Below are 54512 nucleotides of genomic sequence, written 5' to 3'. Positions count from 1 at the left end.
GATCGAGGCGACCTTGCCGCCGAGCCCGTGCCCGACCGTCAGCTTCACGCCCGCCAGCGGGCCCACCAGGGGGCCGTCGAAGTGCTTCAGCAGGACACCGGCTTGGTCGACGCGCCCGCCGAAGGCGAGGGACACTCCGGTGACGGACCTGACCCTGGCCACGGTCGCCTGGAGCCGTTCGGCCAGCGGCCTTCCCGCGGGCATCAATGCCCTCTTCGGAGGGTAGGCGTGTCGCGCACCACAGCGCAGAGTATGGCTTATGCCCACACCGGATGACACATCACTGACCGGCGGGGACTCCGCGGGCGCCGCCGCACGGACGGCCGCGCGGGTCGAGTCCTGGCTGGCCGACTTCGACGCGGCCGGGGCGTGCGCGGCGCATCTGCTGTGCGACCGCCATGACCCGTCCGCCGTCGCGTTCACCTTCGTCGAGCCCGATCTGAGCGCTCGCGATCTCACCTACGGCGAACTGGCCGAGGCGTCCAAGCGGCTGGCCGCGGCGCTCGCGGCGCGCGGGGTGGCCGCCGGAGACAACGTCGCAGTGCTGATGGGCAAGCGGTCCGAGCTGGTGGTGACGCTGCTGGCGATCTGGCGGCTGGGCGCGGTGCACGTGCCCTTGTTCACCGCGTTCGCCGCACCGGCGATCGAGATGCGGGTCAGGGCCGCCGGCGTCCGGCTCATCGTGACCGAGCCGAGCCAGCACGGGGAGATCGAAGGCCTGCTCCGGGACGGCGTGACCGCGCTGGTCACCGGGCCGGACCTCGACGCGCTCGTCACCGGCTGCGCGCCGCTGACCGAGGCCGCGGCCGTCGGCGGGAGCGGGACCCTGATCCGGCTGTTCACCAGCGGCACCACCGGCGAGCCCAAGGGAGTCCCGGTGCCGCTCAAGGCGCTGGCCGCCTTCTCCTGCTACATGCACTACGGGCTCGACGTCACCGCCGAGGACGTGTTCTGGAACGCCGCCGACCCCGGCTGGGCCTACGGGCTGTACTACGGCATCGTCGGGCCGCTGGCGCTCGGGCGGCGCAACCTGCTCCTGAACGCCGGATTCACCGCCGGGAGCACGATCGCGGTGCTCAAGGAGTTCGGGGTGACCAACTTCGCCGCGGCACCGACCGTGTACCGGGCCCTGCGCCAGGAGAGCACCGACGGCGTCCGCCTGCGCCGCGCCTCCTCGGCCGGGGAGCCGCTGACCCCCGACGTCCTGACCTGGGCGGCGGGCGCGCTCGGCGTCGAGGTCCGCGACCACTACGGGCAGACCGAGCACGGCATGGTGATCGCCAACGCCTGGCACCCCGACCTGGCCGCGCCCGTCAAGCCCGGCTCCATGGGCCGGCCGCTGCCGGGGTTCACCGCCGGGGTCGTCGACGGCACGATCGCCCTCGACGCCACCGCCAGCCCGCTGATGTGGTTCACGGGCTACGACGGCGCGCCGGAGAGGACCGCCGAGCGGTTCACGCCCGACGGCCGCTGGTACCTGACCGGCGACGTCGGCACCGCGGACGAGGACGGGCACTACTTCTTCTCCTCCCGCGACGACGACCTCATCCTGATGGCCGGCTACCGGATCTCCCCGCTCGACGTCGAGAGCGCGCTGATCACCCATCCGGCCGTCGCCGACGTGGCCGTGGTCGGACGTCCCGACGAGCTGCGCGGAGAGGTCGTGGAGGCCTTCGTCGTCCTGACCGGCGACGCAGTGGCGTCTCCCGACCTCGTCGCCGAGCTGCAGCAGCGGGTCCGCACCGGCTACTCCGCCCACGCCTACCCCCGCCGCGTCCACTTCGTCGACTCCCTGCCCAAGACCCCCAGCGGCAAGGTCCAGCGCTTCCTCCTCCGCAGGCTCGACGGCTGACGCACCTCTCCTGCGCGGCGGCCGGTTCCCTTCGCGAACGCGGGCTACCCGTCCAAGCCGGCGATGACCTGGGGGCCGTATCCGGCGGCGGCCAAGGGGGCGCGGACGTCGGTCTCCAGGTCGGGGAGGTAGCCGATGAGGACGTCGGCGGGGCCGTCGATCCGCGCCTCGTGGAGGGCGGCGGCAGCCGGATCGTCGCGCCGGCCGCGGCCCGCCATCGTTCGAGCGCGAAGTAGGGGCCCGCGCAGCACACGACCTTCTCGACGTCGTCGGTGACGGGGATGCGCAGGCCGGGCCGGAAGTCGGGGCGGGGGCCGGGTTTCCACTCGGCGATCAGCATGTCGAGGTTGCGGTGCCATTCGGCGTCGTCGAGGCGGGAGCCGTCCTCCATGCGGTGGGGCATGGCGCTCTGCTGGACGTCGGAGGTCTGCTCTATCTCGTAGACGAGGGTGTCCGGGCCGAAGCTGTGCAGGGTGCCGGCCGGGACGTAGAGGGTCTCGCCAGGGCGGACGGGCAGCCGCCGCATGACCGCGTCGAAGTCGCCGCGGACCAGGGCGTCGCGGAGGGCGGCGGCGTCCACGCCGGGGTGGACGCCGGCGAGCGCGGTGGCGCCGGGCGGGGCGTCCAGGATGTGCCAGGCCTCGGTCTTGCCGTGCGGGGCGCCTTCGAGGCGGTGCGCGTCGGCGTCGTCGGCGTGCAGGTGGACCCCTCCCAGGTCTCGGCGATGCGGCCGGACGGCGCGGGAGACCGCCCGAGCCGTTCGACGATCGCGCGTCCGCCGAAGGCGTGCGACTTGATCGGGGTGGTCAGCCGCAGCGGATACCAGTTCATGTCACAGGATCGGCTGGCCGCCGGTGACGGCGATGCGGGCGCCGGAGACGTAGCCGGCCTCGTCGGCGGCGAGCATCACGTAGACGGGGGCGAGTTCGGCGGGCTGCCCGGGACGGCCCACCGGCAGTGGTCCGCCTCCGACAGGTCGCCCGGCACCAGCACCGCGCGGCGTCCCGCCTCCTCCACCAGGCGGGCGGTGTCGCGGGCGTCATTGTGCTCGTCGAGGTAGGAGATCAGCACGTCGGCGCCCTCGCGCGCGAACTCCTCCCCGCAATCGGGCACCGGGCTCATCTTCGGCTGCTCACCGGGCGGCTTCTGCTGCTGCGGCTTCGGGCTCATCGGAAACGGCTCTCTTCGAGTTCGTGAGCGAGTGCCGACGGACCTTGCGACTCGGCTCGCATCGGGTGCGGTGCTTGCTGCGACTACCCGAGCCCCTGCGTTCTGCACGTCCGCGGAGGGCCGATGACGCGTTCTTTACAAGTTGCTCAGGAACGCGGCTACCGGGTGACGGAGGGATCGTCGGCCACCGGGAGCGAGGTGATGGCGGGTCCTTGCAGGACCGACCCGTCCAGGGCGAAGCGGCAGCCGTGGCAGGGGCACTCCCAGACCCGTTCGGTGTCGTTGAAGCGCACCAGGCAGCCGGAGTGGGGGCAGTGCGGCGACAGGGCGTGCACGTCGCCGCCGTCGTCCTTGTAGATCGCCTGGAGCCGGCCGTTGTGGTGCAGGACGGCGCCCGACCCCGTCCGGAGGTCGTCGGCGTTCCCGGTCATGGCGTGCAGGTGGTCCATCACCTTTCGCTTCGCCTTGGTCACCACGGTCTGGGAGACCTCGCCCACCTCCGGCCGCGGGTGCTCCCGAGTGGGGGAGTAGAGGTCCGTCCATGGGGAGTCCTGTCCGCAGATGAGACGCGTGAGCAGACGGCCTGACATGACTCCGTGGCTCATGCCCGAGCGCGCGTATCCCGTGGCGACGTACAGGTGGTCCTCGACGCGCCCGACGTAAGGGACCTTGTCGTCGGTGTCGAGGTCCTGCGCCGACCACCAGTAGGCGACGTCGCCGATCCGGAAGTGCTGCCGGGTCCATTCGACCAGGCGCCGCTGCCGGTCGGCGACGTCGGTGGTGCCCGGCGGGAACGACTCGCCGGTGATCAGCAGCAGCCGCTGCCCGTCCCGGTAGGGCGCGGTCCGCACCGAGCGCGTGTTCTCCTCCCGGGTGATGTACAGGGCACCCGGGTCGGACTCGGCCGCGATCGGCGCGGCGACCACCAACTCGCGGAGCGGCGTCAGCCGCGAGTCGAGCAGCCGTGTGCCGAGCGCAGGGAAGAGGGTCGCCACCACCACGTCCTGGGCCCGCACCGTCCCGCCCGTATCGGTCGCCACCCGTGACGGCCGGCCCTGGCTCAGCTCGACCGCGCGGCTGCGTTCGTAGATCCGCCCGCCCGCACTCGTGAACCGTTCGGCCAGGGCCAGCAGGTAGCGCCGCGGATGGAACTGCACCTGGTCCTCGACCCGCAGCGCGCCCGCCACCGGGTAGGGCAGGTCCGTGGCGGTCACGAAGGACGCCTGCAGCCCCGCCTCCCGCGCGGCCTCGGCCTCGGCCCGCAGGTCGTCCACCCGGTCCGGGCGTTCCACGTAGACGTGGGACGGGCGCCGCTCGATGTCGGCATCGATCCCCAGCCGCTCCGCCGTGGCGACGACGTGGTCGACCGCCTCCTGCTGCGAACGGGCGTACAGCCGCGCGGTGTCCGCGCCGTAGGAGTCGCGCAACTGCGCGAAGATCCATGGATGCGCCGCCGACAGCCGGCCGGTGGTGTAGCCGGTGACGCCCGCCGCGATCCGATCGGCCTCCAGCAGGACGACCGATCGGCCGGCCTGGACCAGTTCCCACGCGGTGGCGATTCCGGCGATCCCTCCGCCGATGACCACCACGTCCGCCTCGGCGTCCTCTTCGAGCACCGGGTAGGACCTCGGCTGCGTCGACGCCATCCAGTACGACTGAGCGGTTCCCTCGACCATGCGGCTCCTTCGTCTTCGACGTGCCGGAACTTTGCCCCGCCATTGCCTGTCAAACACGAGAAGCCGAAACCCGCGGCCTGTCGGATCGGGGGCGTCGCCGTTCGTCTTGGTGGTGACACGAGGTCCACCTATGCGAAGCGGCCACCGGGAAGGATCGAGACCGTGAAGTACGTGCTGATGTTCGTCGAGACCGAGGCGTTCGCGCGCGAGCTGGAGGCGATGTCCGACAGCGAGCGGCAGGCGGCGTTCGAGCGGGTCGGGCAGTGGTTCGCCGACCACGCCGCCCACATCACCCACCACGCCCACCTGCGGCCGGCCGAGACCGCGACCACGGTACGGCTCGAGGACGCCGGGCCGGTCGTCACCGACGGGCCGTTCGTGGAGGGCAAGGAGGTCGTCTCCGGCTACGCCGAGGTCGACGTCGAGGACCTGGACCAGGCCCTGGCCATCGCCCGCGACTGGCCGGCCTGCCCCGTCGTCGAGATCCGTCCCATCGACTGAGCGCCGTGCCCGACCACCGTCCCGACCCGCCCCGCCGGGCGCACGGCGATGTGCGCGGCGATGGGCGCGGCGATGCGCACGGCGATGTGCACGGTGAGCTGGCCCGCGTGGTGCGCGAGCACGCGGGCCGGCTCACGGCCTGCCTGGTGCGGGTGCTGGGCGACTTCGCCGCCGCCGAGGACGTCGTCGCCGACGCGGTGGAGACCGCGCTGCGCCGCTGGCCCGCCGAGGGCGTCCCCGACCGTCCCGACGCATGGCTGCTGACGGTCGCGCGGCGGCGCGGCATCGACGTGCTGCGCCGCCAGGCGAACTACCGCGACAAGCTCGCCCGGCTGGACTGGCCGCCGCAGCCCGACCCCGACGACCGGCTGAAGCTGATCTTCACCTGCTGCCATCCCGCGCTGCCCCGGGAGGCGCAGATCGCGCTCACGCTCCGGACCGTGTGCGGCCTGACCACCGCCCAGATCGCCGCCGCGCTCGTGGTCGGCGAATCCGCCGTCGCCCAGCGCATCTCCCGCGCCAAACGCAAGATCGCCGCCGCCGGCATTCCCTACCGGATCCCCGGCGACACCGAACTGCCCGGCCGGCTCGACCAGGTGCTGACCGTGGTCTACCTGCTGTTCAACGAGGGCTACCTGACCACCGCCGGCGACCGGCCCCGGGCCGCCCACCTGGCGGACGACGCCGAATGGCTCGCCGCCCAGCTCGCCTGGCTCATGCCCAAGCAGCCCGAGGTCCTCGGCCTGCTCGCCCTCATCCGCCTCCACCAGGCCCGCGCCGCCGCCCGCTTCACCCCCGCCGGCGACCTCGTCCCGCTCCGCGACCAGGACCGGAGCCGCTGGGACCACGCCGCCATCGGCGAGGCCATCGGCCTGCTGGAACGCGCCGCCACCGCCAAGCGCCCCGGCCCCCACCAGGTGCAGGCCGCGATCGTCGCCTGCCACGCCGAAGCCCGCACCTGGGACGACACCGACTGGGCCCAGATCCTGGTGCTCTACGACATCCTCCTCGCGCTGGCCCCGTCCCCGATCCACCGCCTGCACCGGGCCATCGCCGTCCACCACGCCCCGCCGCCTCGCGGCGGCCCGTCCAACGCACTGGCCGCCCTCGACGCCCTGTCCGCGACCGACCTGCGCATCCTGGAGCGTTACCCGCTCTACCACGCCACCCGCGCCGAACTGCTGCGCGCCGTCGGCGACAACGACGCCGCCCGAGCCGCCGACCGGCAGGCGTTGGCGCAGACGCGCAACCCCGCCCAGCAGTCCCTCCTCCGACACCGACTCGACCAACCCCTCCCCTGACCCCCGCCCGCGACCCGGTCGCCCTCGGCAGACCGGCTGACGCCGATGACGTCAGCGGCCTGCGGGCTTCCAGGTGCGGGCGGCGGTTCACCGGCCCTTCCACACGGGCTTGCGCTTCTCCATGAAGGCGGCGGCGCCTTCTTTGGCGTCCTCGCTGGAGAACACCGACCGCTGCAGTTCCTTGTTGCGTTGGGCTGCCCGCGCGGGGTCGGTCACGCCGAGCCGCACCAGTTCCTTGACCGCCGCCAGCCCCAGCGGTGCGTTCTCGGCGATGCTCTGCGCGAGGCCGAGGGCGGCGTCGAGCACCTGGCCCGGCGGCGTGACCGCGTTGACCAGGCCGAGTTCGTAGGCGCGCCCGGCCTCGACGGGGTTCCCGGTCATCGTCATCTCCAGGGCGATGGCCAGCGGGATGCGGGTGCCGATCGCGGTGCCGCCACCGGCCGGGTACAGCCCCCTCTTGACTTCGGGCAGACCGAACTTGGCGGTCTGGGCCGCCACGATGACGTCGCAGCCGAGCAGAAGTTCGAGGCCGCCGCCGACCGCGGTGCCGTTGGCGGCCCCGACCACCGGAACGGTGAGTTCGCCCCGCAGCAGCCGATCGAAGCTCGCCATTCCTTCGGGCGAGCCGATGGTGCCGCCCCCTGAAGCGAACTCCCGCAGATCCATTCCGGAACAGAAGATGCGGTCGCCGGCGGCGGTCAGCACGACCGCCCGGATCCCCGGATCGTCCTCGGCGGCGGTCACCGCACGGCCGATCGCGTCGATCAGCGCGGCGTTGAGGGCGTTGCGCGCGTCCGGACGGTTCAGCCGGGCGATCAGGACGGCGCCGTGTCGTTCGGTCACCAGCTCGTCGGTCATGAGGTGTATCCGCTCGACTCGGCCAGTTCGGCGGCGTCCGCCATCAGGTCGAGCACGATGGGGCCGAACGCCAGCAGCTTCTCGTCGTCCCCGGCCCGCTGGTAGCCCTGCTCCAGCACCACGCCGAGTTTCCATTTCGCGAGGACGAGGTAGTAGTCGATGTCGTCGACCTGCCGCCCGGACACCTCGGCGTAGTGACCGAGCATCTGCTCCCTGGAAGGCATTCCCCGCAGGTCGACATAGCTGGCCTCGCTGGCCTCCGGCGCGCTGGTGTCCTCGGGCCAGGACTGGAGCATCCAGCCGAGGTCGAGCTTGGGGTCGCCGATCGTGCCCATCTCCCAATCCACCAGCGCCGCGAGCCGGGCGGGGGCGCCGTCCCGGTACATCACGTTGGCGAACTGGTAGTCGCCGTGCATGATGCCGGGCACGTAGTCCAGCGGCCGGTGGGCGCGCAGCCACGCGGCGGCCTCGTCGAAGCCGGGCAGTTCGCGGCCCTTGATCCGCTTCAGGAAGCGGGTCCAGCGGTCGACCTGGCGTTCGTGGAACCCGTCGGGACGGCCGAGGTCGTGCAGGCCCCGGGCGCGCCAGTCCACCGTGGACAGCAGGGCGATGCCCTCCGCGAGCCGGTACCCGAGGCCGGCGCGAGCCTCCAGGTCCGCGTCGAAGGGGGCGGGCCAGGTCGTGCGGCCCATGGGGGACCAGCCCTCGACGAAGCCCATGAGGTAGAAGGGCCGGCCGAGCACGGAGGCGTCCTCGCACACCGCCACCGCCTCGGTGTGCGGGACGTCGGTGCCGTCCAGCGCCTGGATGATCCGCCACTCGCGGAGGATGCCCCGATCCCGATCCGGCGGGGCCTCGGGCGGCGGGATGCGGATGGCGCAGCGCGCGTCGCCGCGGACGATCTCGTAGATCTCGTTCTGGGTCCCGCCGGACAGGAAGCGGTGCTGGATCGGCGCGCCCTTGCCGGGCAGCCCGGCCTCGTCCATCCAGGTCGCGAGCCGCTGGAAGTCGATCACAGGTTTCCCACCTCGTGCTCGATGTGGTCGGCGAACCTGGCTCTGGCCGCCTCGGCCTTCCCCGGGATCCACTCGGTGGGCCAGCGGCCGCCGCTGGGCCGGTGGTCGCGCAGCACCTGCCTGGCCACGGTGACCTTGTGCACCTCGGTGGGGCCGTCGGCCAGCCCCATCACGCCGGCGCCGTGGATCATCTGGAAGAACGGCATCTCGTTGGTGGTGCCGAGCGCGCCGTGGACCTGCATGGCCCGCCAGGCGATGTCGTGCAGCACCGTCGGCATTACGACCTTGGCGGTGGCGATGTCCTTGCGGACCCTCTTGTAGTCGTTGAACTTGTCGATCTCCCATGCCGTGTAGAGCACGAACAGCCGGAACTGGACCAGCTGGGCGTAGGAGTCGGCGATGTAGCCCTGCACGAACTGCTTGTCCGCCAGGAGGCCGCCCTGGGTCTCGCGGGAGAGCGCGCGTTCGCACATCATGTCCAGGGCCTTCTGCGCGAGGCCGATGGTGCGCATCGCGTGGTGGATGCGGCCGCCGCCGAGTCGCGTCTGGGCGACGGCGAACGCCTGGTTCTCGCCGCCCAGCAGCGCGTCGCCGGGGACGCGGACGTCGTCGTAGTGGATGAGGGCGTGGGAGCCGCCGTTCATGGGCTCCCCGTACAGGCCGACGTTCCGCTCGATCTCGATGCCCGGGGTGTCGGCGGGCACCAGGAACATCGACATGCCCCGGTACCGGTCGGCGCCGGGGTCGGTCACCGCCATGACGATGAGGAACGTCGCCACCTTGGCGTTGGAGGAGAAGTACTTCCAGCCGTTGATGACCCACTCGTCGCCGTCCCTGGTCGCCCGGCAGGTGAACCGGGTGGGGTCGGCTCCGGCGTGCGGCTCGGTCATCGAGTAGCTGGAGAAGATCTCACCGTCCAGCAGCGGCCGCAGGTAGCGCTCCTTCTGCGCTTCCGTGCCGTAGTGCGCGATGATCTCGGCGTTGCCGGTGTCGGGCGCCTGGCAGCCGAACACGTGCGGGGCCCACGGCGACCGGCCGAGGATCTCGTTCAGCAGCGCCAGCTTGAGCTGGCCGTGGCCCTGTCCGCCGAGGTCGGGACCGAGGTGCGTCGCCCACAGTCCGCGCCGCTTCACCTCGGCCTTGAGCGGTTCCAAGATCTTGCGCTTGGCCTCGTCCCTCGGCGTGAAGGTCTCCTGGCCCCACAGGTGGTCGAGCGGTTCGACCTCCTCGCGCACGAAGCGGTCCGCCCAGTCGAGCTTCTCCTGGTAGTCGGGGTCGGTCTCGAAGTCCCATCCCATTGCATCCTCCTTGCAGGAGGTGAGAATATCATTCTCATGAGACAGAATGAAGTTCTGATCTTGGACGGGGCAGCGTGAACCCGGGGCGGTGCGATGAAGGAACGCGATGAGGTCCGGACTCCGGCATGAGTGAGATTCCGATTTCCAGCCGAACGGACGACGTGGCGAGCCGCATTGCCCGGCGTGCCCTGGCCAAACGGGACGCCGACTACACCAACGAAGTGCGCTGCCTGCTGGACGCCGCCCTCGACGTCATGAAGCAGCGCGGCACGACGTCGCGTCCGCGCGTGGCCGACATCGTGAGGGCGGCCGGGTCGTCGAACGAGGCGTTCTACCGGCACTTCCCCTCGAAGGACGCGCTGGTCGCCGCCCTGCTCGAAGACGGGACCGAGCGTCTGCACAGCTACGTCGCGCACCAGATGTCCAAGGAGCCGACGCCGGAGGGCAGGGTGCGCCGCTGGGTTCAGGGCGTGCTCTCCCAGGCCTGCGAGGAGAGCGCCGCGACCACGCGTGCCGTGCTCTGGAACGCGGGCGCGGTAAGCGAGGTGAGCGGCTCGGCGGCCCCGGCTCCCAGCGACCGCCTCGCCGGACTGCTGTCCGAACCGTTGCGCGAGCTCGGCAGCGCCGATCCCGCCTTCGACGCCTCGCTGGCCGCCTACGCGACCTTCGGCAAGCTCGGCGGCTATCTCTGGAGCGGAGATCAGCCCACGGACCGCGATGTCCGCCGCATCACGGCGTTCTGCCTCCGCATGTTCACCCCGGTGAACGGCGAGTCGGCATAGCGGCGCGGCCGGCCACGCCGCGCGCGCACCCGGACCTCACCTCAGGCGAAGGGCGGCGGACCGCTTCCGACAAGGGTGATGACGTCGGACCAGGCTTCCGAACCGCCGAGCGTGACCTGCGCCTCGCGGCCGTCCGGAAGTCTCAGCGTCCGGTCGTGGGGGTCGTCGGCGTCGAAGTCGGCGATGGTCGCGGTTCCGGACCACTCCCGCTGCTTGGCGCGCAGATCGACGTAGACCTCGGTCTCGATTCCGCCGCTGTTGATCAGGGTGGCGGGCCCCCGGTACCGGCTCATGCCCGGACCGTCTCATCGGGACCCGCGTGACGTGTGTTCATGAAGACGCACCCTAGCCTTCGGGTCGGACGTTCCCGGCCGTGCCGCTTCCCGGGGCTCGATGCGATCTCCCGGCTGGGGACGCCGAGGTGATCGATGCCTTCGAGCCATCCTGTCCAGGGTCAGCTGGCCGCCTTGAGACGGGCCGGCAGGGTCCGGTGACCGTTGGAGATGAAGGAGTCCAGCGGGAGGAGTTCGCTCGGCGGCACGGCCAGGTCCAGCCCGGGGAACCTGCTGAACAGCGCGGGCAGCGCGATCGACGCCTCCAGCCTGGCCAGCGGCGCGCCGAGGCAGTAGTGGACGCCGTAGCCGAACGCCATGTGCTCCTTGTCGGCGCGGGTGACGTCGAAGAGGTCGGCGTCGTCGCCGTGCGCGTGCGGGTCGCGGCCGGCCGCCGCGTAGCAGGCGAGGATCGCATCGCCCTTGCGGAGTGCGGTGCCGTCCTCCAGCTCGATGTCCTCGACGGCGAAGCGCAATGGCAGGTTGGCGATCGGGGGCTCGGCCCGCAGCGTCTCCTCGATGACGTCGCCCCAGGTGGCGTGTCCTGCCCGGACCAGGGCCAGCTGCTCGGGACGGGTGAGCATCGCGTGGACGGCGTTGTCGAGAAGGTTGACGGTCGTCTCGTGCCCCGCGCTCAGGAACAGGACGAGCGTGTCGACCAGTTCCTCCTCCGACAGCGGCGAGCCCTCGTCCCGGGCCGCGATGAGGGCCGAGGAGAGGTCGTCCGCGGGACGCGTGCGCTTGTCCCGGACGACGCCGCGCAGGATCTCCTGCATCCGCGGGAACGCAGCGGCGGCCTCCTCCGCCCCGGTCGTGGTGCGGAAGAACGCGTCGACGCAGCGGCGTATCTCGTCGCGCGCGTCCGGGTCCTCGACGCCGAACAGCTCGCAGATCACCCTGATCGGCAGCGGGTAGGCGTAGCGATCGCGCAGGTCCACCGCCTCGCCCGGGGCGACGGCGTCGAGGTCGTCGAGCAGCTCGGCGACGATCGCCTCGATGCGGGGACGCAGCGCGGCCGTGCGGTGCACGGTGAACGCGCTGGAGATCAGCCGCCGCAGCCGCCGGTGGTCGGGGCCGTAGGCGGTGAGCATGTTGCGCACCGCGACCCAGGCGAACAACTGCCATCCCGGGCCGACCTCGCCGTTGAGCAGGGGCGGCCAGTGCAGGTAGGCGTCCTTGGAGACGCGGTCGTCGGTCAGCAGCCGCCGCAGCAGCGGGGGACTGCTGACCGCCCACGCCTCCACGTCGCCGGGGAGGAGGATGCGCGTCGCGGGTCCGCGCGCCCGTATCCGGGCGGCGTCGCCTTGGACGTCGCGCCCGGTGGGATCGATGGCGAACGGTTCGTCGTTCTCGGAAGCGCGCACCGGACCCTCCGTCTGCTCGATGGTGCCGAGCGTCTCCCTCCTAAGGTCCGTCCGGCGGCGTCCGTCCGCAAGGGGCGCCGCGACGCGGCACCGGCAGGTGCGGGTCAGGACAGGATGAACACCAGGCCGCCGGCGAAGATCAGGTAGAAGACCCCGGCGAAGGCCAGGCGGGCCGGGGTGAGCCGGTGCGCGCGCATGGTGGCCAGCAGGTACACGATCGCGACCATGGTGATCAGCCCCGACCAGGCCAGCGCGTGGTCGAACTTCCAGGAGGTGAACAGCAGGCCCAGTCCCGAGGGGACGGTCGCCTGGATCATCATCGCGCCGGAGATGTTGGCCAGCGCCAGCTTCGTCTTGCCCTGCCGCACCCAGATGATCGCGTTCATGATCTCCGGCAGCTCGGTCGCGATCGGCGACAGCAGCAGCGCGGTCACCGCCGCGGGCAGGCCGATGATCGGCCCGATCGCGTCCAGCTGGTGCACGAACAGCTGCGACGACACGAAGATCACCGCCAGCGTGGCGAGCGTCTGCGCCACCACCGCCCAGGTCGCCGGAACCTCCCGGCGCGGCTGGAGCTTCAGCGGCTCCAACTCGTCCTCGTCGTCGGCGACGGCGTCCTGAGCACCGGGCGCCGTCTCGCCGGCGGCGTGGTCGACCGCGTGCGGCTCGGCAGAGCCGCCGGACATCTCGCGCCAGAAGTACACCGCGTACACCGCGAAGAACGCCAGGCCGAGGACGGGCTTGAACGCGAACGCCACCAACCCCAGCGCGACCTTGACGACGAACACCGCCAGGAACCAGCGCTGGTCCCTCACCAGCCGCGCCAGCTCGCCCGGCCCGGTCAGGACCTCCCGGTGCCCGTCGGAGGCACCCGCACCGCCGCGGCCCGCGGCGGTGGCGCCGCCGGTGCCCGCGTGCGCCCCGCCGGCGGCGGCCCCGGCCGGGACGGCGGCGGCCTCAGCGCCCGCCAGCCTGCGGCGGCGCAGCAGCAGCGCCACACCGGTCACCGCGTAGGCGACGGTCGCCAGCGCGAGCGGCCCGCCCATCGCCGCGCCGACGCCGATGTCCTTGGCCTCGTCCGTCCCGCCGGTCGTCACCGCCACCAGCGTCACCACCGACTCCGGCAGCGCGGTCCCGAAGGCGGCGAGAATCGTGCCGACCGCCATCTTCCCGACGTTGAGCCGCTGCCCCAGCCACTCGACCGCGTTGACGAACCACTCGCACGACAGGTAGATCACGACCGCGCACACGATCAGCAGCACGAAATGCCACACGACCCGTCACCTCAAGCCTTCCCGCGCTAGGCGTGCCGGGGGGCGAGGACCAACAGGGCAGGAATCCGGGGAGCCCGCGACCTCGACCCTCCGACGACGCGCATGCGCCATCGTCAAAGGACCGAAGGTCTCGTCCGCCCGCCTCAGCGGCGGGCCCGGCCACCGGGAACCATCGGGTTCCAGCATGTCGACGACCGGTTCGCAGGACTACTCCCCTTCACAAACGCCAGGAGACTACCGCATCTCCGCTCCGCTGTGCGTGGTGGCCGCTCGGGGTGTCCATGAAGGTATGAATCCTTGTTCATGTGTTCCTGCTACGGTGGATCGAGGCGGGCCCCGGGCGGGCCGGCCTTCGACCGACGGCTCCCGAAGGACCCACCGAATGTCTTCCACGTTGACCGGCCCCGCTCGCGCCGCGGCCGGGGACGGCGCACCGGCCGGCGGAGCGCCACGCCGCCGCACTCGGGTGCTCGCGCTGCCCGAGGCCCGGTGGGCGGCGGCCGCGCTGGTGCTGTTCCTGGCGGGGCTGCCGGTGTACCTGCTCGACGGCCCGGCCTGGGCGTGGGGTGCGCTGTTCGCCGCGACCTACGTCACCGGCGGGTGGGAGCCCGGCTGGGCCGGGCTGAAGGCCCTCATGGACAGGACCCTGGACGTGGACCTGCTGATGGTGGTGGCCGCCCTCGGCGCGGCGGCGATCGGGCAGGTGCTGGACGGGGCGCTGCTGATCGTCATCTTCGCCACCTCCGGCGCCTTGGAGGCGGTCGCCACCGCCCGCACCGCCGACTCGGTCCGCGGCCTGCTCGACCTGGCCCCCGCGACCGCGACCCGCCTGGACGACGACGGCACCGAGCACACCGTCCCCACCGACCGGCTCGCCGTCGGCGAGACCATCCTCGTGCGGCCCGGCGAGCGCGTCGGCGCCGACGGCCGCGTCCTGGACGGCGCCGGCGATGTCGACCAGGCCACCATCACCGGCGAGCCGCTGCCGGTCGCGAAGCGGGCCGGGGACGAGGTGTTCGCCGGCACCCTCAACGGGACCGGCGCGCTCCGGGTGAAGGTCGAACGCGATCCGTCGGACTCGGTGATCGCCCGGATCGTGGCCCTGGTCGAGGAGGCGTCCGAGACCAAGGCGCCGACCCAGCTGTTCATCGAGAAGGTCGAGCGGCGCTACAGCGCGGGAATGGTCGCGGCGACGCTGGCGGTGTTCGCCGTCCCGCTGGCCTTCGGAGCCGACCCGACCGAGGCGCTGCTGCGCGCGATGACGTTCATGATCGTCGCCTCGCCGTGCGCGGTGGTGCTCGCCACGATGCCGCCGCTGCTGTCGGCCATCGCCAACGCCGGACGGCACGGCGTGCTGGTCAAGTCGGCGGTGGTGATGGAGCGGCTCGGGCAGGTCGACCAGGTGGCGCTGGACAAGACCGGCACCCTGACCGAGGGCGTCCCGCAGGTCGGCGACATCCGTCCGCTCAGGGGCGCGGGCCTGACCGAGGACGCCCTGTTGCGGCTGGCGGCGGGGGCGGAGCATCCCAGCGAGCACCCCTTGGGCCGCGCCATCGTCGAGGCCGCCCGCGCCCGCGGTCTGGACGTGCCCGCCGCGGCCGACTTCTCCTCCGCCCCCGGGGCCGGCGTCACCGCCACCGTCGACGGCCACCGGGTCGAGGTCGGCAGCCCGGCGCGGCTTCGGACCGGACGCGGCGCCCACCCCGCGCTCGTCGTGGCCGAGCGGTTGGAGGAAGAGGGCCGCACCGCGGTGCTGGTCGCACTCGACGGCGCCCCGGTCGGCGTGCTCGGCATCACCGACCGGCTCCGGCCTGACGCCGCCGCCACCGTCACCGCCCTGACCGCCCTCACCGGCACCGCACCGGTCCTGCTCACCGGTGACAACCCGCATGCCGCCGCCCACCTCGCCGGCCAGGCCGGCATCGGCGACGTTCGCGCGGGCCTGCTGCCGCACGACAAGGTCACCGCCGTCCAGGAACTGGAACGCTCCGGCCGCAACGTGCTCCTCGTCGGAGACGGGGTCAACGACGCGCCCGCGCTGGCCGCCGCGCACACCGGCATCGCCATGGGCCGCGCCGGATCCGACCTGGCCCTGGAGACCGCCGACGCCGTCATCGTCCGCGACGAACTGGCCACCGTCCCCGCCGTCGTCGACCTGTCGCGGCGGGCACGCCGGCTGGTGGCGCAGAACCTGGCCATCGCCGCCGTGGTCATCACGGGCCTGGTGATCTGGGACCTGGCCGGAACCCTGCCGCTGCCCCTCGGCGTCGCCGGGCACGAGGGCTCCACCGTCATCGTCGGCCTCAACGGGCTGCGCCTGCTCACCGAGGGCGCCTGGCGCCGCGCCGCCCGCCCCGCACACCGGTGAGGCTTCGCCGTCGGACGCGGTACCGGCGGAGCCGCCATGTAGGGACGAATGAACATTGGTTCATGTATGCACGGCGCGGCGTACGATGGCCGCATGGGCCACGGAGCTGATCGATCGGCCGGCGGCGTCCCGCGCGGACGCCTGGACGCGGCCGGTGCCGCGAGGGTGGCCACCACACTGCAGGCCCTGGCCACCCCCTCCAGGCTGCTGATCCTCGCCCGGCTCCGGGAGGGTCCGCTCCCGGCCACGGAACTGGCGGCCGAGGTCGGCATGGAGCAGTCCGCCTGCTCCCACCAGCTGAGGCTGCTGCGCAACCTCGGCCTGGTCACGGGCACGCGGAAGGGACGGTCGGTCGTGTACACGCTGTACGACGACCACGTCGCCGAACTGCTGGACCAAGCCCTCTACCACGTCGAGCACCTCAGGCTCGGCTTGACCGACACTCCAGGCTCCCGCGAAACCAACGCGGACGCCGCCTCCGTGACGGCCGCCCCCTAGCCCTCGACTGGGGGACAGGGCGCGCGCTCCGTCCGAGTGCCCGTGGTGCCACCGGTGGGAGGCGTCGCGTGGCGGGGTCGCCGGTTCGGCCACCGGGGCAGCCACCAGGCGCCGTGGCCGGTCAGGGCGAGGACGGCGGGGACGAGGGTCATCCGGACCAGGAAGGCGTCGGCCAGGATGCCGGCGGCCAGGCCGAGGGCGATGGGCTTCAGGGTGAGGTCGTCGGTGGTGACGAAGCCGGCGAAGACGGCGAACATGATGAGCGCGGCGGCGGTGATGACCCGGGCGGTGTGCCGCGCGCCGGTCAGGACGGCCTCGCCCGGCCGGCCCGTGCGGACGTACTCCTCACGGATCCGTGACACCAGGAAGACCTGGTAGTCCATCGCCAGGCCGAACAGCACGGCGATCACGACGATGGGCATGAAGCTGAAGACCGGTCCGGTGGTGGCCACGCCGAACATGTCGGCGAGCCAGCCCCATTGGAAGACGGCGACGACCGCGCCGAAGGCGGCTCCGGCCGAGAGCAGGAACCCGGCGGCTGCTTTGACCGGGACGAGGATCGAGCGGAAGACCAGCAGCAACAGCAGCAGCGAGAGCCCCACGACGATGGCGGTGAAGGGGAGCAGCGAGTCGCGGAGCCGGTCGGACACGTCGATCGCGGCGGGGGTCGAGCCGGTGACCAGGACCTCCGCGCCCGCGGACGCGCCGAGGGCGGGGGTGCGGGCACGGATGTCGCGGACGAGCCGCTGGGTCGCCGGGGTGCGCGGGCCCTGCTCGGGGACGAGGTTGAGGACCGCGGTGCGGCCGTCGTTTCCGGGTTCGGGATCGCTGATCGACACCACGCCGGGGAGGTCGAGCCCGGCCCCGATCCGGGCCGCGGCCCGTACCGGGTCGCCGCCGCGGGTGTGCACCAGGACCAGCAGCCGGCCGTTGTTGCCGGGGCCGAAGGCGCCGGAGACCAGGTCGTAGGCCTTGCGCTGGGTGGAGGCGGGGTCGGCGGTCCCGTTGTCGGGCATCGCCAGATCGAGCCGCAGCGCGGGGAGCGCCATCGCGCCCAAGGCCAGCAGGACGGCCGGGACGGTGATCAGCGGGCGGCGGGTGACCAGGCGGGCCCAGCGCAGCCCGGTGCCGCCGCGCGCCGTGGGGGCGGCGCGCGAACGGGGGCGGGGGCGCAGGCGTTCACCGGCCAGGCCGAACAGGGCCGGCAGCAGGGTGACCGCGGCGGCCACCGCCATCAGCACGGTCAGTGCGGCGGCCAGGCCCATGACGGTCAGGAAGGGGATGCCGACCACCGCCAGCCCGGCCAGCGCGATGACCACCGTCAGGCCGGCGAAGACGACGGCGCCTCCGGCGGTCGCGACGGCGCGGGCCGCCGACTCCTCGGCCGCCGTCCCGTCGGCGAGCTGGGCGCGGTGCCGGGAGCCGATGAACAGCGCGTAGTCGATGCCGACGGCCAGGCCGACCATCAGCGCCAGGCTGGGGGCGGTGTCGGAGACGGTGGCGATGCCGGAGGCCAGCATCACTCCCAGCAGCCCGACCGCCAGCCCGGCCAGTGCGGTGGCCAAGGTCAGCCCGGCGGTCAGGAGCGAGCCGAAGGTGAGGACCAATACGATCACGGCGACGGCGAGGCCGATCACCTCGCCGATGCCGACGTGCATGCCGGCGGTGCTGTAGACGGTCCCGCCGACCTCTGCGCGCAGGCCGCCCGAGCGGGCCGCGGCGGCGATGTCCTCCAAGGCGGTGACGCTGGAGTCCTCCAGTGCGTCCCGTTTGATGGGGTAGAGCACCTGGGCGAGGGCGGTGCGTCGGTCGGCGGAGATGGTCCCGGTCCGGAACGGGTCGGTGGCGTCGGCGACCTGCGGCGCCGCCGCCGCCTCGCGCACCGCGCTCTGGATGCGGGCCCGGTGCGCCGGGTCGTCGACGGTGGTGCCGGGCGGGGCGGCGAACACCAGCTGCGCGGTCACGCCGGTGGCCTCCGGCAGGGACCGTTCCAGCAGGTCGATGCCCTGCTGGGATTGCGAGCCGGGAATGGTGGCCTGGCCGTCCAGGTGGGAGCCGAAGGCGGCAAGGCCGCCCCCTGCCAGGAGCAGCAGCGCCAGCCAGCCGGCCAGGAATCGGAACCGGTGGCGGAACGCGGTCCGGCCGAGCCGGTAGAGCAGGGGGGCCAACGGGGGAGTCCTCTCAGGCGTTCGTCGTCGGGGGGAGCAGTGCGCCGAGCACGGCGGTGAACGCCTGCTTGATCACGTCTGCGGTGACGGTCTCGGGGTCGGCGAGATGCTCGTTGACCAGGCCGTTGGTGAGGCAGTGCAGGATCAGGCCGGCCAGCTCCGCCGGGACGGCGGCACCGGTGCCGGTGCGCTCGGTCACCTCGGCGACGGAGCGGGCGGCGGCGTCGCGCTGCGCGCGGCGCATCGGGGCCAGCACGGCCCTGGTCCGCTCGTCGCGCGCGGCACGGGCGGCGAACTCCAGCCCGAGCCGGCCGTGCTGGACGTCGCCGGTGATCCGGTCGGCGATGAGCTCGGCGACCCGTTCGATCACCGCGTCCGCGTCGGCGGCGCCGTCGATCTCGGCGGTCACGGCGGCCAGCTCGTCCTGCGCCCCCTGGTCGAGGACGGCCCCGAACAGCTCCTGCTTTCCGCCGAAGTTGGAGTAGACGGCGCCCTTGGTGAAGCCGGCGGCATGGGCGATGTCCTCGATCCGGGCGTCGGCGTAGCCGTGTTCGGTGAACGCCCGCACCGCCTCGGCGAGCAGCCGCCGCCGCACCTCCGCGCGGGGGACCCGCCTTGCAGGCCCTGGGTTGTCGGTCATGACCGGACCGTAGCATACCGAAAGTATTCAATACTTTCGGTATCAAGTTCGGAGGCTCGTTGATCCCCTCATTCCGCCGCACCGCGCTCCCGGCCACCGGAGCGCTCCTGCTCGCGTCCCTCACCGGCTGCGGGGCCTCGGCCGGCGACGCCTCTCCCGAACGGCGCGACTTCGGCCCCGCCGGCTCCCGCCTCACCATCGCCAAGGACCGGGGCGACCTGGACATCCGGCCCGCCGACGTCGGGAAGGTGCAGGTGACGCGCTGGTTCGACCGGTGGGCGCTGATCGGCGGGAAGCCGGCCGCGACCTGGGATCTCACCGGCGACCGGCTCACCCTGTCCACCGACTGCGGCACCCTGGTCGGCGGCTGCGCCGTGCGCTACCAGGTGCTGGTGCCCCGCGACCTCACGGTCGAGATCCAGGGAGAGAACGGAAGGATCTCGGCCACCGGGTTCGGGACCGCGCTGCGCATCCGCAGCACCAACGGAGCGATCAGGATCGCCGGTGCGACCGGCCCGCTCGACCTGCGCACCGAGAACGGCGAACTGCGCACCACCGCGACCAGGTCACCGCAGCTCTCGGCCACCTCCCAAAGCGGCAAGGTCGACCTGTCGTTCGCCGCCGCGCCGCGGCAGGTGGCCGTGACCACCGAGAACGGCGAGGTGAACGTGACCGTCCCGCGCGCCCCCTACAAGGTCACCACCACTACCGACAGCGGCGACGTCCGCGCCGACGTCCCCAAGGACGCCTCGGCCTCTCGCTCGATCACCGTCCGCACCGACAGCGGAGCGATCGCCTTGAACACGGCGGCGAGCGACTGACCTGGGGAGTCGCTAGCGGGATTGGGCATTGCTGAGGAGGGGATCCCGGGGTTCTGCGAGCCCGGCGGCGATGAACCGCGCTGGTGGCGTCGGCACGATGAGTCCGCCGATGTCCCCGGGTCTACCTCTCAACCGAGACAGCCGACTCAGCGGGAGCAAGCATGGGCCTCATCCACATCGAGATGTTCGCGACCCTCGACCTGGTCGGGCAGTCGCCCGGCGGTCCCGACGAGGACCCGGTGGGGTTCCCGTTCGGAGGCTGGCAGGCGCCCCTGCTGGACGACGTCGCCGGGGCCCAGGTGGGCGCCGCGTACGAGGGCACGGACGCGCTCCTGCTCGGCCGGCGGACGTACGACATCTTCGCCGCCTACTGGCCGCACCAGGAGGGCGGCCAGGACAACGAGATCGCCACGCTCTTCAACCGGGTCCCCAAGTACGTGGCCTCCCGCGGCAGGCCCGACCTCTCCTGGGCCGGGTCCTCGCAGCTCGGCCCGGACCTGGCCGCCGCGGTGCGCGAGATCCGCGACCGGCACGAGAACATCAAGGTCGTCGGGAGTCTGAACCTGGTGCAGACGCTCCTGCGCGAGAAGCTGTTCGACCGTCTCGACCTGTGGGTGCACCCGATCGTGCTCGGCGTCGGGAAGAAGGTGTTCGACGGGGGAGCGGTGCCCGCGAACGTCACGCTCCTCGAACCGCCGGCGGCCAGCCCGAAGGGCACCGTGTACCTGCGCTACGGGCTCGCCGATGGCACGCCCGCGACGGGGGACATGACCGCTCCCGACCGCGGCACCGGGCGCGACGACTGAGTCCGCGCGGCGCGAGGTGGCTCTCCGGCGACGACGCCGCGTCGACCTCCTACGCCTTGTAGGACATACTGACCGTGATCGTTGACCGGATCACGGAGGTATCGGTGACCACTCATGACCAGCATGGATCTCATCAGCACGTCGCGGAGGGCCATGAAGATCATCACTCTGCGCCGCCCGAGCACGGCGCCATGGACGCCGGACATGCCCACCATGGGGGCCACGGCGGTTCGGTCTCCTGGGGGACGGCGGCGCGGGCGACCCTGCACTGCCTGACCGGTTGCGCCATCGGCGAGGTGCTCGGCATGGTGCTCGGAACGGCCTTCGGCTGGTCGAACGCGGCCACGATCGTCGCGGCGGTCGTCCTGGCCTTCGTGTTCGGGTACGCGTTGACGATGCGCGGCGTCCTCAAGGCGGGGCTGTCGGTGCGGGCGGCGTTCGGGGTGGCGCTGGCCGCCGACACCGTGTCGATCGTGGTGATGGAGATCCTGGACAACGCGACCGTGGTCGTGATCCCGGGAGCGATGCATGCGGGCCTCGGGGACGTGCTGTTCTGGGGCGCGCTCGCCGCGGCCCTCGTCATCGCCTTCGTGTTCACCACGCCGGTGAACCGCTGGATGATCGGCCGGGGCCGGGGGCACGCCGTCGTGCATCAGTACCACCACTGATCCACCGGACGGCGGTGGCCGGCGGGAGTTCCGGCACAATGTGGGGGAGGACGGAGGTGGCCGCGTGGCCGGATTGGCTGGATCGCTCGAGCGCTCCATCATGGACGTGCTCTGGGCGGCGCCCGGCCCGCTGCGGGTCCGCGAGCTGCTGGCGAGGCTGAACGAGAACGCCGAGAAGAAGCTCGCCTACAACACGGTGCAGACGGTGGCCGAACGGCTGGCGCAGAAGGGGATGCTGCAGCGCACGCCCGACGGTGTGGCCTTCCGCTACAGCCCCACCAGGCCGCGGGAGGAGTACGCGGTCGAGTTGATGCTCGACGTGCTCACCGATGCCCCGGACCACGGGGCGATCCTGGCGAGGTTCGCCGAAAGCGTGCCGCCCGAGGACGCCCGGCACCTGCTGGACGTCCTGCGGCGGCGGGCCTCCGGCGACGAGGCCTGACCTCATGCTCTTCTCTGTGCTCGCCCTGATCGCGTCGGCGGTGCTGCTGGGCTGCCTCGCCGGGCCGGTGCTCGATCGGCTGCGCCGGCCCGCCGTCGGCCCGGGGGCCGCCATCGCCTGCTGGGCGGCGGCTCTCGCCGGGACGTTCATCGCGAACACGGCCGTCGTGGTGGTCGCCCTCATCTCTCCGCCGGGGCCTGGGCACGGTCTCCTGGAGTGGCTGCGCCACTGCTTGCCGCACCACGGATCCCTGGCCGTCATCATGGCGGCGGCGGCGACCCTGGTGCTGATGACGGCCTGCTGCTCCCGGCTGGCGAGCGGCCTTCCGCGGCTCGGCCGTGCCGTGCGCCACCGTCGCCGGCATCGGGAGCTGCTGCGCCTGGTCGCCCGGGAGCACGGCCGGCATGCCGACGTCCTGGTGCTCGATCACCCCGTCCCCGTGGCGTACTCCCTGCCCGCCCGCCGGCGCGCGATCGTGGTCAGCACCGGCGCGCAGGAGACGCTCACCGACGCGGAGCTCGGCGCGGTCCTGGCCCATGAGCGCGCCCACCTGCGCCAGCGGCACCACGCGCTGCTGCTCATGCTGGACGTCGTCCATGCGCTCCTGCCGTGGCTGCCGACGGTCCGGCGCGCGAAGTCCAGGCTGCCGCTCCTGCTGGAGATGGCCGCCGACGACGCCGCGGCGAGCGCCTACGGCAGGCGGACGCTGGTCGACGCGTTGTGCCGGCTCTCCGCCGTCCCCGGGGTGGCGGGGGCGCTGGGAGCGGCGGGGGATTCCGGGTCGGCCGCGCTGGTCGAGCGGGTGCTGCGCCTGGAGGCGGCCGCCCCCGTCCGGGCGCGCCGGTCCGTTCGCCTCGCGACCTGCGCCTTCGCGGCGGCGGCCGTGGCCACGCCGCTCCTGGTGGGGGCCGTCGCGATCGCGGAGCTGTCCACGACCTGCTGAGGGACTTGTCGGCCTTCGAGTGAAATCTGGTACTCGGGTGGCGTATGAGCACGCGACCTCCTACGCTTCGTAGGAGGTCGCGGTGACACGTCCCCGCCGGGGACGGCCGTCGACCGGTAGGCGTTACCGGAGAGGACAGCGCATGCAGCGACGAGCTGCCGGCACCAGGACGTCAGCCCGCCGCCGGATCACCGCGAGCACGGCTTGGACGGCCTCGGTCGTGCTCTCCGTCGGGCTCCTGACGCCGGTGCCCGCCGAGGCGAAGCCCAAGCCGACGCGCAAGGAGCTGACGGCGCAGCAGAAGAAGCTCGCCGACGAGGCCGAGAAGCTCAGCGAGCAGTACAACGGGCTGCGGGAGCGGCTCCGGCAGGCCCAGAAGGCCGCCGCGGTCGCCAAGACGAGCGCCGACCGCCAGAAGAAGACGCTGGCCGAGGCGCGCGACCGGATCGCGAAGCTCGCCGCGGACACCTACAAGAACGGCCCGGTCGACCCCGCGATCAGTTTCGCCTCGGCCGGCGATCCGCAGGCCGTGCTGGACCGGTCGGCGGCGCTCAACTACTTCGCCAGCCAGGACAACACGCGCATCGTCCAGCTGCTGCAGACGATGCAGGGCGCCGAGCGCGCGCGCAAGGCCGCCGAAGCGCGCGCGAGCCAGGTTCGCCGGCTGACCGACGAGGCGAAGAAGAAGCGCGGGGAACTCCAGGTCAAGCTCAAGAAGGTCGAACGCCAGCTGGGGACCTACTCCAGCACCGGATCCCGTCCGGGCTCCATCCCGAGCGTGGGGTCGGGAGGGGCTTCGGCCAAGGCGATGGGGGCGGTGCGGGCCGCGCTGAGCCAGCTCGGGGTTCCCTACTCCTGGGGCGGCGGGACCGCGTCCGGGCCGAGCTACGGCACCGCGCAGGGCGCCAACATCAAGGGCTTCGACTGCTCCGGCCTCACCCTGTACGCCTACGCCCAGGTCGGCATCAGCCTCGGCCACTACACCGGGAGCCAGTACAGCGCCGGAACCCATGTGAGCCAGAGCCAGCTCAAGCCCGGTGACCTGGTCTTCTTCTACAGCGACCTGCACCACATGGGCATGTACATCGGCAACGGCAAGATGGTCCACGCCCCGCAGACCGGCGACGTCGTCAAGATCGCCCCGATCGCCGGCCGCCCGTTCGCAGGAGGCGTCCGCCTCGCCTGACCGCCTCGCCTGACCGCCTTGCTCGATCGCCCGCCGTCCGAGCCCGCGTCCCCGTCACCTGCCCCCGGTGACGGGGACGCCGCGTTTCCGGGCAGCCCGATGCCGACCGCTCAGGGGCGGGCGGTGGACGGAGCGAGGATCGACTGCACGGTGGCGGTCACGACCTGGGCCGTCTCCTCGGCTTTCAGGCGTCCGGCGCGGTTCTCCTCGGCGGCGCCCTGCAGGACGTAGTGGATGACGTTGACCAGCCATGAGATCGGCAGGTCGGTGCGGAACACGCCGTCGTCCTGGCCTCGCCTGATGAGCTCCTCCATCCGCTGAGCGGGGGCGGCGTGCCGCGCGCGGATGCGTTCGGCGGGAAGAACGCCCTGAGCGGCCGTCAGCAGGGCGGCGGATTCGGCGACGAGGGTCCAGCTGGAGCCGAGCAGCCGGCCGAGGGCGTCCCGTGCGTCGCCTGACAGGTCGACGGCGGACAGCGCCTCGTCGCCGGCGCGCAACGCGTCCGCCAGAGCGGCCTCGACCAGGTCGGCCCGGGTGCGGAAGTGGCCGTAGAGCGTCATCCGACCCACCCCGGCGGCCTTGGCGATGTCGTCGATCCCGGCGGCCGGATCGCTGCTGAGCATCTCGCGCGCGGCGGCGACGATGCGGGCGATGCTGCGCTCGGCGTCTGCACGGCGACGCGGTCCGGCGGCGGAAGGCATGCCCGCCATCCTAACTCGTACTGGAACATACATGTTACGCTCCCCGTTGTAAGTCGTACTTTCACATACGAGTTAGGGGAGGGCTGTCGATGACAGAAGAGATCCAGGGCACGTCCGCGCAGGTCGCGGCGGTTCATCCGCTGCGATGGCGCATCCTCGGATTCCTGGGCGTGGCCCAGCTGATGCTGATCCTCGACGTCACCGTCGTGGCCATCGCGCTGCCGCACATCGAGACCGATCTCGGCCTGAGCCGCCAGGCCGTGACCTGGACGGTCAGCGCCTACACCCTCGCGTTCGGCGGCCTCATGCTGCTGGGCGGGCGGACCGCCGACCTGATCGGGGCCAAGCGGGTGGTCCTCGCCGGACTCCTGGTCTTCACGGCGGCGTCGCTCACCACCGGGCTCGCCGGATCGGCCGAGGTGCTGCTGGGCGGCCGCGTCGCCCAGGGCGTCGGCGCGGCGATGCTGTCCCCGTCGGCGCTGTCGCTCGTCGTGAGCATGTTCGACGGGGACGAGCGGAACAAGGCGCTGGGCGTCTGGTCGGCGCTCGGCGGTGGCGGCGCCGCCCTCGGCGTGCTGCTGGGCGGCCTGCTCACCGCCGGTCCCGGCTGGCCGTGGGTCTTCTTCGTCAACGTGCCCATCGGCCTGGCGATCTTCGTCGCGCTCGCCTGGATGCTGCCGCGGCAGCCCGTGGTGACGCCCCGGCCCCGGCTCGACGTGCTCGGAGCGGCGCTGGTCACCGCCTCCTCCAGCGTGCTGATCTACGCGGTCAACCGCGCCGGCGACCACGGCTGGTTCACGGCCGCGACCGGCGGGTTCGTGCTGGTCGCCGTCGTCGGCTACCTGGCGTTCGTCGTCAGGCAGAGGACCGCCGCGTCGCCGATGATGGACGTCGTGCTGCTGGTGCGGCGGCCGGTGGCCACCGGCACGTTCCTCATCGCGATGGCGACGGCCCTGATGGTCGCGGTCTTCTTCCTCGGCACGTTCTACTTCCAGCACGGCCGGGACTACGGCGCTCTGCTCACCGGGCTGCTGTTCCTCCCGGTCGCGGGGGCGACGATGCTGGGCGCGGACCTCACCGGACGGGTGATCGCCAAGGCGGGCGCCCGCCGGATGGGCGTGGCCGGCCTGCTCACCGCCGCCGTCGGCATGGCCGTGCCCGCCCTGTCGACGCATCCCGCGACCGTGGTGGCCGGCATCGCGATCGCGGGCGCGGGCACCGGCGCCGTCTTCGTCGTCGCGTCGGCGACCGCGCTCGGACAGGTGGCTCCGCACGAAGCCGGCATCGCCTCCGGAATCGTCAGCACCTTCCACGAGTTCGGCGCCTCGATCGGCGCCGCGGTGATCTCCAGCGTCGCGGCGGCGAGCATCGTCGGCGACACCCTGTCCGGTTTCACCGACGGCTTCGTCCTCGCCTCCGCGGTCGCCGCCGCGGCGGCCCTCGTGGCGGCCGTCCTGACCCCCGGCCGCCCCAACGCGAGCTGACGAGTGATCGTGGTCAGAAGACGGGGTTGAGGGCGGCGGTCAGGAATCGGCGGGGGGTGCCGGAGCCGTCGGCGGGGACGGTCCACAGGTCGGAGCCGTAGTCGCCCGGCAGCGAGTAGGCGACCTGCGCGCCGCCGACGCAGACGGCCTGGTCGTCGACGCTCCTGGTCTCGGCCAGCGGGGTCTCGCCCATGGTCCGCAGATCGAGGACGGTGAGGCGCCACGAGGCGCAGCGCGCGCCGTCCCGGGGGCGCGCGCTCGCGACGCCCCCGGGACCGTGGTCGTCACTGCCAGATCGCGGTGATGGGGGAGGCCGACGCCGCGTTCCCGGCGTGGGTGGTGCCGTACATGTCCTCGATGGTCCGCAGCAGGTTGTAGTGGTTGTACTGGGTGGCGTCCGCACCGGTCTTGACGTGGGCGCCGTACACGACCGCCGGGATCCGGTTGCCGGCGAGGCCGTTGTCCTCGTCGAAGGTGACGATGAGGACGCTGTTGTGGGTCTTGGCCCACTGGGCGTAGCCCTCGAGCTTGCTCTTGAGCCACGTGTCACCGGTGCTGACCGAGCAGTCGTGCATGTCGTTGCACAGGTTCGGCACGACGAACGACACCGTCGGCAGCGTGGTGTAGTCGGTGGGCCATTGCGTGAACGTGTGGCCCGTGGACGCCGGCAGGTTGCTGAAGGAGAACCACGGGTTGTGCTTGCGGGCGTACTTGCCCGAGCTGCTGCTGCACACCGTGGACCCCTCGGACGGCAGGCCCTCGTTGTAGCTGCCGAAGGTCCGGCCGGCGGTGCGGACCTCGGCGCCGAGGTTCGCCGTGCCGTAGGGGGATCCGGGCGGCGGGCAGGTGTCGTCCGTGGTGCCCTGCGTGCTGCCGGAGAACAGCGCGAAGTAGTTCGGCTGGCTCGGGTGCGTCTCGGCGTAGAAGTTGGTGAGGTTGGCGCCGCCGTTCGCCAGCGAGGTGAGGTACGGCGCGCTCGAAGAGCCGATGACCTGCGAGTACGAGTGGTTCTCGAAGATCGCCACGACGACGTGGTCCGGGGTCGGCACGGTGGCGGCGTGCGCTTCGCGGCGCGCGCTCGTGGCGGTCACCGCGATCGCGCACACCAGCGCGGCGAGGACGGCGGCGAGGGCGATCGGCAGCGGCCGGCGCGGGGCCGGCCATGGGGCACGGGAGTGGGCGTTTCGTTCGGGCACGGGGCCTCCTGCGAATGCGTCCGCTGCCGGGCGACGGGGGGTGGGCCCGGCGACCGAAAGATGTCACCGGCGCTCCTCGGCGCCGGGACGGTCGCGGGGCGGCCGGAAGACGCGTTCCCCAACGCTCGATGAACGGACCGCCGTTTCGGGCGTCCGTTCGGCGGCCCCTACCCGACCGTCAAGCCCCGAACCCGGCCGTCAAGCCCCGAACCCGGCCGTCAAGCCCCGGACCCGGCCCACCGAGGTGGGGCCGGGTCGCAGCTCGTTCGCACCAGCGCCCCTGGTCAGGCCGCGCCGCCGGGGTAAGGACTGATCATCGCGCCGAAGTAGGCCTCGGGTGCCCCTTCCATGTGCTCGGGCGCTTCGCTCATGAAGGCCCGCAGCAGCGGCGTCGCGTTGTGCCGGTCGAGATCCTCCTGCGAACGCCAGACCTCGTAGAGGAAGAACCGGCCGTCCTCCTGTTCGTGCAGGTGGTACTGGAGGCTGCCCTCGTGTCCCCGGGACGGCTCGACGAGATCCAGGAGGAGCCTCCTGAGTTCGTCGGCGTGCCCCGGCTTGGGGGTCAGGAATCCGTAGAGCGAAACGGGCGCTGATGTGGCCGAAGTCGTCGTCATGCGATCAACGTAGGATGTGACATCGATGTGAGGTTCAAGCCGCGCGCCTATGGGGTGGGTCACATGAAGATCGGGGAGCTGTCCCGCCGGACGGGCGTGTCCGTCCGCCTCCTGCGCTACTACGAGGCCCAAGCCCTGCTCACCTCGCACCGCAGCCAGGGCGGCCACCGCCATTACGGTCCCGAGGCCCCCGCGGCGGTCGTCCGCATCCGCGCCCTGCTCGCCGCCGGGCTCCCCACCCGGGTCATCCGGGAGATCATGCCCTGCTTCGCGGGCGACGGCACCGAGGTGCAGGCCTGCGTTCTCGACCACCTCAGAACCCAGATGGCCGAGCTGGATTCCCGCATGGCCGACCTCGCCCAGGCCCGAGCGGCCCTGGGCGACATCCTCCAGGCCTCCACCCGATCCCTTGCCGGCGCCTGAACCGGCCGTCGCCCCGGCCGCCGTTCCGGGTCAGCGGAGCGTCGCCGTCACCACGGCGTCGGGCTCCGCGCCGGCCTGGACGAGCACGTTCCCGTCCGGTGCCCAGACGCCGGAGCCGCCGGACGTCTCGCGGTACTCGCCGCTCGCTCCCGCAGCGGTGGACAGGACGACCCAGACGCCGTGTGCGGCGGCCCGATCCCGCATGTGCTCGTCGCGGCGGGCGGCCTGTTCCCGCCCTGCCCCGTACAGGGTGCTGGCCACGTAAGCGTCGATGCTCAAGGCCGCGGTGTCGGCCGCGTGCTGCGGCACCGCGGCGTCCCGGCAGACGGCCAGGCCCAGCCGCCATCCGTCGATCTCCAGGACCTCCGGCTTCTCGCCGGGACTGAACCGGCGGACCTCCTCGCCGTGAAGGTGCATCTTCCGATAGGCCACCGTCGTGCTCTCGCCCGTGACGGCCAGCGTCGCGATGTACTCCCGCCCATCGTCTTCCCGCACCGGAGCGCCCACCAGGGCGACCGCGTCGGCGCCGTCGCACGCGGCCCTGATCGGATCCAGCCGCGCGTCGTCCGCGGCCACGGCGGGAGCCGCAAGGTCGTAACCGGTCAGCGACAGCTCCGGGAAGACCACCAGACGCGCGCCCGCGCGCCGCACCACCCCGGCCTGGCGGCTGGCGTTATGGACGACGTCCAGCTCGTCACACGCGGGCTGGGCTACGGCGACCGTCAGAGATCCTCGCACGAGGACATCATTCCGGATGATCGACAGGTGGCGTCCACGAATCGTCGGAAGGCGTCCGTCGCCGTTCGCGGGTGCGGCGTCGGCTCCGCGGCCGTCAACGGCTTTCGCTGAAGGTCCGCCGGTAGGAGCCGGGTGTGGTGCCGAGGTGCGCCCGGAAGTGGCGGCGCAGATTGACCGCCGAGGCGAGGCCGACCCGGGTGGCGACGGCCTCCACGGGAAGGTCGGTCCGTTCGAGCAGCACCCGTGCCGCGTCGAGGCGGCGGCCGAGCAGCCACTGCCCCGGGCTGGTGCCGAGCTGTTCGGTGAACTGCCGGGCGAGGGTCCGGCTCGACAGTCCGGCGCGTTCGGCGAGCCGGGCGACGGTCAGCCGGGTGTCGAGCCGGGAGGCGGCCCACTCCAGCAGTGGCGCCAGCGACGCGTCCGCCTTGGCGGGGACGGGCTGTGCGGCGTACTGGAGCTGGCTGCCCTCGCGGTGCGGCGGCAGCACCATGTTCCGGGCGATCTGGGCGGCGTACGCCGCGCCGTGGTCGGAACGCACGAGGTGCAGGCACAGGTCGATGCCCGCGCCGGTTCCCGCGCTGGTCGCCACGTCGCCGTCGTCCACGTAGAGCACGTCCGGGTCCACGCGCACGTCGGGGAAGGAGGCGGCGAGACGGGCGGTGTGGCGCCAGTGGGTGGTGGCGCGGCGGCCGTCGAGGAGTCCGGCCTGGGCGAGGACGAACGCACCCGTGCAGATGGCGACGATCCTCGTCCCGCGCTGGTGGGCGGTCCGCAGCGCCTCGGTCACGGCCGGCGGCGCCGGTTCGGCGGCCGGCTGCCAGCCGGGGACGATCACGGTGTCGGCCTCCCGCAGGGCCGCCAGTCCCGCGTCGACGAGCATGGCGTAACCGGCGGTCGTCCGCAGAGGGCCGGGGCGCTCGGCGCAGATCCGGAAGTCGTAGCGGGCCGGCACCTCCGGGTGGGCGTTGCCGAAGACCTCGGTCGCGCAGGCGAGTTCGAAGGGCGATTGGGGCGGATGGAGCAGGGCCACGACCCGATGACGGTCCATGGCACGAATCTACCCATGGATGTCTTTTTGGACTCTCGGTCGCGGGGGCCGGCCCGGAGCACAGTGGTCGCATGAGCGAGACGACTGGAACGGACGTGCTGAGGACCGCGGTCCAGGTCGACGGGGAATCCGCCAGCTACCTGACCGCCGAGCGGGACGGTCCGCCGGTGTTGCTGCTGCACGGGACGTACTGGAGCCGGGTCTGGCTTCCGGTGGTGGGCCGGCTCGCGAAGGCGGGGCTGCGGCCCCTCGCGGTGGACCTCCCCGGGCTGGGGCGCTCGGGAGGCGAGTTGACCCCGGAGACCGCGACGGTCCCGGCTCTGGCGGGGTGGGTGGCGCGATTCGCGTCCGCGCTGGGGCTGTCCGGGCCGATCGCCGTGGCGGGCCATGACATCGGCGGCGCCGTCGCCCAGCACCTCCTCGTCCACGATCTGGTGGAGGTGTCCCGGCTGGCCCTGGTGAACTCGGTCCTCTACGACTCCTGGCCGGCGCCCCACGTGGCGAGGTTCCGGGAACCGGAGGTCGCCGCGGCGACCACCGGTGAAGAACTCCTCGCCGCCCGGCGGCGGGCCGTGGCGGCGGCGCTGGCCGGTGCCGCGACCGAGAAACTGATCGCCGACTACGTCGATCCGTGGACCGACCCGCGGGTCCGCCGCTCCTGGCTGGCCATGGCGGGCGCGGCCGAAAGCCGCTACACCCTCGACCTCGTTCCCGCGCTGCGGCGGTCCATGACGCCCAAGCTGCTGATCTGGGGCGAGGACGACGGCTTCGAAAGGGTGGAGTACGCCGAGAAGTTCGCCGGTGAGATGCCGCGGACCACGCTCGTGCGGATACCGGGGGCGGACCACATCCCCACGGAGAGCGCCCCCGGCCGGATCGCCGACGCCCTCATCGGCTTCTTCACGGCGTGACGACCTGCGCCGGTCGGCGCGGCCGGTAGCGCTCCGCCTCCGCGACCCGTCAAGGCGAGCCGCCCTTCCTTGCTAAGTGGACCGTGGTCCGCTAATCTCCTGGAGAGATGCGGACTACGGTCCGCTTATTGAAGGGATCAGGCCATGAGCCGTTTGCTGCACGTCTCCGCCTCGCCGCGCGGAACGTCCTCCGAGTCGCTGGCGCTCGCCACCACGTTCCTCGACGCCTACCGGGAGACCCACCCCGGCGACACCGTCGACCACCACGACCTCTGGGACGGCACGCTCCCGGAGTTCGGCCCCGCCGGAGCCGGGGCCAAGATGACCGTCTTCGGAGGCGCCGACCCGTCCGGCGCCCAGGAGCGCGCCTGGGCGGCCGCCCGCGCCGTCTTCGAGCGCTTCGACTCCTACGACCGCTACTTGTTCAGCGTCCCCATGTGGAACTCCGGCGTGCCGTACATCCTCAAGCAGTTCATCGACGTGGTCTCCCAGCCCGGCTGGGTGTTCGGCTTCGACCCCCAGCACGGCTACACCGGCCTCCTGCGGGACAAGAAGGCGGCCGTCGTCTACACGAGCGCCGTCTACGGCGACGGCCGCGGACCGGGCTTCGGCGCCGACTTCCAGAGCACGTTCTTCGAGGACTGGCTGCGCTGGGCCGGGATCACGGACATCGCCACCGTGCAGTTCCGTCCCAACCTCGCGACCGCCGACGCCGAGACGGGGCGCCGCGAGGCCCACGCCCGGGCCCGCGAGGAAGGCAAGCGCTTCTGACCGGGGGTCAGGCCGGACGATCGGCGGTCCCGGGACGCAGGCGATGGGCGAGAAGCATTCCGCCCACGGCGAGCAGCCCCGTCAGGACGAAGACGCCGAGCAGCGTGGTCCGCATCGAGGAGCCGTGGTCCTTCCCGAAGGCGATGGCCGCTCCGCCCAGCCCGGCGATCACGGCCGTGGCGAAGGTCTGGGCGAGCTGGAGCGCGCCGCTCGCCTCGCCCTGCCGTTCCGCGGGAGCCTGCTGCAGCGTCTGGGTGGTGGAGGCGTTGAATCCGACGCCCATTCCCAGGCCGCCGATCGACCATCCCAGCAGCGCCGTCCATGACGGCAGCGCGCTGGACAGGGTCGTCACCGCGATCAGGGCGACCCCGGCGGCCAGGACGGCGAAGCCGGCCGCGGTGGCGGCGGCGCGCCCGGCGCCGCCGGCGTCCCTCCTCGCCTGCAGCGCCGAACCGGCCACCCAGGTGATCGCCCCGGCCGAGAGGCCGAGGCCGGACACGGTGGCGCTCATGCCCCGCGACTCCTGGAGGCCGAGCGGAAGGAACGCCTCGGTGCCGAAGTAGGCCCCGCACAGCAGGGCGCGGACGGCGACGCCGGCCCCGAGGCCGCGACGGGCGCTCAGCGTGCCCGGCGGCGTCGCCCAGCGCAGCGCGGGGACCGTGACGAGGACGCCGACGGCGGCCAGGACGACCAGGGCGACGGCGTCGGTCAGCAGCAGTGCCTCCAGCAGGACGCCGGTCCCCGCGGTGAGCAGCACCGCACTGCCCAGTGGGCGCTTCCACCAGGGCAGTGCGGTGCTGGTGGTCTCGGCGCCGCCGGACCGCCGCAGTGCGCGCAACGGGGGCAGGGTGAGCGCGGCGGCGATCGCGATGATCGGCAGGATGAGCAGGAACACCGACCGCCACGTGGTCCGTTCGGCGAGGGTGCCGGTGGTGGCCGGGCCGACCAGCGAAGGGATGGTCCACGCCGACGAGAGCAGGGCGTACATCCGGGCTCGCAGGTGCTCGGGGTAGGCCAGCCCGATCACGGTGTAGGCCATCGCCATCACCGCGCCCACGCCGAGCCCCTGGCAGAAGCGGCCGGCCAGGAACGCCGGCCACGTGGGCGCGGCTCCGGCCACCGCGCAACCCGCCGCCAGCGCCAGCATGCCCCAGGCCATCGGACGCAGCGGTCCGCGCCGGTCGGCGTCCCGCCCGGCGACGACGGTGCCGATGACGTTGGCCAGCATGAGGGCCGACAGGCCCCAGCCGTAGGCGCCCAGGCCGTCGAGGTCCTCGGCGATGCCGGGCAGCACGGTGGCCACTCCGAGGGACTCCAAGGCCACGAGCCCGACCGACAGCAGGACGCCCAGCGTCAGCGCGCGATGGGCGCCGCCGAACACGCTGTCGCGGGCGGGGTCGGCCGTGGGCGACGGCGCGGGCGGGCCATCGTCCTCGTGGACGTGGTGATCGGGGGATCCGGCGGACGGATCGTCGGCGGGACGGACCATGGCGGCCTCCAGGTTACGTTTCGTTCCGGAACGGAACGTATCCCTTATACTGCCCTCATGGCCACCCCGACAAGCCGGTCCGCCGGCCCGCCCGCCTCCGCCGCCGGCGGGCGCCCTCGCGACGCCCGCATCGACGACGCGGTCCGGCGGGCGGTCGTCGAGATCCTCAACGAGGCCGGCTACAGCGGCCTGACGATGGAGGCGGCCGCGGCGCGCGCCGGCACCACGAAGCCCGCCATCCGGCGCCGGTGGCGTTCCCGCCAGCACCTCGTCGTCGACGCCCTGGCCACCACCGTCGGCACCGCGCCCACGCCGGACACCGGCTGCACCCATTGCGATCTCGTCGCCGGGATCAGCACGCTCAGCGAGGCCTTCACCACCGCCCTCGGCCGCAGGGCGCTGCCCGCGCTCGTCGCCGACCTCGCGGGCGACCCCGCGCTCGAACGGCACTTCTTCGAGCTCTTCTTCCACCCGCGCCGGGCGACCACCGCCGCCGCGCTCCGCCGCGGCATCGACCGGGGCGACCTGCGGCCGGACATCGACATCGACCTCCTGCTGGACATGCTCGCCTCGACGACCTACTACCGGGTGCTCTTCGGGCATCTGCCCGTCACGCCCGGCCTCGCCGAAGACGTCGTGGCCGTGATCCTGTCCGGCGTCGCCACCGACCAATGGCGCGGCCGCCACCCGTCCGGTTGAACCGGCAGCGTGTCGCCGCCCCATGCGCGTTCGAACCCGGACATAGGCTTGTGCGGTGGACGCCGATGAGTTCGTCGCAGGGTTCGACTACCCGATGTTCGTGGTGACCACCGTCGATCCCGGCACGGGCGCGCGTGCGGGCTGCCTGGTCGGGTTCGCCACGCAGACCAGCATCGAGCCCTTCCGGTTCCTGGTGTGCATTTCCCGCCGCAACCGCACGTACCGGGTGGCCCGGGAGGCGACGGTGCTGGCCGTGCACGTCCTCGACGAGGAGCAGCAGGACGTGGCGGCCCTGTTCGGAGAGCGGACGGGCGACGAGGTCGACAAGTTCGCCCGCTGCTCATGGCGGCCCGGGCCCGAAGGCGTCCCCCTGCTCACCGCCGCCCGCCGCCACCTGGTCGGCCGCGTCCTGGAGCGCACCGAACTCGGCGATCACGTCGGCTTCCTGCTCGACCCCGTGGACGTGAAGGCCGGGGCGGAGACCGTGCCGCTCACCTTCCGCTCCCTGCCCGCCATGGAGCCCGGGCACGAGAGCGGGTGACCCGCCCGGTCAGCGCGCCCGGCGCAGGGCGATGAAGGCGACGTCGTCCTCGCGGGGGCCGAACTCGGAGATCACCCGGTCGCTGAACTCCTCGAGGTCGTCGTCCACGTCGGCCGCGACGGAGGCGAGCCGTTCGAGGTTGTCGGACAGCGAGATGCCGCGGTCCTCGATGAGGCCGTCGGTGATGAGGACGACGGTGCCCCCCGGCGGCACCACGACCTCCTCGCTCCCGACGCCCTCGACGGGGAAACCGAGCAGGATGCCGCCCCCCTTGCCGTACCGGGCCCCGTCCTCGTCGATGTAGAGCGGCGCCAGGTGCCCCGCGTTGGCCACATGCAGGGCGCCCGTGCGGGGATCGAGCGTCATCAGGCACATCGTCGCGGTCTCGTTGTCGTGGTACCGCTGCAGGACCCGGCTGAGGAGCCCGAGGATGGTGGTGGCGTCGTGGCCCTCGTCGGCGAAGGCGCGCAGCGCGTGGCGGATCTCGGCCATCACGGTGGCCGCGTGCAGCGAGTGCCCCTGGACGTCGCCGATGGCGACGAGCACATGGTCGCCCTGCTGCAGGACCTCGTAGAAGTCGCCGCCGACCTCGGCCTGGTCGCTGGCCGGCTCGTAGCGGACCGCGAACGTCCAGCCCGGGATGACGGGGTGGGTCTCGGGGAGCAGGCTCCGCTGCAGGGTCAGCGAGATGAGGTGCTCCTCGCTGTAGGACCGCATCGCCTCCATCGCCAGGGCGAGTGTCTGCCCGAGCTGGCGGAGCAGGTTGGTGTCGTCCTCGTCCATCGCGTCCGGCGCCTGGATCGCGACGCAGATCGGCGGGCGGCCCTTCTTCACCAGCGACATCACCACCACGACGTCGCCCTCGGCGGCGGTGTCGGGAAGCGCCGCCCGCCAGTCGTCCGCGGGGATCCGCACGACCTCCGTTCCCGTGGCGTCCCGGAGGCCGGTGCGCCGCGCCAGCCGGTCGAACAGGCCGGCGGGGAAGTCCCGGTGCCAGGGGTCGCCGTCGAGGCACACGGTCCGCCGGGGCCGCCGGTGCGGAGGCATGATGAACGCCGCCGTCGGCGTTCCGAAGACCTCGAAGGCGCCGCACGCCGCCACCTCCGCGAGCCCGTCGAAGCTCTCCGCCGCGTTGATGGCCAGGGACGTGCTGGTGAACGCCGCGAGCCGCTCGGCCGTCCGCTCGGCCTTCCGGCGCGCCCGGGAGTAGCGGAGCACGGCGTCGACGGTGGCGATGAACTCGCCCGGGTCGATCGGGTCGACCATGTAGGCGTCCGCCCCCTGCCGCAGGCCGTGGGTGCGGTCGGTGACGTCGACCGCCGACGCCGAGATGTGGATGACGGGCAGCGAGGCGGTCCGCGGCGCCGCCTTGATCCGCTCGCAGACCTCGATCCCGCTCATGTCCGGCAGGCGGACGTCCAGGATCACCAGGTCCACTTGGTGCGCGGCGAGCCGCTCCCAGGTCTGCGCGGCCGTCGACGCCTCCACCACGGTGTGCCCGGCGCGCCGCAGCCAGCTGCCGATGATGTAGCGCTTGGTGTCGATGTCGTCGACGACCAGGGTGGTGCAGTGGTCAGCGGTCATCGGCGTCCTCCCTGGCGCGCGCCCTCCGCGCCCGCGCCCGCCGCACGGCGTCGGCCAGCATCTCGGGGCCGAGGCGGTCCTTGCCGAGCTCGGCGTCGGCCCGTTCCGGACGGGCTCCCGGCGCGTTCGCCGTGTCGATCGAGGTGAGCAGGACCACGGCGGTGCCGTCCGGAAGCCCGTCCAGCGGCGGGACGTCCCCGGCGCCGCAGAGGCGGGCGTCCAGCAGGACCAGGTCGGGGGGAGCGGAGGCGACCGCGGCGGAGGCGGACCGGACGTCGGCGGCCTCGTCCACCCGCGCCGCCGCGTCCTCGACGAGGCCGCGCAGGACCCGGCGGGCGGCCTCCTCGCCGTCGACGATCAGGACGTGGCCGAGCGCCAGTTCCCGCAGGGACCGGTGCGGGGGCAGCCGCAGCGTCACCGTGGTGCCCCGCCCCGGCGTGCTCTCCAGCCGCAGCTCGCCGCCGAGGAGCCGGGCGAGCTTGCGCGCGTACGGCAGCCCCAGCCCCGTCCCGCCCCGGCGGTTGCCCGGGACCTGGTAGAACTCCTCGAAGACCCGCTCCTGGTCCTGGGGGGCGATCCCGATTCCGGTGTCGGACACGCTGAAATCCACGTGGGCGGGCGCGGCGTCGACGGTGAGGCGGACCTCGCCCTCGGCGGTGAAGGTCAGCGCGTTGGCCAGCAGGTTGCGCAGGATCCGGGTCAGCATCACCTCGTCGGTGACCAGGACGGGCGGGGCGAGCCGGTCGTCCACGGTCAGCGTGAGCGCGGCCTCCTCGGCCATCGGCGCCAGCAGCTCCCGCAGCCGCGCGAGGACGCTCGGGACGCGCACGGGGGCGGGCTGCGGTTCGAGCCTCCCGCGCTCCGCCTTGGCCATGTCCAGTAGCTCGTCGACCAGGGAGACGAGGGTGTCGCTGGTGTCGGCGATCAGGGAGATCTGGTGCCGCTGCTCTTCGGTCAGCGGGTCGGCGGCCGGGTCCAGCAGGAGCCGGGCCAGGCCGATGATGCCGTTCACGGGGGTGCGCAGCTCGTGGCTGACGGTGGCCCAGAACCGGTTCTTGGCCTCTCCGGCCTCGCGGAGCTGGTCGGACTTCTCCTCCAGCTCGGCGTACAGCGCGACGACCCCCCGGTTGGTCTTCTCCAGCTCCTCCGACAGCTCGCTGTACAGCGCCATCACGCCGCGGTTGGTCTCCTCCAACTCGGCGTTCAGCGCGCGCAGTTCCTCGCGCTGCGACCGCACCTCCTCCAGGGCCTGGACGAGCTCGGCGTTCTGCGTGCGCAGCTCGTCCAGGACCGAGACCGGCGCCAGGCGCACCAGTTGCGCGCACAGGTCCGCCACGGCGGCCTCGGAGGCCGGCGCCGCGGGCGCGGGCAGGTCCTTGCGGATCCTGACCAGCAGGCGGTCGGCGCCGTCCTCCTGCTCCACCCGGTCCACCAGGCGGGCGGCGGCCGCGGTCCCCGGGGTGAAGCGGTCCGCACCGGGCCGGGGCCGGAGGCTCAGCTCGACCAGCAGGCCGGGCCGCGTCCCCTGGTCGAGCAGGAACACGACCAGCACCCGCCCGGCGTGCGCGAACAGGTCCCGGCCGACCTCGCTGAGGGCGGTGGCCACCCGGACCTGGTCCTGCGGGTCCAGCCCGACGGCGCCGGCCACCCGCCGGCCCGCCCGGCGGACGGCGAACACGCCCTCCTCGTCCGCGATCTCGATGCGCAGCAGATCGACGATCACCGGGGTCACCGGCCGTCCCGCGGGACGACCGCGAGGACGCACCGGTCGTCGTGCCGGACCCCGGCGTCGCGCATCAGGGCCCCGGCGACCAGCAGCGGGTCGTGGCCGGACGGATCGGGCTGCAGGGCGGCGTCCCACCGGTCGGTGAGCCCGTCGGAGTGCAGCACCACGGCCGCCCCGGCGGGCAGGTCGTAGACGTGCTCGCGGAACGTCCTGGCCTGCGCCCCGGCGATGCCCGGCACGGAGATCATGCCGTGCCGGCGGCCGGCGCCGACGGTCCACGCGGCGACGTTGCCGAGCCCCGCGAAACGCACCTGCCGGGCCGCCGGGTCAACGGCCGCGACGGCGACCGCGCCGCCGCGGGTCGAGGAGAGGCTCCGGTGGACGTGCCGCAGGATCTCCGCCGGCCGCGCCGGCAGCGCCATCCTCCGCACCGCTTCGACCGCTTCCCGCGAGGCGCGAGCGGCCAGCGGCCCGTGCCCCAGGCCGTCGCAGAGCATGGCGTAGACCACCCCGGCCTCGGTACGGACGGCGTAGGCGTCCCCGCACTCCTGCTCGCCGTCGATCGGCCTGGTCAGCCCGCAGAACACCGGTTCCGGCGCGGCATCCTCACCGGGCTGGTGGAAGCGGGCGAACAGGACCGTGCCGTGGCCCGGCACCGAATGCAGCCCGCTGCGATCGGCGAGCCTCTCGATCGCTCCGAGCCCGAGGCCCAGCGTGCCGCTGGTGGAGTAGCCGTCCACCCGCGAACCGGGCACGTCGGCCATGCCCGGGCCCCTGTCCATGCTGAGCAGTTCGAGCTCGGCGGACGCCCCGTTCCGGGCGATCCGCGCCATCATCTCGCCCTCGCGGGCGTGCTTGATCAGGTTGGTGGCCATCTCGGTCGCGGCCAGCTGGACCTGGCCGAGCCGCTCGCCGGTGAAGCCGAGCCGTTCGGCGAGCACCGTCGCCCGGCGCCGCGCGCCCGCCGCGGCGCTCCGCTCCTCGACCCGCATCCACAGCACGTCCCCCGCCGGAGCGCCGCCCTCCGGGCCCGCGCCGGTCAACGCGCCCACTTGACCACCGTGACGGTGGTGCCCCGGCCCGCCTCGGTGTCCAGCTCGAACTCGTCGGCGAGCTTGCGCGCGCCGGACAGCCCCAGCCCGAGCCCGCTCCCGCTCGTCCAGCCGTCGGTGAGGGCCAGGTCCACATCGGCGATGCCCGGCCCCTCGTCGCGGAACGTGATCCGGATGCCGGCCCGCCCGCCCGGGCTGGCGACCTGCTCGATGCTCACCGCACCGCCCCCGCCGTAGACGAGGGTGTTGCGGGCCAGCTCGCTCGCCGCGGTGACGATCTTCGTCTGGTCGACCAGGGACATGCCCGCCGCGGAGGCCGCGACGCGCACCAGTTGCCGCACCCGCACCACGTCGTCGTTGGAGCGCAGCGGCGCCTCCTCCCCGGAGGTCGTCACCGGCCGTCCAGGGCGCCGGCGCCGAGGGCCGGCAGCGGCGCGCCCAGCAGCCGCATGCCCTGCTCCAGGTCCAGGGCGGTGCGGATGCCGCCCAGGGACAGCCCCAGCTCGACGAGCGTGATCGCCACGGCCGGGCGCATGCCCACCACGACCGTCTCGGCGTCCATCAGCCGCGACATCGCGGCGATGGTGGCGAACATCCGGCCGATGAAGGAGTCGACGATGTCCACCGCGGTGATGTCGATGATCACTCCGCGCGCCCGGGTCGCGACGATGCGCTCGGCGAGGTCCTCCTGCAGCGCGAGCACCGTCTGGTCCTGCAGGTCCACCTGGATGGACACCAGCAGGACCGCACCGATCTTGAGAATCGGCACCCGCTCCATCAGGCGCTCTCCCCGCCGACGACGCGGATGCCCTTGCGGTCGAGCGCGTACTCCAGCGCGTCGGCGAGCGTGGCCTTGGTGACGATGTCGCCGAACTCGATGCCGAGGGCGACGATCGTCTGCGCGATCTGCGGGCGGATGCCCGACACCACGCAGTGGGTGCCCATCAGCCGCGCCGCCATCACCGTCTTCAGCAGGTGCTGCGCGACCTCGGTGTCCACCGCGGGCACCCCGGTGATGTCGATGACGGCGTACTGCGACCCGGTGTCGACCAGCATCTGCAGCAGCGTCTCCATCACCACCTGGGTGCGGGCGGAGTCCAGGGTCCCGACCAGGGGAACGCCGAGGATGCCGTCCCACAGCTTCACCACCGGCGTGGACAGCTCCAGCAGCTGCTCGGCCTGGTCGGCGATCACCTGCTCGCGCGTGGCGGCGTAGGTCTCGAAGGTCAGGAGCCCGAGGTCGTCGATGAACGAGGAGAACCTGATGAACTCGCCGTAGGCGGCGGTGTCGCCGGCGGCCTCGACGTGCTCGTGCACGGCCTGCTTGAGGGAGAAGACGCTGATCGCGGTCTCCGCCGGGCTGAAGCCCTGCCGGGCCCGGTTGCGCGACATCTCGGCCAGGGCGGCCTGCAGCTCGCCGCCGCCCGACCCGTCCCCGTCGGCGACGGCCGCCTCGACGAGCCCGTAGAGCTCGGTCAGCTCCGTGCGCAGCTCGCGCTCGGTGATCCGGCCTCGGACACCCTCCGTGGCCACCCGGACCCACCGCTCGAGCACGCCCTCCCGCTCCGACCGCAGCAGTCCTGCCACGTGTTCCACCGAACCACCCTTCACCAGGCGCGCTCCCGTCACTGCATCAACTGGTCCAACAGGGGACGAGGCGAACAGTACCGGCCGGTAGGAATATTTGCCATCCGACAACTATGTGGCCGGCATCGCATAGGCGCAAGCACCCTGGGTCGTTACTCGGCGTGACAAGGCGGCGCGAGTCGGTGCCTTCGGTGGTGCCGGTGCCTTCGGTGGTGCCGGCCGCGTCAGGGCCGGCGCAGCGCCTCGACGGCCTCGTCGGGATCGGGATAGAACGAGAAGGCCTGGTCGAGACCGAGGATCCGGAACATCTGGAGGAGGTCGGGGTTCAGTCCCGCGAACAGGATCCGGCTCTCCGCCGCCTGGGCGCGGCGATAGCCGGCGACGAGCACGGTGACGCCCGTGGAGTCGCAATAGGCCAGCCCCGACAGGTCGAGGACGACGCCGCCGCCCGCCGCGAACGTCACCGACTCCAGTGCCTCGCGCAAGCGGGGGGAGGTGTGGAAGTCGAGGTCTCCCGCGACGCGCAGAACGGGGTGCTCCGACCCTTCGGCGGGGAGGGTGACGGTGAGGCCTTGCTTGGTCACCGAGGGGGCTCCTCTACGGACGGTGCTGGGCGTGCGGGCGCGGAGAAGGCCGGTGGTGTACCGGCGTCAGAACTCGGGACCTGTTCCGTGAGCAGTGTATGGATATTCGCCGGCAGACCGTCCACCCCCGTACAGTCCGGAGCGGGCAGGGGAGAGCGGCCGGGTTCCGCCGACTCGCCCACCGCGATCCGGATCGACCTCGCGTTAGTTCGGTAAACGACACCGCTTTACCCTATTTTTGGGGTACTTATCACTGGGGCTGCGACCGTGATGGACGGCGCGAGGCGCACGGGGCGCCGCGCCTCGGGCAAGCGGGGGAACCGCGGCGGTTCATTCGAGCGAGAGGACGCGGTGACGCTTTCCGGGGGCGCGGGACCCGAGGACTCCGGGCGCGAGGCGCGGTCGGCGCCCGGCGCCGGCGTGTTCTCGGCGGACGGCGAGCTCGGCCGGGACCTCGCCGCGGTCGACTGGGCGGCGACCCCGCTCGGGCCGCCGGACGGCTGGCCGCAGAGCCTGCGGACGGCGATCGACATCCTGCTGTCGTCCCGGTTCTCGATGTGGATGGCCTGGGGGCCGGAGCTCACGTTCTTCTGCAACTCCGCCTACCGGCGCGACACGCTCGGACGCAAGTACCCGTGGGCGCTGGGGCGCCCGGCCCGCGAGGTGTGGGCGGAGATCTGGGACGACATCGGCCCCCGCATCGACAGCGTGCTCCGCATGGGAGGGGCCACCTGGGACGAGGCGCTGCTGCTCTTCCTGGAACGGTCGGGATACCCCGAGGAGACGTACCACACCTTCTCCTACAGCCCCCTGCGCGACGACACGGGGCGCGTGGTCGGGATGCTGTGCGTGGTGAACGAGGAGACCGAGCGCGTCATCGGCGAGCGCCGGATGACGACGCTGCGGAACCTGGGATCCGATCCCAGCGTGGTCCGCACCGAGGAGGAGACGCTGGCCTTCGCGCACCGGCAGCTGGGCCTCAACCGCAAGGACCTCCCGTTCACGCTGACCTACCTGCTCGGCGACGGGACGGCGCGGCTCGCGGGGACGGCCGGCATCGACGAGGGGCATCCGGCGGCTCCCGCCGAGATCCCGCTCGACGAGCGGGACGGGGTCTGGCCCGCCGCGGTGCCGGCCCGGGGACGACCGGTGCTGGTGCGGCTCGACGACCACGGTCTCGGGGCGCTGCCGTCCGGCGACTGGACCCGGCCGCCCAGCCGGGCGCTGGCGGTTCCGATACTGCGGCAGGGGGACGCGCCCTACGGGTTCCTCGTGGCCGGGCTGAACCCGTACCGGCCGCTGGACGATGCGTACCGCGGCTTCGTGGAACTGGTGGCGGGGCACGTCGCGGCGGGGATCGACGGCGCCCGCAGCTACCAGGCGCAGCGGCGCCGCGCCGAGGAACTGGCCGAACTCGATCGCGCGAAGACCACCTTCTTCTCCAACATCAGCCATGAGTTCCGCACCCCGCTGACCCTGATCACGGGTCCCGTGCAGGAGCTGCGCGCCCGGCTGGAAGGCGCCGACGAGCGGGTGCGGCAGGAGCTGGACGCCGTCCACCGCAACGGGCTCCGCCTGGGCAGGCTCGTCAACACCCTGCTGGACTTCTCCCGCATCGAGGCCGGCCGGATGCAGGCGCGCTACGAGCCGGTCGACCTGCCCGCGGTCACCACCGAGCTGGCCAGCGTCTTCCGGTCCGCCGTCGACCGGGCCGGCCTGGACTTCGCCGTCGAGTGCGAGCCGCTTCCCGGACCGGTCCACGTCGACCGCGACATGTGGGAGAAGGTGATCTTGAACCTGCTCGGCAACGCGCTGAAGTTCACCTTCGAGGGGTCGATCCGGGTCGGGGTGCGCGCGGCGGACGGGAAGGCCGAGGTGACGGTGGCCGACACCGGCGTCGGCGTGCCGGCGGAGGAGATGCCGCGCCTGTTCGAGCGGTTCCACCGCGCCGAGAACGCCCGCTCCCGCTCCAACGAGGGCAGCGGGATCGGCCTGGCCCTCGTCAAGGAACTCGTCGGCCTGCACGGCGGCACCATCACCGCCGCCGGCCGCGAGGGCGAGGGCACCACCTTCACCATCCGGCTGCCCTTCGGAACCGCCCACCTGCCCGCCGACGCCGTCGCGCCGCCCGGCCGCCCCACGGCGGTGTCGGGGACCGCCGACCCGTACGTCCAGGAGGCGCTGCGGTGGCTTCCCGCCGAGCCGGACGGCGACGGGGACGGCGTCCCCGCCGGCACGGCGGACACCGGCCCGGACCCGGCCTCCGCCGCCGCGCCCGGTACGCCGGCGAGGGTGCTCGTCGCCGACGACAACGCCGACATGCGGGAGTACCTCACCCGGCTGCTGCGCGGCGCCGGCTACGCCGTCAGCGCGGTCGCCGACGGCCGCGCCGCCCTGGAGGCGGCCCGCGAGGGCGCCTTCGACATGGTGGTCAGCGATGTGATGATGCCCCGCCTCGACGGGCTGGAGCTCGTCGCGGCCCTGCGCGGCGACCGCCGCACCGCGTCGGTGCCGGTCCTGCTGCTGTCGGCCCGCGCCGGGCAGGAGGCGTCGATCGACGGGCTGCGGGCGGGCGCCGACGACTACCTGGTCAAGCCGTTCACCGCCGCCGAACTGCTGGCCCGGGTGCGGGCCAGCGTGGAGCTGGCGCGGCTGCGCGACCACCATGTCCGCTGGCGCACGGCGCTGGTGGACTCGCTGCAGGAGGCGTTCTTCGTCTGCGACGAGGACGGCGCCGTCATCGAGATCAACGCCGCGTTCACCGACCTCCTCGGCTACGGCACCGCGGGGCTGCCCTATCCGCCCCTGCAGCCCTGGTGGCCGGACGAGAGCACCGATCCCGAGGCGCACCGCCTCGTCGCGGACGCCTTCGCCGACCTGCTCGAAGGGGAGCGGGGCGGCTGCACCGTCCCGGTCACCCACCGCGACGGGCACCGGGTCTGGGTCAGCGCCGCGTTCACCTACGTCCGCGATCCCGAGACCGGGCGGCGCGTCATCGTGGGCACCTTCCGGGACGTCACGGCCGACCGGTACGCCATCCAGCGCGAGAGCGCCCAGGTGGCCCTCGGCATGCGCCTCGCCGAGGCCGTCAGCCTGCCCGACGCCCTGGCCGGCGCGCTGGAGGAGCTGCGGGACCAGTGGCGCGCCGACCGGGCGCTGGCCGTCCTCGTCACCGGCGGCGCCCCCGAACTGACGTCCACCGACGCGGAGCTGACCTGGGAGGCGCTGCCCGAGAAGCGTCGCGCCGAGCTGCTCGCGCTGCGGGAGCACCCGACGCTCACGCCCGTCGCCGAGCACCCCACCGCCATCACCCTCGAACATCCCCGCGGCACCCTCGTCATCTGGCTCGAACTGAGCGAAGGGCGCCCCTTCACCGACCAGGACCGGCTGCTGCTGACCCTCCTGGCGGCGCATCTCGCCCAGGGGCTGTCGCGCGCCCACCAGATCGACCAGCAGCGCGAGACCGCCCTCGCGCTGCAGCGCGCCATCCTCGGCCCGTCCGAACTGCCCGCCGGGTTCGCCGTCCGCTACGAGCCCGCCGCGCAGCCGCTCGAGGTCGGCGGCGACTGGTACGACACCTTCGCCCTTCCCGACGGCCGCATCGGCATCATCGTGGGCGACTGCGTCGGCCGGGGACTGGAGGCGGCCACCGTCATGGGCCAGCTGCGCAGCGCCTGCCGTGCCCTGCTGCTGCAGGACGCCAGCCCCGCGCGGACCCTCACGGCCCTCGACCGGTTCGCCGGAGAAGTCCCCGGCGCCCACTGCTCCACCGTCTTCTGCGGCGTCCTCGATCCCGCGACCGGCGCCCTCACCTACTCCAGCGCGGGGCACCCGCCCGCCATCCTCGCGCTGCCCGACGGCACGACCCGGCTGCTGGAGGGCGGAAGGTCCGTCCCGATCGCCGTCTCCCTGGGCGGCGCCCGGTCCGACGCCGAGACGACCATCCCCGCACGGGCGACCGTCCTGCTGTACACCGACGGGCTCGTAGAACGGCGCCGCAGGTCCCTGACCGAGGGCATCGAACGGGCGGGCCGGGCCGTCCAGGACTTCCGCGAGCACGGGATCGACGATCTCGCCTCCCGGATCATGGCGAGACTCGCCCCGCCGGACGGCTACGACGACGACGTCGCGCTGATGCTGTACCGGCATCCGGCCCCGCTGGACGTGACCTTCCCCGCCGAGTCCTCGCAGCTCGCGCCCATCCGGGACGCGCTGCGCGGCTGGCTCGCCCAGTGCCGGATACCGCGCCGCACCGCCCAGGGCTTCCTGGTCGCCGCGGGAGAGGCCTGCGCGAACGCCGTCGAGCACGGCCGCCCCGGCGCCGGCGCCGACGTGCCCACGATCCGGTTGCGGGCCGAGGCGCTCGTCGACCAGCTCCACCTCACCGTCACCGACACCGGCCGCTGGAAGCCGCCTCGCCCGGGGACGGGCCGCGACCGGGGACGCGGCACCACTCTCATGCGCGCGCTGACGCAGCGGCTCACGATCACGCCCGGGCCCACCGGCACCACCGTCAAGATGCACACCCGGATTGGCTCATGACCACACCTCTCACGCTCACGACCGTCCACCGGCCGGACGGGACCCCGCTCGTGACGGCCTCCGGCGAGATCGACATGAGCAACAGCGACGCCCTCGCCGCCGCCCTGGACGCCGCGCGCCGCGACGGGGGCCGCCTCGTCCTGGACATCACCGCCGTCGAGTACCTCGACAGCGCCGGGCTGAGCGTCCTGTTCGCCCGCGCCGGGCTTCTCGAACTGATCGCCCCGCCGCTCCTGGAGCCCGTGCTGACCGTCTCCGGCCTGCGCGAACTGGCCACCGTGCGCTTCGCACCGGCGGGCGCGGACGACTCCTGAGCCCCCGCCACAGGCTCCGGCCCCATCTCCAGAATCGGCACTGATCATCGGCTGTCCGCGTTCCTGGTGAGACGCGCCCGGTCAGCGGTGCCGGCGGCGGCCGGGGCCCGGTCGCCGGAGGACAGGGCGGCCTCTTCGGCGTCGACGATCCGATCCCGATCCCCACGAACGAGCTGAGGCGGACGCGGATGCGGCGGAACTCGGCCGAGCGGTCCCAGACCGCCGCGTACGCGCGGGCGCGCACGGGGTCGCCCTTGGTGGCCATCGGCTCGGCCGCGGGGTAGGTGATCGGGCGCCCGGCCGCGCCGGAGGCCAGCAGCGCCCCTCCGCCGATCGCGAGGTAGAGCGCGGCGCGAGCGAGGACGAGGCGCGGGCTGTCGGTGGCCAGGGCGAGCCCGACCGAGAGGCCCAGTTCCGCGCAGACCAGGGCACCCAGCAGGTCGACGCGGCGCCTGCGGACGCTGTTGACGGCCGTGGTGACGCCGGCCGCCGAGCCGGCGACGGAGAGCGCCCAGACGTCGTCCATGCCCAGGGCGTGCAACAGGAAGTAGCCGGCGGTCGGGACCACCAGGTCGAGCAGCAGGGGGAGGAGGGTGGCGAGACGCTTCAACGGTGTTCCTTAGGCGCTTCTCCAGCCGGGGGCGCTGGGAGGGGGCTCTTTCTCGTTGACGGCCTGCGCGGAGGCGCGGAACTTCTCCAGCAGGCGGGCCAGTTCCGTGACCTCCTCGTCGGTCCAGTCCGCGACGAAGGACGCGAAACGGGCCTTGCCCTGCCGGGTGAGCCGGTCGACCGTCTCGCGCCCGGCGTCGGTGAGGGTCAGGATCGACGCCCGCCGGTCGGCGGGATCGGGGCCCGCGGTGACGTACCCGGCCCGGGTCAGCGTCCGCAGTTGGTGGGTGACGGCCGAGCGGTGCACCTCGAGCCGGTCGGCGATCTGCGAAGGGCGCACGCCCCCGGAGGGATCGTCCCGCTGGGCCGCGCCGATGACCTGAAGGACGGCGAGCGCCGCGGCGTCGGGGATCGCCCTGCGTGCGCGCCGCATGTTCTCCAAGACCGCGAACAGGGCCTCGGTCAGGCGCGTGACTCCCTCTTCGCGTGGTGGCATGGCCGCACCCTACATATAGTTGATTTAGTAAATCAACTACCTGGATGGGCATGCCGGTGGTGCCCGAGCCGACCGGCCGGGTGGCGGCCTTCGGCGGGAAGCTCGCCGAGCGCGAGCGGGACGGGTTCGTCTTCTCGCTGAGGCCGTCGCTGCTGACCCTCCCGGAGATCTTCCGCGAGCTGGGCGTCGCGCGCGAGCTGGTGGAGCTGGACGAGCCGTGCCGCTACCGCTACCTGCACAGGCGCGCCTGAAGCGGATTTTTGGCCGCCGTGCAGCGTTCCGATGGCGGCCGCTCCCGGCGTTGCCGCCGCCCATGCCTAGCGCGGCCGGGGGCGGGTACCGCGACGCACATGGGGGACAAGAAGAAGGACCCGGCCGTCGGCGACGAGGTCACCTGGCGCAGCCACGGCTCCACGGCCGAGGGCCGGGTGGAGGAGGAGATCACCGACCGCCGTGAGGAGGCCGGCCGCACCGTCGCGGCCTCGCCCGAAGAACCGCAGTACGCCGTGCGGAGCGAGAAGAGCGGAAAGAAGGCCGTCCACAAGGGCTCGGCGCTGCGCAAGCGAAAGCGCTCTAAGTGAGCAGCGAAGGTCCGGGCGGAGCGTGATCGCGGCCCGCCGCTTCAGGACCTCCTAGCGCCCGTCCCGGTGGCCCGTCGTCGCACGGCCAGCACCGCGGCGGGCACCACGAACGCGCCCATCGCCGTCCCGCCCGTCATCGCCACGACCGGATCGCTCGGCTCGAACACCACCGCGAACGCCAATGCTCCGACCGCCATCCGGCGCACCGGCCGCCGGTCCGGAACCAGAACGGCCGCGACCGAGTGCGCCGCCAGCCCCATCCCGGACCACGCCACCGCGACCGCCACGGGGACACCGCCCACCTGCGGCCGCAGCACCGGCGTGTAGGTGTACCGCCCGAACGGCAGCCGCGTCCGCACACCGATCCGTTCCACGGTGTGCCCCAACGCCATCGCGGTCGCCACCGCGCCGGCCGCCCGCACGGCGCCCCGCCGCGAAGCGGCGAAACAACCGGCCGCCGCTGCGAGCGCACCCACCACCGGGTTGATCCACCGCACCGGCTCTGCACCGACCCCGGACGTCACCTGCGCGGCCACCATCGACGCCAGGAAGCCGGCTCCGGCGACGGCGAACCCGTCCGGTCCCCGCCGCGTGCCCTCTCGCCGCCGATTCCCAGGCCCCACCATCAACTCCACATCCGTGCATCGAGCCGGACAAGTGCGCTCGGCCCCGGGCGGGCGATCGTCCCGGGTGTCCATCGGCCGCCCCGCCCGAGGATCTTTCCGCTCGTCCTGCCGACAAGCGGGCGCCCGCCTCCGGAATCCGGCCGGGCACGGTAACGCGGCGGCAATAGGACGACGACCGGCCACTTGAGGGCGGGATCATTCGGGATCGATGATCGGCGGCGGATAGCCGAGCGCGTGACGGCGGTCGGCGGGCAGGGACCAGGGGCGGTGGACGCGCGACCCCTCGATCTCGGCGAGTTCGGGCACGTACCTGCGGACGTAGTCGCCGCCGCGGTCGAAACGGAACGCCTGGCGCAGCGGTTTCATGACCTGGCTGGGGCGGGTGTTGTTGCCGGTCCCCGCCACCCACTGCCAGTTCCCGGCGTTGTCGGCGACGTCGCCGTCCAGCAGCCAGTCGTTGAAATGGCGCAGCCCATGCCGCCAGTCGATGTCGAGGTTCCGGGTCAGGAACGACGCTGTGATCAGCCGGGCGCGGTTGTGCATGAACCCCTCGGCGTGCAACTGCCGCATCCCCGCGTCGACGATCGGGATGCCGGTCATGCCCTCGCACCAGGCGGCCAAGGCGTCCTCGTCCAGGTTCCAGCGGCGCCCGCGGGGCCGGTAGTCAGCCCGGGGGAGCGCTGGGAAGGCGGCGGCGACCTGGTGGTGGAAGTCGCGCCAGGCGAGCTGGCGCCGGAACCCTTCCGGGCCCGCCTTCGCCGCCTCAAGCGGCGAGACGCAGCCGAACTTCAGGTACGGGCTGAGCCGGGACGTGCGGTCGGCGGCGAGGTCGTCGTGGACGCGGTCGTAGTCGGCGGCGGCCTCGCGCAGCCAGGTCTCCATCCGGCGGCGGCCGGCCCGCTCCCCGCCGTCCGCCAGGTCAGGGGACGGCGTGCCGGGCACCAGGTCGGCCAGGTCCGGGAGCGCCCCGGGTCGGAGCCCGGACGGCAGTGCGATCTTCCTTGGCGTCTTCGCGACCGGCCTGCGGCGGGCGGTGTCCCAGGCCCTCCAGTACGGGGTGAACACCCGGTAGTGGTCGCCGCTCGCGGGGGTGAGGTCCCCGGGCGGGACCACGGTGATGCCCGGATGAGCGGACACCTCGAGCCCGAGGCCGCGGAGCCCGTCGAGACGCCGCGTTCCGTAGGCGGACCGCTCGTCGGCCAGGAACAGCGCCGTCGCGTGCGTCCGCTCCGCCAGCCGGGCGACCTCCGTGACCGGGTCACCGCGCCGCACCACCAGGTCGCCCCCCATCTCCCGGAGTGATGCGCGCAGGTCGGCAAGGCTGTCGAGGAGGAACCGGACGCGGTTGGGCGCGGCGAACGCCCCGCCGAGCAGCACGTCGTCGAAGACGAAGAGCGGGACGACCCGCTCCGCCCGGCATGCGGCCGCCAGCGCCGGATTGTCGCGCACCCGGAGATCACGGGTGAACAGCATGATCGATGTGCTCATCACCGCAATCCTCGGCTCCGCGCCCGCGACAGGTCGGCGTCCCGGCGTGAACGCGCGGCAAAGATTCGGCTGCCGCGTCAGCCCGTGGCCGCGCCTCGCCGGTTGCGGACGGCTATGTCGGCGTTCAGCGCGGTGGCGAAACCGCACCAGGCCGCGTACGGCGCCAGCGCGATGGCCGCCGCGGTGTCGACGCGCGCGGCGCGCCGAAGCAGCTCGGCGTTGCTGACGTCCAGCAGGACCGTCCCCGCCACGCCCGCCTTCGGACTGCGGAGGGCGAAGAACAGATGGTTCCAGGCGGCGTTCAGGGCCAGGTTCGTCCCGACGCTGGCGGCCAGGGCCCGGCGTTCCGCCCCGCGCGCCCTGAGCAGGGCGCGTCCGGCGGCCCAGGCGATCGACGCGTACAGCGGCGTCCACACCGCGCCGAACGCCCACGACGGCGGCTGCCACGGCGGCTTGGACAACGACCGGTACCAGCCGTCACCGGTGTCGACCGCCGTGGCACCGAGCACGGCGGCCGCCGTCACCGCCGCGGTCGTGGCGCCGTAGGTCTTCCATCGCGTGGCCGCCGAAGGCTCTTGCCGCCGTCCCCGGTTCATACGAGCGTGCTTCCCCGGGGCGGCCCGGATGAACGGCGCCGGTGACCGCCCGGCCCGATGGGGGCTGCGCCAGGCGGTTGTCCCAGCGCATCGCGGGCATCTCACTTTGCGTGACCACACCGACGGGGCACCCCCGGCCGCGGCTGGCGGTGTCCAGTTGCCTGCTCGGCGCGCCCGTCCGCTACAACGGCGGCCACAGCCGGAACCGGTTCCTCACCGGAATGCTGTCGCGGCACGTCGACTGGGTGCCGGTCTGCCCGGAGATGGAGATCGGGCTCGCGGCGCCCCGGCCCGCTATGCGGCTGCGCACCGACGGGCACATCGTCACCAAGGACGGCGCGTCCGACCACACCGCGGCCATGACCGCCCTCGCCGAGCGCCGCCTCCCCGACCTGGACGGCGTCGACGGATACATCCTGAAGTCCCGCTCTCCCAGCTGCGGCCTGTCCAACCTGCCCCGGTACGCCGCCGGGGGGCCGGACGAGCGCACCGACGGGCAGCCGGTCGACCGGAAGGGCCGCGGCGTGTTCGCCGCGCTGCTCCTGGACGCCTACCCCGACCTGCCCACCGAGGAGGACGGCCGGCTCAACGATCCCGTGTTGCGCGAGCATTTCATCGAACAGGTCTTCGCTCAGGCTCGGCTGCGGGAGCTCTTCGCCGGCGACTGGCGCCCGCGCGACCTGGTCGCCTTCCACAGCAGGCACAAGTTCCAGCTGCTCGCCCACGCCCCCGACGGTTACCGCGAGACCGGACGCATCGTCGCCCGCGCGGGCGAACGCCCCCAGGACGAACTGGAACGCGACTACCGCCACGCGTTCACCGCCACCCTCGCCATCCGCGCCGGACGCGGCCGCCACACCAACGCGCTCCATCACATCCTCGGCTTCATCACCGACGACCTCGACCCCGCGCGCCGCCACGACATCCTCACCGCCATCGACTCCTACCGGAGAGGGCAGGCGCCACTGAGCGTCCCCATCGCCCTGCTGCGTCACCACGCCAAAGGCGAACATCTCGCCTACATCGCCGAGCAGACCTACCTCGCCCCCTTCCCCGACGACCTCCTCCTCCGCCACAACCTCTGACCGCGCCGAACCGCCCGCTACGCGTCGGCCGGCACGTACACCAGTTCCAGGATCCCGGACGGGAAGGCCGTGCTCTTCACCAAGCGCAGGTTCACGGGCTGATCCAGCTCGGGGAACAGCGGCGCGCCCCTGCCGGTGGCGGCGGGCAGCACCCACAGCCGGTATTCGTCGACGACGCCGAGCTTGATCAGGGAATGCATGAACCGGGTGCCGCCGGCGGCGACGAGGTCCTTGCCGGGCTCGGCCTTGAGCTTGGCGATCTCCTCGGCCGTGTCGCCGCCGGCGATCCGGGTCTCGGGCCAGTCGTCGGCCGATTCCAGCGTGCGGGAGAACACGACCTTGGGGATCTCGTTCATGGCCCTTGCGGACGGGTGGTCGGAGCCCGGCCAGTACCCGGCCATGATCTCGTAGGTGTTGCGGCCCATGAGGAAGGCCCCGGCCTCCCACAGCCGGCGGACGAAGTACTCCTCCTGCTCGGGGTCGTCGATGCTCATCATGACGTCCCGGATCCCGTTGTCCCCGTCAGCGCTCTTACCGTCGAGCGAGACGTAAAAGCCCAGAATCAACTTCCGCATCCGATGCCTCCAAGCACTTCTTCCACGCCGGGACGGGGCGCTGCACGAGCTCGTCACCCCTCAGCGCCCACCGCTCGATCACTCGCAAACTCAGACCGCCGACCTACCGAAAACTCACCGCACCCCGAACCCCCGCCACCTCGCACTGTGGCCCGCGTGGAATCGCCGTGCCAGGCTGACGCCGTGGCTGGTCCCGAGATGAGCGAATCCGATTACCTGCGTGAGATCGAGGCTCGTTGCCGCGCGGTGGTCGAAGCGGCCGCCGGCGAGGGGTGGCTCACCTACGGTGAGGCAGTCGAGGAGACGACCGGACTCCGCAGGGCCGTGAACGAGTTGGCGCGGACGCTTTGGCACTACCACTACCAAGGTGACGGCTGCCTGGACGAGGAGGCCGGTCGGCCGAGGATGCGTTTGGTGGGAGTCGTCATGCTGCGTCCGGGCGCCATGCCGTTCGGGATGGACGACGATTACGAGACGGCCTGTCAGCGGCTCAACGTGGATCCGCGCCCGGAAGGGTGGGCGGTCTGGAACACGTGGAGCGAACAGGGGCTACCGGTGTCGCTCGTGATGACCGATCTCGACGGTACAGAGGGACTCCTCATCAACTGGGCACACGGAATTCACGCCTATCCGGTGACCCCCGTTCCGAGCCGGATCGTCCATGTGCATCAAGGTTGGACAGCGCCGATGACGGTCTCACCGAGAGCGCGAAGGCACCTGGGTGTGGATGGCCTGCCCCTCGGGGCCGAGTCGGCGCGTCGCCTTGAGGAGTTGAGCCGAGAAGACGTCGGTGAAAGCGGCGATACCCCCTCATGATCTGAGGTCGCGACTCGGCAAGACGACCCCGGGCGCCCATCGCGGCACGCGGTTCTCCTATTCATCGGCCCCTCGGTGCAGCGCTCGAAACCGGCCGCGCCGCCGGCCGTCCCTCTCAACGCATGCCCCTCGCTCGGGCTGCTCATCGTCCACCTGATCCGGGCGGCTGCGTCACCGGATGTTCATCGAGGGGGTCGAACCTTCATATAGACACTGGCGTCTATATGAGTATGGTTGCCCCACAGGACGAGGAAGCATGATGCGGACTCCACGGCGGATCGCCGGACTCCTGGCCACCCTGCCCCTGGCCGCCCTCCTGACGGCCACGGGGTCGTCGCAGGCGCTGGCCGACCCCGCCTACCAGGAACTGTGCGCCGGCCCGGTCGCCGAACTCCAGGCGATCCAGGCGCGCATCCGAGAGCACAACGCCCGTCCCCACACCGGCCCCTACAGCGCGGCGGCCGCCGCCTACGACTCCGAGGCGGCCACCTTGAGAAGCGAACAGAACCGCGCCCTCTCGCGGCTCATGGCCTGCGAGCGGAGTCTCGACCAGATGCAGGCCAGGTATCCGAAGTCGACCATCATGAGCCCGTCGGCGGACGACGTCACCAAGATCGAGACGGCGCTCAAGAAGGTGACCGACGCGGAGAAGCGGGCCGCCACGCGCTGGAACGCCAAGACCTACGACTACCTCAAGTACGGGCAGGGAAAGGCCGGGATGACCAAGCGGGTCGACCGGCGGCCCGCCAAGCTCCCGCCGTCCGTCTACAGCGTGTACAAGGCGCTCGACCAGACGCGCCCCACGTTCCCCAAGACCGCCTACCTGCAAGGGGTGCAGGCGCCGAAGGCGGGGACGCCGGACCCCGCGTACCCGCCTTCGAGCGGGCGGGTGGTCAACAGCACGCACATGGACCACATCGTCCCGCTGCGGCGGCTCGTCTCCATGCGCGACTTCCTGAAACTGACTCCCGGCAACATGTACATCGTCGCGAACTCGCCCGCCAACGGCCAATGGCTCTCCGGCTCGGCGAACCTCTCCAAGGGCTCGGGAAGCGCGGCGCTCACCTCCGGTACCTCGCCCGCGTGGCGGCAGCAGCAGGCCCAGCTCCGGCAGAAGGCCGAAACCGAACTCCAGGAACTCATCGACGCGCTGCTCAAGAGCCAGAGGAGCTGATCCGCGATGTACGAACAGATCCAGTACCCGGGCCCGCCGCTCCCGCCTCCGCACGGCCGGCGGCGCCGCCGGTTCGTCCTGCTCGCCGGAGCGCTCACCGCGCTCGCGGTGTTCGCCGGAGCCGCCGTCTACGGCGTCCACTGGTGGACGCACCGGGACGAGAGGCGGGTCAGCGGCGCGGTGACGGACTTCGCGCACGCGGTCGACCGGGAGGACTCGGCCACGGCGCTCGGCCTGATGTGCGCCGAGGAGGAGCAGAGCGCGGTCGAGTCCGGGGCCTCCACGACCGACCACGGCCTCGGCTCCCGTTACGAACGGCCGGTGAAGACGTCCGACATCAAGATCTCCGGTGACGTGGCCCGGGTGCGGCTGACGCGCCCCTCGCAGCAGCCCGCAACGCTCTACCTGCGCAAAGAGGGCGGGACCTGGAAGATGTGCGACCCGGAGCGGCAGAGTCGGCCGCAGTGACCCCGCCCCCCGCCGGACCGGCTCGCGGGC

The 54512-nt window shown here is 72.7% G+C and carries 57 protein-coding genes and 1 pseudogene (1 of these 58 running past the window's edge); 26 read left to right on the top strand and 32 right to left on the bottom strand.

From position 1 onward, the window contains the following. A protein-coding gene (locus ABZ914_RS02150) for a LuxR C-terminal-related transcriptional regulator (protein ID WP_500191056.1) crosses the window boundary here: on the bottom strand, positions 1-204 show its start. It extends 630 nt beyond the left edge of the window; the window shows 204 of its 834 coding nt (coding positions 1-204); it begins with the start codon at positions 202-204; its stop codon lies off the left edge, out of view. Positions 205-259: 55 nt separating this feature from the next. On the opposite strand from ABZ914_RS02150, the gene ABZ914_RS02145 reads away from it, so the two are divergent. Continuing rightward, complete coding sequence (locus tag ABZ914_RS02145; RefSeq protein WP_500191055.1) at positions 260-1852, top strand: AMP-binding protein; 1593 nt, start codon at positions 260-262, stop codon at positions 1850-1852. Positions 1853-1896: 44 nt separating this feature from the next. On the opposite strand, the gene ABZ914_RS02140 is transcribed toward ABZ914_RS02145, so the two are convergent. The 3 genes from ABZ914_RS02140 to ABZ914_RS02130 form a co-directional block, all read right to left on the bottom strand. Continuing rightward, positions 1897-2070 (bottom strand): hypothetical protein, encoded by a 174-nt coding sequence (locus tag ABZ914_RS02140; RefSeq protein WP_500191054.1) that lies wholly within the window; start codon positions 2068-2070, stop codon positions 1897-1899. A gap of 688 nt (positions 2071-2758) precedes the next feature. Continuing rightward, positions 2759-3022, bottom strand: coding sequence for a hypothetical protein (locus tag ABZ914_RS02135; RefSeq protein WP_500191053.1), 264 nt, complete (start codon positions 3020-3022; stop codon positions 2759-2761). A 158-nt stretch (positions 3023-3180) separates the two neighbouring features. Continuing rightward, the gene (locus ABZ914_RS02130) at positions 3181-4698 is read right to left on the bottom strand and encodes an FAD-dependent oxidoreductase (protein WP_500191052.1); all 1518 of its coding nucleotides are present in this window, start codon (positions 4696-4698) and stop codon (positions 3181-3183) included. Positions 4699-4860: 162 nt separating this feature from the next. Between ABZ914_RS02130 and ABZ914_RS02125 the strand changes: the two genes are divergently transcribed. Then, positions 4861-5199 (top strand): YciI family protein, encoded by a 339-nt coding sequence (locus tag ABZ914_RS02125; protein WP_500191050.1) that lies wholly within the window; start codon positions 4861-4863, stop codon positions 5197-5199. Between the two features lie 5 nt (positions 5200-5204). After that, positions 5205-6500 (top strand): RNA polymerase sigma factor, encoded by a 1296-nt coding sequence (locus ABZ914_RS02120; protein ID WP_500191049.1) that lies wholly within the window; start codon positions 5205-5207, stop codon positions 6498-6500. A gap of 87 nt (positions 6501-6587) precedes the next feature. Here the strand turns inward: ABZ914_RS02120 and ABZ914_RS02115 are convergent, their stop codons facing one another. From ABZ914_RS02115 to ABZ914_RS02105, 3 genes are read right to left on the bottom strand one after another with little or no spacing between them, the layout of a single operon-like run. Continuing rightward, on the bottom strand, positions 6588-7358 hold the full coding sequence (locus ABZ914_RS02115; protein ID WP_500191047.1) for an enoyl-CoA hydratase-related protein: 771 nt from the start codon (positions 7356-7358) through the stop codon (positions 6588-6590). After that, positions 7355-8374 carry a phosphotransferase family protein gene (locus tag ABZ914_RS02110; protein WP_500191045.1) on the bottom strand — a complete coding sequence of 340 codons (1020 nt, stop codon included), beginning with the start codon at positions 8372-8374 and terminating at the stop codon, positions 7355-7357. Before ABZ914_RS02110 ends, ABZ914_RS02115 begins: the two co-directional genes overlap by 4 nt. Further along, complete coding sequence (locus tag ABZ914_RS02105) at positions 8371-9672, bottom strand: acyl-CoA dehydrogenase family protein (protein WP_500191044.1); 1302 nt, start codon at positions 9670-9672, stop codon at positions 8371-8373. Before ABZ914_RS02105 ends, ABZ914_RS02110 begins: the two co-directional genes overlap by 4 nt. 125 nt (positions 9673-9797) lie before the next feature. Here ABZ914_RS02105 and ABZ914_RS02100 point away from each other — a divergent pair, with 125 nt between their 5' ends. Continuing rightward, positions 9798-10454, top strand: a complete 657-nt coding sequence (locus ABZ914_RS02100; protein ID WP_500191043.1) for a TetR/AcrR family transcriptional regulator — start codon at positions 9798-9800, stop codon at positions 10452-10454. Between the two features lie 41 nt (positions 10455-10495). Here the strand turns inward: ABZ914_RS02100 and ABZ914_RS02095 are convergent, their stop codons facing one another. The 3 genes from ABZ914_RS02095 to ABZ914_RS02085 form a co-directional block, all read right to left on the bottom strand. Beyond that, positions 10496-10747, bottom strand: a complete 252-nt coding sequence (locus ABZ914_RS02095; RefSeq protein ID WP_190851817.1) for a DUF4873 domain-containing protein — start codon at positions 10745-10747, stop codon at positions 10496-10498. 161 nt (positions 10748-10908) lie between these two features. After that, positions 10909-12150, bottom strand: coding sequence for a cytochrome P450 family protein (locus ABZ914_RS02090; protein WP_500191041.1), 1242 nt, complete (start codon positions 12148-12150; stop codon positions 10909-10911). 104 nt (positions 12151-12254) lie between these two features. Beyond that, the gene (locus ABZ914_RS02085; protein WP_500191040.1) at positions 12255-13424 is read right to left on the bottom strand and encodes a sodium:calcium antiporter; all 1170 of its coding nucleotides are present in this window, start codon (positions 13422-13424) and stop codon (positions 12255-12257) included. Between the two features lie 382 nt (positions 13425-13806). Here ABZ914_RS02085 and ABZ914_RS02080 point away from each other — a divergent pair, with 382 nt between their 5' ends. Both ABZ914_RS02080 and ABZ914_RS02075 read left to right on the top strand, forming a co-directional pair. Continuing rightward, positions 13807-15792 carry a heavy metal translocating P-type ATPase gene (locus ABZ914_RS02080; protein ID WP_500191039.1) on the top strand — a complete coding sequence of 662 codons (1986 nt, stop codon included), beginning with the start codon at positions 13807-13809 and terminating at the stop codon, positions 15790-15792. A gap of 93 nt (positions 15793-15885) precedes the next feature. Further along, the gene (locus ABZ914_RS02075) at positions 15886-16290 is read left to right on the top strand and encodes an ArsR/SmtB family transcription factor (protein ID WP_500191037.1); all 405 of its coding nucleotides are present in this window, start codon (positions 15886-15888) and stop codon (positions 16288-16290) included. Here the strand turns inward: ABZ914_RS02075 and ABZ914_RS02070 are convergent. Further along, positions 16287-18458: an MMPL family transporter gene (locus ABZ914_RS02070; RefSeq protein ID WP_500191036.1), complete on the bottom strand. Its 2172-nt coding sequence runs from the start codon at positions 18456-18458 to the stop codon at positions 16287-16289. The two genes, ABZ914_RS02075 and ABZ914_RS02070, sit on opposite strands and share 4 nt — an antisense overlap. Positions 18459-18471: 13 nt before the next feature. Beyond that, on the bottom strand, positions 18472-19098 hold the full coding sequence (locus ABZ914_RS02065) for a TetR/AcrR family transcriptional regulator (RefSeq protein ID WP_500191034.1): 627 nt from the start codon (positions 19096-19098) through the stop codon (positions 18472-18474). A gap of 59 nt (positions 19099-19157) precedes the next feature. Between ABZ914_RS02065 and ABZ914_RS02060 the strand changes: the two genes are divergently transcribed. The 6 genes from ABZ914_RS02060 to ABZ914_RS02035 all read left to right on the top strand — a co-directional run bounded on the left by ABZ914_RS02060 (position 19158) and on the right by ABZ914_RS02035 (position 23964). Then, complete coding sequence (locus ABZ914_RS02060) at positions 19158-19919, top strand: DUF4097 family beta strand repeat-containing protein (protein WP_500191033.1); 762 nt, start codon at positions 19158-19160, stop codon at positions 19917-19919. A 161-nt stretch (positions 19920-20080) separates the two neighbouring features. Continuing rightward, positions 20081-20725: a dihydrofolate reductase family protein gene (locus ABZ914_RS02055; protein WP_500191032.1), complete on the top strand. Its 645-nt coding sequence runs from the start codon at positions 20081-20083 to the stop codon at positions 20723-20725. A gap of 191 nt (positions 20726-20916) precedes the next feature. Beyond that, positions 20917-21393 (top strand): DUF4396 domain-containing protein, encoded by a 477-nt coding sequence (locus tag ABZ914_RS02050; protein ID WP_500191029.1) that lies wholly within the window; start codon positions 20917-20919, stop codon positions 21391-21393. Positions 21394-21457: 64 nt separating this feature from the next. Then, positions 21458-21835: a BlaI/MecI/CopY family transcriptional regulator gene (locus ABZ914_RS02045; RefSeq protein ID WP_500191028.1), complete on the top strand. Its 378-nt coding sequence runs from the start codon at positions 21458-21460 to the stop codon at positions 21833-21835. 4 nt (positions 21836-21839) lie between these two features. Continuing rightward, complete coding sequence (locus ABZ914_RS02040) at positions 21840-22778, top strand: M56 family metallopeptidase (protein WP_500191027.1); 939 nt, start codon at positions 21840-21842, stop codon at positions 22776-22778. Positions 22779-22920: 142 nt separating this feature from the next. Next, entirely contained in the window at positions 22921-23964 is a 1044-nt protein-coding gene (locus ABZ914_RS02035; RefSeq protein ID WP_433236864.1) for a coiled-coil domain-containing protein, read from the top strand. A 110-nt stretch (positions 23965-24074) separates the two neighbouring features. On the opposite strand, the gene ABZ914_RS02030 is transcribed toward ABZ914_RS02035, so the two are convergent. Then, positions 24075-24665 (bottom strand): TetR/AcrR family transcriptional regulator, encoded by a 591-nt coding sequence (locus ABZ914_RS02030; RefSeq protein ID WP_500191025.1) that lies wholly within the window; start codon positions 24663-24665, stop codon positions 24075-24077. 89 nt (positions 24666-24754) lie between these two features. Between ABZ914_RS02030 and ABZ914_RS02025 the strand changes: the two genes are divergently transcribed. Further along, positions 24755-26149, top strand: coding sequence for an MFS transporter (locus tag ABZ914_RS02025; RefSeq protein WP_500191024.1), 1395 nt, complete (start codon positions 24755-24757; stop codon positions 26147-26149). A 13-nt stretch (positions 26150-26162) separates the two neighbouring features. On the opposite strand, the gene ABZ914_RS02020 is transcribed toward ABZ914_RS02025, so the two are convergent. The 3 genes from ABZ914_RS02020 to ABZ914_RS02010 form a co-directional block, all read right to left on the bottom strand. After that, on the bottom strand, positions 26163-26342 hold the full coding sequence (locus tag ABZ914_RS02020; RefSeq protein ID WP_500191023.1) for a hypothetical protein: 180 nt from the start codon (positions 26340-26342) through the stop codon (positions 26163-26165). Between the two features lie 91 nt (positions 26343-26433). Next, positions 26434-27345, bottom strand: coding sequence for an alkaline phosphatase family protein (locus ABZ914_RS02015; RefSeq protein WP_500191021.1), 912 nt, complete (start codon positions 27343-27345; stop codon positions 26434-26436). A 284-nt stretch (positions 27346-27629) separates the two neighbouring features. Next, positions 27630-27959, bottom strand: coding sequence for a putative quinol monooxygenase (locus tag ABZ914_RS02010; protein ID WP_500191020.1), 330 nt, complete (start codon positions 27957-27959; stop codon positions 27630-27632). Between the two features lie 63 nt (positions 27960-28022). Here ABZ914_RS02010 and ABZ914_RS02005 point away from each other — a divergent pair, with 63 nt between their 5' ends. After that, positions 28023-28382 (top strand): MerR family transcriptional regulator, encoded by a 360-nt coding sequence (locus ABZ914_RS02005; RefSeq protein WP_500191019.1) that lies wholly within the window; start codon positions 28023-28025, stop codon positions 28380-28382. 30 nt (positions 28383-28412) lie between these two features. On the opposite strand, the gene ABZ914_RS02000 is transcribed toward ABZ914_RS02005, so the two are convergent. Both ABZ914_RS02000 and ABZ914_RS01995 read right to left on the bottom strand, forming a co-directional pair. Next, a complete protein-coding gene (locus ABZ914_RS02000) occupies positions 28413-29120 on the bottom strand; it encodes a carbon-nitrogen hydrolase family protein (RefSeq protein WP_500191017.1) in 708 nt (235 codons plus the stop codon). Between the two features lie 94 nt (positions 29121-29214). Beyond that, a complete protein-coding gene (locus tag ABZ914_RS01995; protein ID WP_500191015.1) occupies positions 29215-30168 on the bottom strand; it encodes a helix-turn-helix domain-containing protein in 954 nt (317 codons plus the stop codon). A gap of 71 nt (positions 30169-30239) precedes the next feature. Here ABZ914_RS01995 and ABZ914_RS01990 point away from each other — a divergent pair, with 71 nt between their 5' ends. After that, a complete protein-coding gene (locus ABZ914_RS01990; RefSeq protein ID WP_500191013.1) occupies positions 30240-31079 on the top strand; it encodes an alpha/beta fold hydrolase in 840 nt (279 codons plus the stop codon). 144 nt (positions 31080-31223) lie between these two features. Then, a complete protein-coding gene (locus ABZ914_RS01985) occupies positions 31224-31850 on the top strand; it encodes an FMN-dependent NADH-azoreductase (protein ID WP_500191012.1) in 627 nt (208 codons plus the stop codon). Between the two features lie 7 nt (positions 31851-31857). On the opposite strand, the gene ABZ914_RS01980 is transcribed toward ABZ914_RS01985, so the two are convergent. Further along, positions 31858-33339, bottom strand: coding sequence for an MFS transporter (locus tag ABZ914_RS01980; RefSeq protein ID WP_500191011.1), 1482 nt, complete (start codon positions 33337-33339; stop codon positions 31858-31860). A gap of 57 nt (positions 33340-33396) precedes the next feature. On the opposite strand from ABZ914_RS01980, the gene ABZ914_RS01975 reads away from it, so the two are divergent. Together ABZ914_RS01975 and ABZ914_RS01970 are read left to right on the top strand one after the other, a co-directional pair. Beyond that, positions 33397-34038 carry a TetR/AcrR family transcriptional regulator gene (locus ABZ914_RS01975; protein WP_500191009.1) on the top strand — a complete coding sequence of 214 codons (642 nt, stop codon included), beginning with the start codon at positions 33397-33399 and terminating at the stop codon, positions 34036-34038. 55 nt (positions 34039-34093) lie between these two features. Next, entirely contained in the window at positions 34094-34579 is a 486-nt protein-coding gene (locus ABZ914_RS01970) for a flavin reductase family protein (protein ID WP_500191008.1), read from the top strand. A 9-nt stretch (positions 34580-34588) separates the two neighbouring features. Here the strand turns inward: ABZ914_RS01970 and ABZ914_RS01965 are convergent, their stop codons facing one another. The 7 genes from ABZ914_RS01965 to ABZ914_RS01935 form a co-directional block, all read right to left on the bottom strand. Further along, on the bottom strand, positions 34589-36163 hold the full coding sequence (locus tag ABZ914_RS01965; protein WP_500191007.1) for a SpoIIE family protein phosphatase: 1575 nt from the start codon (positions 36161-36163) through the stop codon (positions 34589-34591). Then, positions 36153-37895 carry an ATP-binding protein gene (locus ABZ914_RS01960; RefSeq protein WP_500191005.1) on the bottom strand — a complete coding sequence of 581 codons (1743 nt, stop codon included), beginning with the start codon at positions 37893-37895 and terminating at the stop codon, positions 36153-36155. Before ABZ914_RS01960 ends, ABZ914_RS01965 begins: the two co-directional genes overlap by 11 nt. Beyond that, positions 37892-38941: an ATP-binding protein gene (locus ABZ914_RS01955; protein WP_500191004.1), complete on the bottom strand. Its 1050-nt coding sequence runs from the start codon at positions 38939-38941 to the stop codon at positions 37892-37894. The genes ABZ914_RS01960 and ABZ914_RS01955 overlap by 4 nt, the downstream gene beginning before the upstream one ends. Continuing rightward, the gene (locus tag ABZ914_RS01950; protein WP_500191002.1) at positions 38929-39336 is read right to left on the bottom strand and encodes an ATP-binding protein; all 408 of its coding nucleotides are present in this window, start codon (positions 39334-39336) and stop codon (positions 38929-38931) included. The genes ABZ914_RS01955 and ABZ914_RS01950 overlap by 13 nt, the downstream gene beginning before the upstream one ends. Continuing rightward, a complete protein-coding gene (locus tag ABZ914_RS01945) occupies positions 39333-39719 on the bottom strand; it encodes an STAS domain-containing protein (RefSeq protein ID WP_500191000.1) in 387 nt (128 codons plus the stop codon). The genes ABZ914_RS01950 and ABZ914_RS01945 overlap by 4 nt, the downstream gene beginning before the upstream one ends. Further along, positions 39719-40537, bottom strand: a complete 819-nt coding sequence (locus ABZ914_RS01940; RefSeq protein ID WP_500190999.1) for an STAS domain-containing protein — start codon at positions 40535-40537, stop codon at positions 39719-39721. Before ABZ914_RS01940 ends, ABZ914_RS01945 begins: the two co-directional genes overlap by 1 nt. A 215-nt stretch (positions 40538-40752) precedes the next feature. Further along, on the bottom strand, positions 40753-41112 hold the full coding sequence (locus ABZ914_RS01935) for an anti-sigma factor antagonist (RefSeq protein WP_190851876.1): 360 nt from the start codon (positions 41110-41112) through the stop codon (positions 40753-40755). A 351-nt stretch (positions 41113-41463) separates the two neighbouring features. On the opposite strand from ABZ914_RS01935, the gene ABZ914_RS01930 reads away from it, so the two are divergent. Beyond that, entirely contained in the window at positions 41464-45654 is a 4191-nt protein-coding gene (locus tag ABZ914_RS01930) for a SpoIIE family protein phosphatase (protein WP_500190998.1), read from the top strand. Next, on the top strand, positions 45651-45968 hold the full coding sequence (locus tag ABZ914_RS01925) for an STAS domain-containing protein (protein WP_433136972.1): 318 nt from the start codon (positions 45651-45653) through the stop codon (positions 45966-45968). The genes ABZ914_RS01930 and ABZ914_RS01925 overlap by 4 nt, the downstream gene beginning before the upstream one ends. Positions 45969-46134: 166 nt before the next feature. On the opposite strand, the pseudogene ABZ914_RS01920 reads toward ABZ914_RS01925, so the two are convergent. Continuing rightward, positions 46135-46578, bottom strand: a pseudogene (locus ABZ914_RS01920) (VC0807 family protein); the annotation flags it as partial. Positions 46579-46587: 9 nt separating this feature from the next. After that, positions 46588-47073 carry a MarR family winged helix-turn-helix transcriptional regulator gene (locus ABZ914_RS01915; RefSeq protein ID WP_500190996.1) on the bottom strand — a complete coding sequence of 162 codons (486 nt, stop codon included), beginning with the start codon at positions 47071-47073 and terminating at the stop codon, positions 46588-46590. 44 nt (positions 47074-47117) lie between these two features. On the opposite strand from ABZ914_RS01915, the gene ABZ914_RS01910 reads away from it, so the two are divergent. Together ABZ914_RS01910 and ABZ914_RS01905 are read left to right on the top strand one after the other, a co-directional pair. Further along, a complete protein-coding gene (locus ABZ914_RS01910; protein WP_500190995.1) occupies positions 47118-47324 on the top strand; it encodes a hypothetical protein in 207 nt (68 codons plus the stop codon). 99 nt (positions 47325-47423) lie between these two features. Further along, complete coding sequence (locus ABZ914_RS01905; RefSeq protein WP_500190994.1) at positions 47424-47654, top strand: hypervirulence associated TUDOR domain-containing protein; 231 nt, start codon at positions 47424-47426, stop codon at positions 47652-47654. A 41-nt stretch (positions 47655-47695) separates the two neighbouring features. Here the strand turns inward: ABZ914_RS01905 and ABZ914_RS01900 are convergent, their stop codons facing one another. The 3 genes from ABZ914_RS01900 to ABZ914_RS01890 form a co-directional block, all read right to left on the bottom strand. Continuing rightward, the gene (locus ABZ914_RS01900; protein WP_500190992.1) at positions 47696-48280 is read right to left on the bottom strand and encodes a carotenoid biosynthesis protein; all 585 of its coding nucleotides are present in this window, start codon (positions 48278-48280) and stop codon (positions 47696-47698) included. A gap of 195 nt (positions 48281-48475) precedes the next feature. Continuing rightward, the gene (locus tag ABZ914_RS01895; RefSeq protein WP_500190991.1) at positions 48476-49768 is read right to left on the bottom strand and encodes a cryptochrome/photolyase family protein; all 1293 of its coding nucleotides are present in this window, start codon (positions 49766-49768) and stop codon (positions 48476-48478) included. A gap of 77 nt (positions 49769-49845) precedes the next feature. After that, entirely contained in the window at positions 49846-50292 is a 447-nt protein-coding gene (locus ABZ914_RS01890; RefSeq protein ID WP_500190989.1) for a TspO/MBR family protein, read from the bottom strand. A gap of 182 nt (positions 50293-50474) precedes the next feature. On the opposite strand from ABZ914_RS01890, the gene ABZ914_RS01885 reads away from it, so the two are divergent. Further along, the gene (locus tag ABZ914_RS01885; RefSeq protein ID WP_500190987.1) at positions 50475-51449 is read left to right on the top strand and encodes a YbgA family protein; all 975 of its coding nucleotides are present in this window, start codon (positions 50475-50477) and stop codon (positions 51447-51449) included. A 17-nt stretch (positions 51450-51466) separates the two neighbouring features. Here the strand turns inward: ABZ914_RS01885 and ABZ914_RS01880 are convergent, their stop codons facing one another. Continuing rightward, positions 51467-52024, bottom strand: coding sequence for a dihydrofolate reductase family protein (locus ABZ914_RS01880; protein ID WP_387020344.1), 558 nt, complete (start codon positions 52022-52024; stop codon positions 51467-51469). Between the two features lie 198 nt (positions 52025-52222). Here ABZ914_RS01880 and ABZ914_RS01875 point away from each other — a divergent pair, with 198 nt between their 5' ends. The 3 genes from ABZ914_RS01875 (at position 52223) to ABZ914_RS01865 (ending at position 54482) form a co-directional block, all read left to right on the top strand. Continuing rightward, positions 52223-52840, top strand: coding sequence for a hypothetical protein (locus ABZ914_RS01875; RefSeq protein ID WP_500190985.1), 618 nt, complete (start codon positions 52223-52225; stop codon positions 52838-52840). A 256-nt stretch (positions 52841-53096) separates the two neighbouring features. Next, entirely contained in the window at positions 53097-54014 is a 918-nt protein-coding gene (locus tag ABZ914_RS01870) for a hypothetical protein (RefSeq protein WP_500190984.1), read from the top strand. 6 nt (positions 54015-54020) lie between these two features. Beyond that, positions 54021-54482 (top strand): Rv0361 family membrane protein, encoded by a 462-nt coding sequence (locus ABZ914_RS01865; protein ID WP_500190982.1) that lies wholly within the window; start codon positions 54021-54023, stop codon positions 54480-54482. Positions 54483-54512: the final 30 nt, after the last annotated feature.

The organism is Spirillospora sp. NPDC046719, assembly GCF_040645715.1.
GTDB lineage: Bacteria > Actinomycetota > Actinomycetes > Streptosporangiales > Streptosporangiaceae > Spirillospora.
The sequence above is the reverse complement of the archived record's forward strand: the minus strand, read 5'-3'. Positions and strand labels throughout refer to the sequence as shown.

What these genes read in the sequence shown, in the direction of transcription:
- ABZ914_RS02115 (WP_500191047.1), bottom strand. Translation starts at nt 7,358, where the DNA reads ATGACCGACGAGCTGGTGACCGAACGACACGGCGCCGTCCTGATCGCC.
- ABZ914_RS01875 (WP_500190985.1), top strand. Translation starts at nt 52,223, where the DNA reads ATGAGCGAATCCGATTACCTGCGTGAGATCGAGGCTCGTTGCCGCGCG.
- ABZ914_RS01965 (WP_500191007.1), bottom strand. Translation starts at nt 36,163, where the DNA reads ATGACCGCTGACCACTGCACCACCCTGGTCGTCGACGACATCGACACC.
- ABZ914_RS02135 (WP_500191053.1), bottom strand. Translation starts at nt 3,022, where the DNA reads ATGAGCCCGAAGCCGCAGCAGCAGAAGCCGCCCGGTGAGCAGCCGAAG.
- ABZ914_RS02105 (WP_500191044.1), bottom strand. Translation starts at nt 9,672, where the DNA reads ATGGGATGGGACTTCGAGACCGACCCCGACTACCAGGAGAAGCTCGAC.
- ABZ914_RS02140 (WP_500191054.1), bottom strand. Translation starts at nt 2,070, where the DNA reads ATGGCGGGCCGCGGCCGGCGCGACGATCCGGCTGCCGCCGCCCTCCAC.
- ABZ914_RS02065 (WP_500191034.1), bottom strand. Translation starts at nt 19,098, where the DNA reads ATGACCGACAACCCAGGGCCTGCAAGGCGGGTCCCCCGCGCGGAGGTG.
- ABZ914_RS01985 (WP_500191012.1), top strand. Translation starts at nt 31,224, where the DNA reads ATGAGCCGTTTGCTGCACGTCTCCGCCTCGCCGCGCGGAACGTCCTCC.
- ABZ914_RS01945 (WP_500191000.1), bottom strand. Translation starts at nt 39,719, where the DNA reads ATGGAGCGGGTGCCGATTCTCAAGATCGGTGCGGTCCTGCTGGTGTCC.
- ABZ914_RS01865 (WP_500190982.1), top strand. Translation starts at nt 54,021, where the DNA reads ATGTACGAACAGATCCAGTACCCGGGCCCGCCGCTCCCGCCTCCGCAC.
- ABZ914_RS01975 (WP_500191009.1), top strand. Translation starts at nt 33,397, where the DNA reads ATGGCCACCCCGACAAGCCGGTCCGCCGGCCCGCCCGCCTCCGCCGCC.
- ABZ914_RS02055 (WP_500191032.1), top strand. Translation starts at nt 20,081, where the DNA reads ATGGGCCTCATCCACATCGAGATGTTCGCGACCCTCGACCTGGTCGGG.
- ABZ914_RS01895 (WP_500190991.1), bottom strand. Translation starts at nt 49,768, where the DNA reads ATGAGCACATCGATCATGCTGTTCACCCGTGATCTCCGGGTGCGCGAC.
- ABZ914_RS02080 (WP_500191039.1), top strand. Translation starts at nt 13,807, where the DNA reads ATGTCTTCCACGTTGACCGGCCCCGCTCGCGCCGCGGCCGGGGACGGC.
- ABZ914_RS02020 (WP_500191023.1), bottom strand. Translation starts at nt 26,342, where the DNA reads ATGGGCGAGACCCCGCTGGCCGAGACCAGGAGCGTCGACGACCAGGCC.
- ABZ914_RS01990 (WP_500191013.1), top strand. Translation starts at nt 30,240, where the DNA reads ATGAGCGAGACGACTGGAACGGACGTGCTGAGGACCGCGGTCCAGGTC.
- ABZ914_RS01870 (WP_500190984.1), top strand. Translation starts at nt 53,097, where the DNA reads ATGATGCGGACTCCACGGCGGATCGCCGGACTCCTGGCCACCCTGCCC.
- ABZ914_RS02035 (WP_433236864.1), top strand. Translation starts at nt 22,921, where the DNA reads ATGCAGCGACGAGCTGCCGGCACCAGGACGTCAGCCCGCCGCCGGATC.
- ABZ914_RS01995 (WP_500191015.1), bottom strand. Translation starts at nt 30,168, where the DNA reads ATGGACCGTCATCGGGTCGTGGCCCTGCTCCATCCGCCCCAATCGCCC.
- ABZ914_RS02100 (WP_500191043.1), top strand. Translation starts at nt 9,798, where the DNA reads ATGAGTGAGATTCCGATTTCCAGCCGAACGGACGACGTGGCGAGCCGC.
- ABZ914_RS01880 (WP_387020344.1), bottom strand. Translation starts at nt 52,024, where the DNA reads ATGCGGAAGTTGATTCTGGGCTTTTACGTCTCGCTCGACGGTAAGAGC.
- ABZ914_RS02075 (WP_500191037.1), top strand. Translation starts at nt 15,886, where the DNA reads ATGGGCCACGGAGCTGATCGATCGGCCGGCGGCGTCCCGCGCGGACGC.
- ABZ914_RS01925 (WP_433136972.1), top strand. Translation starts at nt 45,651, where the DNA reads ATGACCACACCTCTCACGCTCACGACCGTCCACCGGCCGGACGGGACC.
- ABZ914_RS02025 (WP_500191024.1), top strand. Translation starts at nt 24,755, where the DNA reads ATGACAGAAGAGATCCAGGGCACGTCCGCGCAGGTCGCGGCGGTTCAT.
- ABZ914_RS01915 (WP_500190996.1), bottom strand. Translation starts at nt 47,073, where the DNA reads ATGCCACCACGCGAAGAGGGAGTCACGCGCCTGACCGAGGCCCTGTTC.
- ABZ914_RS02095 (WP_190851817.1), bottom strand. Translation starts at nt 10,747, where the DNA reads ATGAGCCGGTACCGGGGGCCCGCCACCCTGATCAACAGCGGCGGAATC.
- ABZ914_RS02050 (WP_500191029.1), top strand. Translation starts at nt 20,917, where the DNA reads ATGGACGCCGGACATGCCCACCATGGGGGCCACGGCGGTTCGGTCTCC.
- ABZ914_RS02040 (WP_500191027.1), top strand. Translation starts at nt 21,840, where the DNA reads ATGCTCTTCTCTGTGCTCGCCCTGATCGCGTCGGCGGTGCTGCTGGGC.
- ABZ914_RS02130 (WP_500191052.1), bottom strand. Translation starts at nt 4,698, where the DNA reads ATGGTCGAGGGAACCGCTCAGTCGTACTGGATGGCGTCGACGCAGCCG.
- ABZ914_RS01910 (WP_500190995.1), top strand. Translation starts at nt 47,118, where the DNA reads ATGGGCATGCCGGTGGTGCCCGAGCCGACCGGCCGGGTGGCGGCCTTC.
- ABZ914_RS02030 (WP_500191025.1), bottom strand. Translation starts at nt 24,665, where the DNA reads ATGCCTTCCGCCGCCGGACCGCGTCGCCGTGCAGACGCCGAGCGCAGC.
- ABZ914_RS02005 (WP_500191019.1), top strand. Translation starts at nt 28,023, where the DNA reads ATGAAGATCGGGGAGCTGTCCCGCCGGACGGGCGTGTCCGTCCGCCTC.
- ABZ914_RS02145 (WP_500191055.1), top strand. Translation starts at nt 260, where the DNA reads ATGCCCACACCGGATGACACATCACTGACCGGCGGGGACTCCGCGGGC.
- ABZ914_RS01905 (WP_500190994.1), top strand. Translation starts at nt 47,424, where the DNA reads ATGGGGGACAAGAAGAAGGACCCGGCCGTCGGCGACGAGGTCACCTGG.
- ABZ914_RS02010 (WP_500191020.1), bottom strand. Translation starts at nt 27,959, where the DNA reads ATGACGACGACTTCGGCCACATCAGCGCCCGTTTCGCTCTACGGATTC.
- ABZ914_RS01980 (WP_500191011.1), bottom strand. Translation starts at nt 33,339, where the DNA reads ATGGTCCGTCCCGCCGACGATCCGTCCGCCGGATCCCCCGATCACCAC.
- ABZ914_RS01900 (WP_500190992.1), bottom strand. Translation starts at nt 48,280, where the DNA reads ATGGTGGGGCCTGGGAATCGGCGGCGAGAGGGCACGCGGCGGGGACCG.